Source organism: Luteibacter sp. OK325 (assembly GCF_003050935.1).
In the GTDB taxonomy this organism is placed as follows: domain Bacteria; phylum Pseudomonadota; class Gammaproteobacteria; order Xanthomonadales; family Rhodanobacteraceae; genus Luteibacter.
Genome location: NZ_QAOX01000001.1, coordinates 863,102 through 919,087 on the forward strand (window position 1 = coordinate 863,102; position 55,986 = coordinate 919,087).

Genomic DNA, 55,986 nt, shown 5'->3' on the forward strand with positions numbered 1-55,986 from the left:
ACGTTCGACGAAAACGGCGGCTGGTGGGACCACGTCGCGCCGCCGAAGGGCGATCGTTGGGGTCCCGGCACACGCATTCCGGCGCTGGTGATCTCGCCGTATGCAAAGCGCGGGCATGTGGAGCATACGATCTACGATACCGGATCGATTGCGCGCTTCCTTACGCGACGGTTCAAGCTGGAGAAACTGCCCGGGTTGAAGATGCGTGAGGATGCGATGGTGGCGGCAGGTGGGGCTGCGCCGGGGGATCTGACCGAAGCGTTGGATTTTTCGACGGCCGGCCAGGCTGATCGCCGCTGAAGCGGCTCCTACACAAGACCTGCGCAAGCGGCCGACCTTGTCGCTTTGTGCAGGAGCCGATTCATCGGCGATATCCCGTCCCCTCAACTCAATGCCCCGCCGTACCACCCGACACAAACGGCGGTTTCGCGAACCACACCGCGACCATCGCCAATACGAAGATCAGGGCAAACCCCCAGAAGACATCGTTAACCGCCAGTGTCGCCGCCTGCATGTCGACGATACGGTTCAACGCGGCGTTGGCTGTCGTACCCTGCACGCCCAGGGCCTGGAAGCGATCCAGGTATTCGGTGGTGGCGCGGCTTCCGGCACTCACGCTTTCCGACAGCACCGCGTGGTGATACGTCGTTCGGTGCGAGTACATCGTCGTGCTCACCGCTGTCGCGATACTGCCTGCCAGCGTTCGGAAAAAGTTGGACAGGCCCGACGCGCTGGCGACCTCCTCGTCCGGCATCCCCGACAGGATGATCTGGTTTACCGGGACGAAGAACAGAGCGATGCCCGCGCCCATGCACAGTCGCGGTATGGCCATCTCGCTGTACGGCGCATTTGTACTCAGCGTGGACATGTAGAACGATGCGGTGGCGAACACGGCGAAACCCACCGTGTTCAACAGGCGCAGATCGAACTTGCTCTGGAACGCACCGACGAGCGGTGACAGGACGATCGCAAGAATGCCTATGGGTGCAACGACGAAGCCCGCCCAGGTCGCCGTGTAACCCAGGACCTCCTGCACCCACATAGGCATGACCACCGTTCCGCCGAAGAACGCGAACATGCCGAGCGAAAGACAAAGTACGCCGACGAAGAAGTTACGTCTTCCCAGCAGCCGGAGCTCGACCACCGGGTGTTTGTGCATCAATTCCCACGCGACCAGGAAGGTCAGGCAGATCAGCGAAACGATGGCCAGCACGGTGATGGTCTTCGAAGTAAACCAGTCGTCATCGTTGCCGTTGTCGAGCATGAACTGCAGGCACCCGATACCTACCGCCAACAGGAACAGGCCGATCGCGTCGATCGGCGCTTTGACCACCTTCGATTCGCGGTCGCGCAGCAGCGCGTATGTCACAACGACGGCGAAGATGCCGACCGGTATGTTGATGAAGAAGATCCACGACCAATGATAATTGTCCGTTATCCAGCCACCCAGGATCGGCCCGAACACCGGAGCGACCACGACTGTCATCGCCCACAGCGCCAGCGCGATCGGACGCCTGGCCACGGGATAGTTGTTGAGTAGCAGGGTCTGCGACAGCGGCACCATCGGGCCCGAGACGGCTCCCTGTAACAGCCGGAAAACGATCAGCATGGGCATGCTCTGCGAAAAGCCGCACAGCGCCGAGAACACGACGAACAGCATGACCGAGGTCATGAAGGTTCGTACCTCTCCGAAGCGACGCGCGACCCAGCCGGTTAACGGCTGCATGACGGCGCTGGCCATCGAATACGCACTGATCGCCATCGTGCCTTCGTTGCTGCTCACGCCAACGTTGCCGGCGATGGTCCGCACCGACACATTGACGATGGAGATGTCGAGCACCTCCATGAACGTGGCCAGCGCGACACCGGCGGTGAGCAGCACCAGTGCGCCGCCGGCCAGCGGTGCCTTCGACGCCCCGTTGCCGGCCTGCCCGGGCATCGATCAGCCCCCGCGCTTCGCCGACACCGGCTTCGGTGTCGTGTCCACGGTGTTCGCGCGGATGATCTCCTCGGCATGCTGGTCGGCCTCGCCCATCTCCTGCTCATAGACGTTGGTGCTTGCCAGCGGCTTGCTGCGCACCGTATCCGAAAGCACACGACCATCCCGATCGTGCGTATCCACATTGACATCGGTCGACAGGCCGATGCGAAGCGGATGCTTTCTGAGGTCCTCTGCGTCGATCGCCACTCGCACCGGAAGACGCTGCACGACCTTGATCCAGTTGCCGGTAGCGTTCTCCGCGGGAAGCAGCGAGAACGCGCTGCCGGTACCCGCGTTCAGTCCGACAACCTTGCCGTGGTACGCCACGTCGGAGTACATGTCCGTAGTGATCTTCACCGGTTGGCCGATGCGGATGTGCTCGAGTTGTGTCTCCTTGAAGTTCGCATCTACCCACAGGTCGGACAGAGGCACGACGGTGAGGAGGTCCTGACCCGGCTGAATCCGCTGGCCGACCTGTACCTGACGACGCGCCGCATACCCTTCGATCGGCGAAACGATGGCGTTGCGACCGTTGTTAACCCATGCGTTACGGAACTGCGATCGGGCCTGGATCACGGCTGGATAGTTCTCGACCGTGGTGCCGTCGACCTGCGCATGCGCTGCGGCGGCTTCTCGCTGGGCGGCATCCAGCGCAGCTTTGGCCTGCTCCATCTGCCGCTTGCCGGCATCCACTTCTTCGGCGGAGACGGCGCGACGTTCGAGCAGCGGGTGGCGGCGATTGTAGTCGTCACGCGCCTGCTCGTACTGGGCCCGGCGTTGCGGGATTGCCGCGTCGGCCTGGTTGGCTTGCTGCATCTTCGCCTGCGCCTCGCGTACGGCCTGGGCCAGTTGCCCCTCCGCATTCATGAGGCTCACGCGTGCGTCGACGGGATCGAGTTTGATCAGCACCTGGCCCTGGTGCACGCGCTCGGTCTCCTCAACACCGACCTCGATTACCGTGCCGGCGATACGCGACGAAATGGTCACCATGTCGCCCTTGACGTAGGCATCGTCGGTCGTCTCGCGTTGCGAGAAGACGAAGATGTAAAGCAGTAGCCAGGTGACGCCTGCGAGGATGAAGACGGCGGCAATAACGGAAAGGACGATGATCTTCTTGCGTTTGGCCTTGGGGTCTTCCTTCTCCTTGTCCTTATCGTCCTTGTCCTTATCGTTCTCGCCGTCTTTCCTGTCCTCGTCCTTCTTCTCCTCGTCGTTGCCGTCATCGCCCTCGCGCTCACCGCGCGGCGATTCGTCACCGTACTTGTGCAGGTACTTGTAGCGATACTTGAAAGGCAGCGGCGCGGCACCGGCTTCGCCTTCGTCGCGCGGCTCGTCGTTTTCGGGGGTCATCGCGGGGACTCCTTGCCGGCTTCGCCTGCCGGAAGAGCGGGCACGTCGTCGGCGTGATAGCCGCCGCCGAGCGCGTGGATGAGGGACAGGTTCGCCGAGAGAAGCTGGCTGGTGAGTTGCAGGCGCGCATCGCGCTGCTGGTCGAGCTGCATGTCGGCGTTGAGCCAGGTGCGATCGTCGATCAGGCCTTTCGATCGCCGGTCTGCGGCCTTGGTCCGCTGCGCCGCGCTGGCCTCGTATTGCCGGTCTACCTGCACGCGCTGGTCGCCGAGCATCTGCAAGGTGGTAACGCCCTGGGCGATCTCTCCGGCGGCCTGCACCACGGCACCGTCGTACTGCGCCACGGCACTGTCCAGCTGGGCCTGCGCACTCTCGAACTGGGCTCGCAACCGGCCGCCGCTGAAGATCGGCAGCTGGATGGACGGACCGATATTGCCAAGCGTGAGGTCGGTGCGCGTACCGGAACCGAGATCGGGATACGTGCGCAGGAAGGCGCCCAGGGCGATCAGGCTCACATCGGGGTAGTAGGCCTTGCGCGCCTGGTCGATGTTCTTCGAGGAGGCCTCGATCTGCCAGCGCGCGGCGGTGATGTCAGGCCGGCGCGCCAGCAGGCCCAGCCGCGCATCGGCCGGCAGGCTCGTGTCGGGCGTGGGCAACGGCGACGGCACGAGAGTACCCAGGTCTTTCGGCGACACGCCCGCCAGCGCGGCCAGCTGGACAAGATCGAGGCTGGCGGCGCCCTCGAGCTGGGCCACGGAACGACGCTGCTGCGCGAGCTGACCGTCGGCCTGGTCGAGCGACGTCGGATCGTCCAGACCGCCGTGGACACGCAGCTGCACCAGCTCACGATACTGCGAAGAGCTTTCCGCGACATGCCTTGCGACCAGCAGCCGCGCCTGCTGCGCCTGCCATTCGTAATAGGTGTTGACCACGTTGTACTGCAGCGAGGTCGCGGCCGAGGCGCGCTCGGCTTCGGCGGCACGGGCCTGACCCACGGCGGCGGACACGGCGTCCTTCTGCTTACCCCACAGGTCGAGATCCCATGTTGCCAGCGCACCAGCCGCGCCACTGTTGCTCCAGCTGCTGCCGGGGTTGAGCTGGAACCTTTGCGCGCTGCCCGTAGCGCCCGGCACGTTGCCTTTCACTGCCACGTCGCTGTAACCATGGTTACCGCTGAGCAGTCCGCGCACCTGGGGATTCAGGTCGGCCCGCGCAGAGTCGACCGCGCGCATGGCGGCGCGATAGCGCGCCTCGGCCTGCTCCATATCGGGCGAGCCGCGCATGGCGATGTCGACGATATGGTCGAGTTGTGCATCCCCGTAACGTTTCCACCACTCAGGCTGCGGCCAGCCCGCCTGCGTCGTGCGCAGCCCAGCGACCGGCACTTCCTCGCGGGGCGCGAAGGCGGGCGGCCGCACCGCCGGAGCACAGGCGGAAACGCACAGGACCGCGCCGAGAACGGCAATACGGGCACCATCGCATCGACGACGGAACCGGCTGGATGAAGACGCCATGGCATTCCACGTAAAGCTGCTTGCGACATCGAAAAATATCAGTGCACCGCGTGCGCACCGCGTGATGGCGGTCGACAGCGGCTAAGCTATGCGCCGTCCTCCCCGTCCGGAACACTCCCCACGTGAACGACCTGATCAGCGCCATCCTCCTGGGCATCGTCGAAGGAATCACCGAATTCCTGCCCGTCTCCAGTACCGGTCACCTGCTCATCGCCGAGCGCTGGCTCGGCGCACGTTCCGACCTGTTCAACGTGGCGATCCAGGCCGGTGCGATCCTCGCCGTGACGTTCATCTACTGGCGCACCTTGTGGAGCATGGCCAGGAACTGGCGCCGCCCGGAAACCCGCGATTACGTGATGAAGCTGGCCGTGGCGTTCCTGATCACCGCAGCGCTGGGACTGGTGGTGACCAAGCTCGGCTTCAAGCTGCCAGAGACAGTGACTCCGATTGCCTGGGCGCTGATCGCCGGCGGCATCTGGATGATCGTGGCGGAGAAGGTCGCGATGAACCGGCCCGACGAGGTCGCGATCAGCTGGCGCGTGGCGATTCTGGTCGGCCTGGCGCAAATTATTGCGGGCGTCTTTCCCGGTACTTCGCGTTCCGCGGCAACCATCTTCGTTGCCATGCTCGCGGGCACCAGCAACCGAGCGGCTGCCACCGAGTTCGCTTTCCTGGTCGGCATTCCGACGATGTATGCGGCGACGGGCTACGAATTGCTGAAGACCTTCAAGCACGGCGGTGCCGCCGGTGAAGACTGGACCGGTCTCGGCGTCGCATTCGTCGTCTCCACCATCGTCGCCTTCGTCGCGGTGAAGTGGCTGCTTGGTTACATCCGCTCGCACAAGTTCACTGTGTTCGCGGTGTACCGCATCGTGCTCGGTATCGCGTTGTTGCTCCTGCTCCCAGCGGGCGGTTGAGTCGCCGGCCCGCCCATGACCACTCGTTACCGGCTGCTCGATCTCACGGTCGACCTGGCACGCCAGAGGGTGGAGCGCGGTGACGTCACGCTCGACATCGCCGGGCTCAGTTTCCAGCTACTGGCCTGCCTGATCGAACGCGGCGATCGCGTCGTTGGTTTCGATGAACTGATGGAGGCTGTCTGGGCGCCCGCCGTCGTGAACGAAGAAACCGTGACCCAGCGCGTCCGCCTGTTACGCCAGGCACTGGGTGACGACGCGCGCCAGCCACGTTACATCCGCACGGTACGCGGGCGCGGATACCAGCTGGGTGCGCTGCCCGAGCGACTCGCAGGAGAAGCCCCGCGGCGACGGCATTCCGTCTGGCCGGCGCTCGCCGCAGTCGGCGTACTGGCCGCCGTAGCACTCGGCGCGGGGTTCCTCGCTCATGAGCAGAAGCCGGTACTCACCGCGCAGCAGGAACTGCTCCAGCGCGCTCACTGGTACGCCGCCATGGGTCAGCGTGAGAACAACGAACGAGCCCTGGCCCTCTATGACCGCGCCTTGCACGAAGCACCCGACGATGCCGATGCGCTGACCGGTGCGAGCCGCACGCGGTCGGCGCGCACCTGTCTCTACAACGCCGGTGCGGACGATGCGCGCGATGCGCTGCGCCTGGCTAGCCGCGCCGTAACTTTGCGTCCCGAGCTGGCGGACGCATGGTCCGCGCTCGGCTATGCGCGCGATTGCCTTGGCGACATCTCCGGGGCGATCGCCGGCTACGAACATGCCGTGCGACTGGATCCCACCGACGATGCCAGCCGCTCGTCCGCCGCTTACCTGTATCAGGAACAAGGCCGCCTGGCGGATGCCCTGCGGGCCAATCTCGATATGCACGGCGATCCGGCGCGCGTGCGTTTTCGTGACGTGCAGGTCGCACGCGAGTACGAACTGCTCGGCTTCGATGCGGCGGCTGAAGTGCGCTTTCGACACGTGTTCGAATTGTCGCCCGACAACGTCTTCTCCAACCTGGCGTGGCCTGGCTTCCTTTTCGCCCGCGGACGTTTCGACGAAGCACGCGCCGCGCTGGCTGAGGCACGGGAGCGCGGCACACCTCGCGCCGAGCTCGCACAGCTCGAGGGTGAACTCGCCCTGCGCCGCAATGACCCGGTCGCCGCCGCCAATGCGTTCGCCCAGGCACGTGCGATTCGTCCCGACTCAAGGCTGCAGACGACGCTCGCGGCCATCTACGGTCCCGTGCCGGTGAATCCGGTGTGGCTCCGGCAACGCATCGCCGAGACGCGCTCCAGCCTGGCCGACGACCCCTGGCCGGTCGGCCGCATCGAGCTGGTGGTGCTGCTGCAGGCGGCCGGCGACCGACGAGGCGCGATAGCGGCCCTTTCCGATGCGGTGGACAAAGGATGGCGAGACGCCGGCTATCTCCGCGCCTCGCCATTGTTCTCATCGATCGCAGGGGATCCCGCGTTCGAAGCGGTCATCGCGGCGATCGATCGCCGGGTCGCGGCGGAACGTCAGCGGGTGCTTGCGGCACCCTGGTGTCCCGCCGACCTGAAGACCCGGCAGCTTATGCAGGACAGCAATCAGCGTGGCAGGGACTTGAGGATGTAGTCGCGGAAGAGGGTCTGCGATTGCGGGTGAGCGTAGCTCTTGTTGTAGGCCTGGCTGGTGATCACGGTGACCAGACCGCGCTCGGGCAGGACGAACACGTAATTACCGCCATTGCCGCTCATGGCCCATGCCTTCGTCTCCACCCCGCGTATCGGGAAACGGAACTGCCACCAGAGGTAGCCGTAGTCGGCATCGTCACGGGCCTGGGCATGCGGCGTCAGCATCGTGGCCACCCATGCCTTCGGCAGTACCTGCTTCCCGTGCCACTGGCCGCCGTCGGCGACGAGCTGGCCCAGCTTGGCCAGGTCGCGCGAGCGATAGCGCGTGCCACCCCCGCCCATGCCGACGCCCTCGCTCGAAGTGTTCCACTTCACCTGCGTGATGCCCAACGGCTGTTCCAGCGCCTCGTGCGCGAAACGGGCAAGCGGCAACTTCGTCGCCCGCTCAACCACGGCGCCGGCCAGGAACGCGCCGGCGGTGCAGTACGAGAAAGCGCGGCCGTACGGCGAGTCCTTCGGCCGGCTCACCCAGGGCGCGTAGCCGCGGATGGGGATGTTGAGGGCAAAGTCCAGCCAACGCTCGGAGACATACATGTGCTCCTCGTTGCCGGCGGAGAACGCGTTTTCGTCATCACACTCGAGGATCGAGCTCATCGTGATCAGGTCCTCGATGGTGATGCCCGCCCGGCGCGGGTCCGGGTGGTCGATACGAATATCAGGGAAGAACGGGTACACCGGCTGCTTCGCGTCATGGATCGCTCCCCGCTCAATGGCGGCGCCGACAAGCATGGCGGTCAGGCTCTTGCTGGCCGAACGAACGTCGTTGAGAAGGTCGGCCGAGCCATCGTTGAAGTAGTGCTCGTAAACCAGCCGGCCGTGGTCCACCACCAGCACGCTGGTGATCTGCTTGAAGCTGCCGTCGGTCATCTTGTCATCGAGACTGGCCAGGGTAGCCGTGTCCCAGCCGAGCTTGCCGGCCTCTGCGACAGGCCAACCGTCGGCGGTGGCAGCGGGCGGTTGGTATTGGCTTGCCGCCACCGGGAAGGCGGCGGCAAGCATCAGGGCGGCAAAGGTGTGGCGCATGGCGGGAGCTCCGTGGGAAGAGCTCCGAGTGAATCGCTATGCGGCGTGAAGCGCCTGAAGTGCGGGTGAAGTTTTATGAAGCGTCGCTTACGCCACCGCGGCGATGCGGGCCGGTTCGCCGTTGCGGCGCCTTTCCAGCTCGGCCATCTGTTGCTGCACGATCTGGCACTGCGGCGTGCTGGTGCGCTGGAACAGCTCGCTGGTCCACTCGATGAAGGCCTGCACGCGCGCCGAGAGATGGCGCTTCTGCGGGTAGACGATCCAGAGGTTGGAGCCGGTCGAGATCGTGTCCGTCATGATGATTTCGAGCAGGCCCTTGTCGAGCGCACTCGCCGCCAGGCAATGGGGTGTCTGGATGATGCCCAGGCCGGCAATGGCTGCCTGGATCACCGACTCGCCGTCATTAATCATCATGTGCGCGTCCACATCCACCGCGACGCGACCACCCGGGGAGTCGAACTGCCATTGGGACGGCTTGCCCGTGCTCGGATGGACGAAATTGACCGTCCGGTGGGTCTTCAGGTCTTCGATGGTCGTCGGCACGCCGTGGCGGGCCAGATAGGCCGGCGACGCGCAGAGCACGTTACTGAAGTGGCCGATCTTGCGCGCAATCAGGCTGGAATCGGCCAGCTCGCCCATGCGGATGGCGCAATCGAAACCTTCTTCATTCAGATCGAATGGGAAGTCGCACATGGTCAGTTCGAGGCGGATGTCAGGAAACTTTGCCTCGAATTCGGCGAGATTCGGGATGAGCGCCGCACGGCCGACCGCCGATGAAGCGGCCACCCTGAGCTTGCCGACAGGCTTGGTCTTGGCATACCCCAAAGCCTCGGTGGCTTCAGTGAGATCGGCGAGGATCTCCTTACAACGCGCATAGAACGCGGAGCCATCGTCTGTCAACCGCAGCGAACGTGTCGAGCGGAAGAACAGCCGCGCGCCCAGGCTCTCCTCGAGGCGGGAAATGGCCCGGCTGACACCCGATGGGGTCATCTCAAGATGCTGCGCTGCGGAAGAAAAGCTCTTGGCCTCAACCACACGTACGAAAACGCTGATAGCGGAAAAGTCTTCCATCGCCGGCTCCGGGGATCTTCATTCGTGACTGTGAATCACAGGCGCGATGATTGTAGACCCATTTAAGCCTTGACAGGCAAGGCCTAGATTACGCCCCCTGAGACGGACCGGCTTGACCTTAACCAAAGTTGAGGTTGCATCCTGCGCCGCCGCACGACTTTCCGCCTACCTAATCAAGCTCTCAGGACATCGTCATGAAGAAGAAACTCCTGTTCGGTTCGTCCGCGCTCGCCGTGGCGATCGCCTCGGCACTCTGGCTTGGTGCCGGCAGCTCGCCGACGCATGCCGCCGAGCCCGCCGCCGCCAAGCCGGCCCCGGAAGTGACCGTGGCCCAGGTGCTGCTGCGGCCCGTCTCGGACGCCAACGCGTTCACCGGCCGCATCCAGGCCGTCGATACGATCCAGATCAAGCCGCGCGTCAGCGGCTACGTGGACACGGTGCATTTCCGCGAAGGTGCCACGGTAAAGAAGGGCGACCTGCTCTTCACCATCGACCCTCGCCCGTACCGCACCGAGACTGACCGCCTGGCCGCCAACCTCGCCCAGGCCCGCGCCGAAGCGAAGAACGCGGACGCGAATGCCGCCCGCGGCAGCAAGCTCGTCCAGCAGCACGCCGTTTCGCAAGAAGAAGCCGATCGCCTCGATACCGCCGCGGCCAGCGCCAAGGCGCAGGTTGCCTCGGTGCAGGCGGCGCTGGATAACGCCCGCCTCAATCTCTCCTTCACCGAAGTTCGTGCGCCGGTGGACGGCAAGGTCAGCAACGCCCAGATCACTGCGGGCAACCTGGTCACCCCGGCCGACACGCTGACCAGCGTCGTGACCGTCGACCCGATGTATGTCTACTTCGACGTGGACGAGCAGACCTTCCTCAAGCTCGATCGCCTGCGCCGCGCGAACGGCCATGCGCCCGACGTGGAGATGGGCCTGGCCGACGAACAAGGTTATCCGCACGTCGGCAAGATCGACTTCGTCGACAACCAGATCCGCGCCGGTGCCGGCACGATCCGGCTGCGCGCCGTGTTCCCGAACACCGACGGTGCGTATACCGCGGGGCTCTTCGCCCGCGTCGAGTTGCGTAGCGGCAACACCCAGCCGCGCGCGCTGATCGACGACAAGGCGGTCGGTACCGATCTCGGCAACAAGTTCGTCTACGTCGTGGGCAAGGACAAGAAGGTCGAATACCGCCGCGTCTCCACCGGTGCGCTGGTGGACGGCCTGCGCGTCGTCGACTCCGGCCTCAACGCCGAAGACATCGTGGTCGTGAACGGCCTGCAGCGCGTGCGCCCGGGCGTGGAAGTGAATGCGAAGCGCGTGGCGATGGCCTCGCTGGTACCGGAGAGCGCGCGTAACGTCGCCGCCGCCCGTCCTGCCGGCGTCGACAGCGTGGCGCAGAACCAGGACTGATCCCTCATGAAAATCGCGCAATATTTCGTTGAACGCCCCATCCTGGCGGGCGTGCTGTCGGTGCTGTTCCTGATCGCGGGCGGTATCGCCGTGTTCAAGCTGCCGATCAGCGAATACCCGGAGATCGTCCCACCGACCGTCGTGGTCAAGGCGAGCTATCCCGGCGCCAACCCGAAGGTCATTGCCGAAACCGTCGCCACGCCGCTCGAAGAACAGATCAACGGCGTGGAAGGCATGCTCTATACCTCCTCGCAGGCCACCAGCGACGGCCAGATGACCCTCACGGTCACCTTCGCCCTCGGTACCGACCTCGACAACGCCCAGGTGCAGACGCAGAACCGCGTCTCGCAGGCCCTGCCGCGCCTGCCCGAGGAAGTGCAGCGCCTCGGTGTCACGACGACCAAGAGCTCGCCCGACCTGACCATGGTCGTGCATCTGACCTCGCCGGATAACCGTTACGACATGCTGTACCTGTCGAACTACGCCCGCACGCGCATCAAGGACCAGCTCGCCCGTCTCGACGGCGTGGGTGATGTCCAGCTGTTCGGCGCAGGCGAGTACAGCATGCGTGTGTGGATGAACCCGGAGAAGCTGGCCATCCGCAACCTGACCACGGGTGACGTGATCAAGGCGGTCCGTGAGCAGAACATCGAAGTGGCCGCCGGCGCGCTCAATGCGCCTCCGGGTCCGAACTCGAATGCGTTCCAGGTCAACATCAATACGCAGGGCCGTCTCGTCACCGAGGACGACTTCCTCAACATCATCGTGCGTAGCGACCCCACCGGCTCGGTCACCCATCTGCGCGACGTCGCTCGTGTGGAACTGGGCTCGAACAACTACGCCCTGCGCAGCCTGCTGAACAACCGCGAGGCCGTGGCGATTCCGATCTTCCAGCGTCCGGGTTCGAACGCCATCGCCATTTCGGATGAAGTCCGCGCGGAGATGGCGACGCTGAAGAAAGATTTCCCGCAGGGCGTCGACTACACCATCGTCTACGATCCGACCGTGTTCGTACGCGGCTCGATCGAAGCCGTCGTGCATACGCTGTTCGAGGCGATCATCCTCGTCGTGCTGGTGGTGATCCTGTTCCTGCAGACCTGGCGCGCATCGATCATTCCGCTGGTGGCCGTGCCCGTTTCGCTGATCGGTACGTTCGCGGTGATGTACCTGGTTGGTTTCTCCCTCAATGCGCTGTCGCTGTTCGGACTGGTGCTGGCCATCGGTATCGTCGTCGACGATGCGATCGTGGTCGTGGAGAACGTCGAACGACACATCGAGCATGGGCTCGATCCGAAGATGGCGACGCGCCAGGCGATGACCGAAGTGACCGGGCCGATCGTCGCCACGGCACTGGTGTTGTGTGCCGTGTTCGTGCCTGCCGCCTTCATCAGCGGCCTGACCGGCCAGTTCTATCGTCAGTTCGCCCTCACCATCGCCATCTCCACGGTGATCTCGGCTTTCAACTCGCTGACCCTGAGCCCGGCCCTCGCCGCGCTGCTGCTGAAGGGTCGTGACGAACCGAAGGACAAGCTCACTGTATGGATGGATCGCAGCCTCGGCTGGATCTTCCGTCCGTTCAACCGCACGTTCGAGCGCGCCTCGAATACGTACGTCGGTGGCGTGAAGAAGATCCTGCGCTTTGCCGCGGTGATGCTGGTGCTGTATGCAGGCCTCGTCGGCCTGGGTGTGCTTGGCTTTGCAAAGACTCCGACTGGCTTCGTGCCGCCACAGGACAAGCAGTACCTGGTGGCCTTCGCGCAGTTGCCCGATGCCGCCTCGCTCGATCGCACTGAAACCGTCATCCGCGAAATGGGCGACATCGCCCTGAAAGACCCGGGTGCCGCTAATGCGGTGCAGTTCCCGGGCCTGTCGATCAACGGTTTCACCAACAGCACCAACTCGGGCATCGTCTTCGTGACGCTGAAGCCGTTCGAGGAACGTCGCGACAAGGACCTCTCGGCGGATGCCATCGTGGCGCGCCTGAACGCCAAGTTCGCCTCGATCCAGGGCGCGTACATCGCGATCTTCCCGCCGCCGCCGGTTAACGGTCTCGGTACGATCGGCGGTTTCCGCATGCAGCTCGAGGACCGTGGCGACCTCGGCTTCGACGAGTTGTTCAAGCAGACCCAGGGCATCATCGGCGCCAGCCAGAAGACCCCTGAGCTTGCCCACCTGTTCAGCAGCTTCCAGGTGAACGTGCCGCAGTTCGACGCGGATATCGATCGTGAGAAGGCCAAGTCCGAAGGTATCGACCTGGGCGACGTGTTCCAGACCATGCAAGCGTACCTGGGCTCGCTCTACGTCAATGACTTCAACCGCTTCGGCCGTACCTACCAGGTGAACGTGTCCGCGGAACCGTCGTTCCGTCACGAGCCGTCAGACGTGGTGGGCCTGAAGACCCGCAATGCTGCCGGCGACCTCGTCCCGCTGGGCTCGTTCCTCACCATGCGCCAGACCAACGGCCCGGATCGCGTGCAGCATTACAACGGCTACCCCACCGCCGAGATCAATGGCGGCGCGGCACCGGGTTACAGCACGGGCCAGGCACAGGAAGCCATGGAGAAGCTGGTCAACGCCAGCCTGCCGAACGGCATGAGCTACGAGTGGACCGAACTGACGTACCAGCAGATCCTCGCCGGTAATACCGCGGTGCTGGTGTTCCCGCTGTCGGTACTGCTGGTGTTCCTGGTGCTTGCCTCGCTGTATGAAAGCCTGAGCCTGCCGCTCGCGGTCATCCTGATCGTGCCGATGGTGCTGCTGTCCGCGATTGCCGGCGTCATCGTCACCGGTGGCGACAACAACATCTTCACGCAGATCGGTCTGATCGTGCTGGTGGGTCTGGCCTGCAAGAACGCCATCCTCATCGTCGAGTTCGCTCGTGAAGCGGAGATCGAAGGCATGAACCGCGTGGACGCCGTGCTCGAAGCGGCCCGCCTGCGACTGCGTCCGATCCTGATGACCTCGTTCGCGTTCATCATGGGCGTAGTCCCGCTGGTGACCTCGCACGGCGCCGGTGCGGAGATGCGCCATGCCATGGGTGTCGCGGTATTCGCCGGCATGCTCGGTGTCACCTTCTTCGGCCTGATCTTCACCCCGCTCTTCTATGTACTGATCCGCGGCTGGAACGAACGCTCGGCGGCGAACCGTGCAGCACGCCGTGAGCGTCGTCTCCTCGAACACGCGGCTCGGGAGTCGTGATCATGAAAACCATTCTCCATAGTACGGCCCTGTTCGCGGCCCTCGTCCTCGCCGGTTGTGCGAGCGTGGGCCCCGATTACCACGCACCGAAGGAAGCGCCGGTCACGTTGCAGGGCGTCGACCCGGCGCAGCAGACCAGCGCGGCTTTCCAGGCGCAGTGGTGGAAGCAGTTCGGCGACCCGACCCTGGACAACCTGATCGTCCGCGCAGCCAAGGGCAGCCCGGACCTGAGGATCGCGGTCGCCCGCCTGAACCAGGCGCGCGCTGCACTGGGCAGTGCCAGGTCGCAACAGATACCGGACGTCGAAACCGGGGTGTCGTATTCGCGTAGCCGTGAACAGCAGCCGGGCTTCACCGATCAGCGCATAACCACGACGGCCTATCAGGCCGGCTTCGATGCCTCGTGGGAACTGGATCTGTTCGGCGGCATCCGTCGCTCGGTCGAAGCCGCACGTGCAGACGCTGGCGCGGGTGAGGCCTCCCTGCAGGATGCACAGGTAACGTTGTTCGCCGAGGTAGCGCGTAACTACTTCGACCTGCGTGGCACCCAGCTTCGTATCGATGTGGCCAAACGCGACATCACCAACCAGCAGGATTCGCTGAAGGTGATCAATGCACGCGTCGAGGTCGGAACCGGTGCCGAGCAGGATCTCGCTTCGGCCAGGGCACGTCTCGCCGCGGTCGAGGCACAGCTACCCGTGCTCGAAACCCAGGCCCAGGCCGACCAGTTCCGCATTGCGGTGCTGCTCGGCGAGCGTCCGGGCGAACTCGACATCGATCTCTCGCCAGCCACGTTCAAGCCGATCGACGTCAGCCTCGCCATCGGCGGTGCTGATGAAGTGCTGCAACGCCGTCCGGACATTCGCATCGCCGAGCGCGAGCTTGCCGCCGCGAACGCCCGTATCGGCGTGGCCAAGGCCGATTACTTCCCGCATATCACGCTGGGCGGATTCATCGGTTTCCTTGCCGGCCGCAGCAATGACTTCGGTGGTGCGGACTCGCGGGCCTGGTCGCTGGCACCGAGCATCTCGTGGTCCGGCCTCAACGTGCAGCGTGTGGCGTCCGGCGTGAAGGGCGCCCGCGCGCGGGCAGAGGAGGCCCAGGCGAACTACGATCGCACCGTGCTAACCGCACTGGAAGATGTCGACAACTCGCTGGTCGGTTTCAACCAGCAGCGCGTACGTGTGGAGAAGCTTATGGTGCAGGCGAAGGAGAGCCGCCGCGCCGCGGAACTGGCCAAGCTCCGCTACGACGCCGGCCGTACCGATTACCTCGAACTTCTCGACGCCGAACGCACGCAGCTTTCGGCAGAAGACCAGCTCGCGGAGGCCGAAGCCGGCATCAACACCCGCGCCGTGTCGCTGTACAAGGCACTCGGTGGCGGGTGGCAGGCCTGTGGCAACAACGCGTGTAGCGAGGTTGCGAAAGCCCCATGAGCGCCGCGAAGGTTCATCGCCTGCCCGTGCAGACGAAGCGATCGAACCCGACCGCCGTGGAACCACCGCTCACCCAGCGCATCGCGCTGGTGAGCGGTGCCAATCGCGGTATCGGACTGGAGGTTTCCAAACAGCTCGCATCGCTGGGCGTCACCGTGTTCATGGGCATGCGTCAGCCAGGCAAGGGCGACAAGGCGTTGAAGGCCGTGCGTGACATGGGCGGCGACGCCTATGCGATCAAGCTCGACGTCACGCATACGGCCGACATCGAGGCGGCCATCGCCAACATCGACGGCCGGTTCGGTCGGCTCGATATTCTCGTGAATAATGCAGGCGGTTACTTCGATCACGACGCACGTGTGTCGAAGCCGGACCTCGAAGCGATTCGTGGTGCATTCGATACCAACCTGCTCGGCGCGTGGTGCCTCACTGCGGCCGCGTTGCCCTTGATGCAGCGCAATGGCTATGGCCGTGTCGTCAACGTTTCCAGTGAGTGCGCCGTCAGCAACATGTGTGGTGAGACAGCGCCGGCGTACCGTATTTCCAAAGCGGCACTCAATGCGTATACGCAGGTGGCAGCGCGCGAGCTGGAAGGCAGCGGCATTCTCGTGAACGCGGTTTGCCCCGGCTGGACCGCGACGAGTCTCGGCGGCAGTGGCGGACGTCCTGTTGCGGAAAGTGCGGAAGGCATCGTGTGGGCGGCGCTCCTGTCGGAGCGTGAAGCCGCGAACGGTGGCTTCTTTCGGGATCGCGCACGGGTGAGCTGGTAGGAACGCCGACCCAAGCAAGTTCTCGCAGATCGCTTGCCTGCGAGCCTTCGCAAGCCTTGAACCGACCGGTTCACCGCACGGCCATCGCTGCCGGGCCGGGCCAGCTCACCCGGCGATGATCGCTTCGGTGAAGAATCCCGGGCTACCGAAGTTCCCCGACTTCAATACCAGGCGCAGGTTCGCGTGCCGCCGGCCGAGCGCGTGAAGCATTGGCACACCCGGCGCGAGTTCGCGGCCGATGAGGAAGGCTTCAATGCCCAGCCGGTCGACTACCGCGCCGGAGGTTTCGCCGCCCGCCACGATCAGTCGCGATAGCCCTTCGTCCGCTAACTGGGAGGCGATCTCCGCGAGCGCTCCCTCGAGCAGGGCCGACACACGCTGTACGCCGTGCGCGGCCTGCAGGGCTGCGACGCGATCGGGGGAAGCACTGGTCGCGACGACGGCCGGTCCCTCCGCCAGATGAAGGCGCGCCCAGTCGACCACGGCTTTTACGCTCGTCGTCCCCGCGATCAGGTCTTCGGCGCCAAGACGGAGAACGGGCCATTCGTGCTCGGCTATGTCGAGTTGCTCGAGGGTGGCCGCCGAGCAGCTGCCTGCGAGTACCAGCGATCCGCGCAGGTCGTCGGGTGCACGCATTACACCAACATCGCCAAGGTTCTCCCGGTCGACGACGATCGCCCGCGCCAGGCCCAGGCCCATGCCGGATGCGCCTGTCGACACGGTGCCATCCAGCGCCACACGCCCCAACACCTCGAGGTCGCCATCGGTCAAGGCGTCGGCGACCACGCTGCCGCAGCCGGCAAGTCGCAGCCGTGACAGCTCGGTTCGCACCACGTCGTCGCCGGCGCGGATCACCGCCAGGGAGAGCAGTCCCACCGGTAGACGGCTCTGGGCACTCATCAGCCGCAACAGGCTGGAATCCCGCATGGGCGTTATCGGATGGTCCTTGAGCGGACTCTCATCGAGGCGGTCGCTGCCCACGAACAGATGCCCCTGGTACACCGTGCGGCGATTGCGCGGGAAGGCAGGGCAAACGATGGGCATGGCGCGAGATGGCAATGCCAGCGCCTCGGTCACTGGCCCGATATTGCCTTCGGCCGTCGAATCGAACGTCGAACATATCTTGAACAACACGTGTCTCGCGCCGTGGGATCTCAGCCACGCGTCCGCGGCGAGTGATTGGCGCACGGCGACACCGGCGGGGATGGAGCGGCTCTTCAGCGCGACGACAACGGCGTCTACGTCCGGTAGCACCATGCCGTCGGGCGGTACACCGATCGTCTGCACCACGCGCAGGCCATTGCCTGCGAGCGTGCTGGCCAGGTCCGAGGCGCCCGTGTAGTCATCGGCGATGGCACCGAGGTATAGGCTCATGCGGCCACCTCCGCGCCGTTCATCCAGGGAGCGAGCCAGCCGAGCCCGTCCTCGGTGCGGCCGCGCGGACGGTATTCACAACCGACATGCCCGGTATATCCGAGCCGATCGAGTTCGGCGAACAGGAAAGCATAGTTTAGCTCCTCGCCATCGGGCTCGTGGCGGGACGGGACGCTGGCCACCTGGACATGAGCGAGCACGGGCATCGCACGACGCATACGCGTGGTCACGTCCCCATGAATGATCTGTGCGTGATACAGGTCGAGCTGGAGCTTCAGGTTCGGCAAGCGTAGTTCGTCGATAAGCGTGAGGGCGGCGTCGACGTCGCTCATGAAGTAGCCGGGCATGTCACGACGGTTGACCGGCTCCAGCAGGACATCGACCGAAAGCGCCATCGCCTGCTCCGCGCACCATCGAATCGATTCACGATACGCGCGCCAGTGGTGGTCGTCATTCGGGGCGATGCCGGCCATCAGGTGAACACGCGGCACACGCAACGCACGGATGTAGGGCGTCGCGCGTTCGAAGGCGGCGCGCACGTCGGCGGCGCGCGCCGGAATGGCTGCCATTCCGCGTTCGCCTGCGGCCCAATCGCCTGCGGGGAGGTTCATCAGGACCACGGCTAGACCGCTGCGCTCCACGCGATCGACTACCTGCTCTACCGGATGGTCGTAGGGAAACAGAAACTCCACCGCGCCGAAGCCCGCCGCGGCCGCCGCGTCGAAGCGGTCGAGGAAGTCGTGCTCGTTGAACATCATCGTGAGGTTGGCGGCAAAACGCGGCATGGGGATTCTCTCAGGGGTGGTCGGTGGTTGCGCTGGTTTCACCTGGCAGGTCAAGGCCTGCGATGCGTGCGTAGAGCCGTGCCACGGACGCATCGTCGTCCCGCCCCATTCCCGCGGCCGATGTCATGACAAAGAGCTGCAGTGCCGCGCTGGCGAGGGGTACGGGGAACGCACTGGACCGGCCCATATCGAGCACGATGCCCAGGTCCTTGACGAAGATGTCGACGGCGCTTCGCGGCGTGTAGTCGCCGTCGATCATGTGCGGCACGCGGTTCTCGAACATCCACGAGTTGCCCGCCGAAGCCGTGATCACTTCGTACACACGCTGCAGATCGAGGCCTTGGTTGGCAGCGAATGCGATGGCCTCCGCCGCCGCGGCAATATGCACACCGGCAAGCAGCTGATTGACCATCTTGAACGCCGCGCCCTGACCCGCGGCGTCGCCGAGTCGATACACCTTCCCGGCGATCGCGTCGAGCACGGGCGAAGCGCGATCGAAGGCGGCAGGACTGCCGGATGCCATCACCGTCAGGCTTCCATCGGTCGCGCGCTGTGCTCCGCCGCTGATCGGTGCATCCAGGTAACGGCGGCCGGTGGCTTCCAGGCGCTGTGCCATGGCTCGGGCTTTGTCCGGCGCCACCGTGGCGCATGAAATGAAGACGCCATCGGGCGCCATGCGCGTGGCGATGCCATCGGGTCCGAAGAGTAATGCCTCGGTCTGGTCGGCGTTGACGACCACGCTCACGACCACGTCAGCGTGGTCGGAAGCTGCTGTCGCCGACGTCGCAATGCGGCCGCCTAGCGCGGCGAAGGCGTTACGCCGATCCTCGCCGGGGTCGAAGCCGGTGACGTGCGCGCCGGCGCGCAGCAAACTTGCGGCCATGCCGAGCCCCATGGAGCCAAGTCCGGTGACGGCCACCCTCAGGCCGGCCCATCGGTCCGCCGCGGGGGCGCTCGTTGAACTGACTTCGGGGATCGTGTCCGATCCACTCATCGACATACGGGCTCTCCAGAAGATTGTTTTGCTGATTGCGCTACCATTACGTCACCCACAGGAGCCGGTGCCATGAGCGAGTCACGCCTGCGTGAGCAGATCTGCCTCTTCGCCCGATCGATGTTCGAACGCGGCCTTACCCATGGTTCGTCCGGAAACATCAGTGCGGTGCTCAGCGACGGCGGTTTGCTGATGACACCCACCGATGCCTCGCTCGGCTTCCTTGATCCCGCCCGCCTCTCGCGCTTCGATGCGCATGGCCGCTTCATCGATGGCGACAAACCCACCAAGGAAGCGCCGCTGCACAAGGCGCTTTACGAATCGCGGGCCGGTTCGGGTGCCGTGGTCCATCTGCATTCCACACACGCCGTGGCGCTGTCCATGCTTCCTGGCCTCGACCCGTCGTCCGTATTGCCACCACTGACGCCGTACTACGTGATGCGCGTCGGCGATACCGCTCTCATTCCCTACCATCGTCCGGGCGACCTCGCGGTGGCCGATGCCATTCGCGGCCTGGCCGGGCGCTACGCTTCGGTCCTGCTGGCCAACCATGGCCCCGTCGTCGCCGGCACCTCGCTCGCCGCCGCCGTGAATGCGATGGAGGAGCTGGAGGAAACCGCGAAGCTGCATCTGCTTCTTCGCGGCCTCGACCCGCGCCTTCTCTCGCCGGACCAGGTCGCCGACCTTTCCCGCGCGTTTGGCACATCCGCGGCATCGGCGACCCATGGTGATCACTCCCATTGATTTACGCCGCGCGCTCCAGCTGGCCACGCAGCAGCTCGGCCACACGCTCCATGCCCAGACGAGGGCTGGTCAACACGGGAACGTCGAAGTGGCTTCCAGGCTTGTCGACGACGCGGCCCATCGACACCTGAGCAAGCACGATGAGGTCGACATCTCTTGCCAGCTCGCGCAATGCCCGCTCGACGATCAGGTCGTGCTCGTCGGTGCGACCCGCAATCAGGGCGTCGAACGCGCCCTCGCATAGCGCGCGCCTGACCTGCACCGACTTGCCTGCGTCACGCGCCACGCGCTCGATCAGTCGCGCGGTCGGGTCGAGCGTGGTCTGCACCGTGGCCGCGACGCCGATCCGCGTGGCACTCGCCACCGCCCGCTCGGCCATCGCCTGGTCCACCTTCAGTATCGGCACCGAGAGCAGCGGACGCACCGTGTCCGCTGCTTCGCCCACGGACGAACACGCGTTAAGGATCAGCGTCGCGCCCATTTCCTGGGCGATCATCATGTACTGGGCGAGGCGCCGCGTTACCGCCGGCGTGACCTGGCCGGCCGCCATCGTCTCCTTGAGCAGGCTGTCGTCGACGAGATTGACGATGCGCACGCCCGGCAGCAATTCCGGCCCGAGCGAGCTCAACGGCTGCACAGTCACCGGGCCGGTATGAACGATCACGAGAGTGGTCTGGGTGGTCATGTTCGCTTCCTCCTTCGATTCAGGGCTTCACGTAGCGGCGCCAGTTATGCGCCTCCTGGAAACCCAGCACGTCGCGCGTCTTGCGGTTGGAGAGCAACGTCTCGTACTCACCGAGTTCACCCTTGACCGGCACGTTCGGGAAATAGCGGCGCAGCAGCTCCGCGGTCGGAAGGTCGGACGAGGCGTCGTTGTTTGCCGCGTTGAAGATCTGGAAGCCGAGCCCGTCTTTCTGGATGCCAAGGTCCACGATCTGGCCGAGGTCGCGGGCGTCGATGTAACTCCAGGCAATACGCTTGCGGAAGTCCGGTTTGGCGAAGAAGCTTGGGAATCCTGCGTACTCATGCGGCTCGATCACGTTGCCGATGCGGATCGCGTAGATATCCATGCCCGTGCGACCGGCAAAGGCCTGCGCGGTCTTCTCGTTGCAGATTTTGGAAAGGGCGTAGCTGTCGCGCGGATCGACCGGGTAGTCCTCATCGAGCGGAAAGTAGTCCGGATCACGCGGCGTATGGTTGAACACCAGCCCATAGGTCGTCTCGCTGGAGGCGATGATCACCTTGCGTATGCCCAGCTTGGCGGCGGCTTCGATCACGTTATAGGTACCCATGACGTTGATGCGGTACACCTCGTTGTCCGGCACGATCATGATGCGTGGGATCGCGGCGAAGTGAACGACGGCATCGATGGGCTCGGGCGCCAGGTTCGGGTCGAACTCGTGCAGGCCCGTGTAGCTCGACAAGGCATTGAACACCTGGCCCGAATCGGTGATATCGGTGATCAGCGTACGAACGGCCGGATTGTCGAGCGGCTTGGTATCCAGGTTGAGCACACGGTAGCCCTGGTCGACCAGGTATTGCACCACATGGCGGCCGGCCTTGCCGCTACCGCCGGTAAAGATCACGCGCTTCATGGAAACTCCTTGGGGATGGGGAAATCAGAACTTGTACTGGTCGACGTTCTCGGCGGTGAAGATCAGCGGCTCGCTGAAAATGATCACTTTGTCCTTGACCGTGTAGCTGCCAAGGCCGGGAACGGAGAATGTATCGTTCGGCTTGAGCGCGTTGTTTGCGGCAAGGCGGGCCACGTGCATCACCAACTGGCCTTCCTTCACCTCGTCCCATAACGGACTGGCCTTGATGACACCCGCCTTGACGTACTGACGGATCGCGTCGGGATTGCTGCAGCCGGTGACGAACACCTTGCCGGTGCGGCCAAGCTTCTGTACCGCAGCGGCCGCGCCGACCTCGGAAGCACCGTCGGGCGCGATGATGGCCGCGACATTCGGATGCGCCTGCAGGATATTGAGGCCTGCGGTCAGTGACTTCGATGGATCGGACTGGCCGTACTCGGTCGTCACGATCTTCATCTTCGGATAGGCGGTCTTCATATAGGCAGTCAGCGCGTTGATCCATTCGTTCTGGATCGTGGCGTCCTTGGTCGAGGACAGAATCGCTACTTCCGAATCGGCGGGAATGTACTTCGCGACGGAGTCGACCAGCGCCTTGCCGAAAGCCGGGTACTCGGTGTTCTGGATGAAGAAGTCACGCGCGTCCGGTGCCACGTCACTGTCGTAGGAGACCACCTTGATGCCTTGCTTCATCGCACGTTTCAGAGCCGGCGCGAGCTGGGTCGGATTGTTCGACGTGGTCGTGATGACATCGAACTTGCGGGCGATAAGACTGTTGAAGACGTCGACCTGGCCCTGCGCCGACGCGGTGACCGGGCCGGTGTAGAGAAAGTCGATGTTGAGCGTCTTCGCCGCTGCCTCGGCGCCTTGCTGGTTGGCTTTGAAGACGGACAGACCAACGAGTTTCGGCACCATCGCTACCTTGATCCGTTTCGAGGTGTCGACGGTCTGGGCGGAAACGACCGACGCCATGGCCAGGGTGGCGGTGGCGGCAAGCACGAGCATGCGACGGGCGGTGATCATGACTCCCTCCTGCGGATGGATGGCGACGCTCAAGGCGCGTCGTGACGATTGGTGTCGGGCCCCGCGGCGGCGGGTCGGCGGATGAATGCGAGCAGGCGCTTGCCGAAGCCGCCGACCCGGGTGCTGAAGACGTTGCGAATGGCGATCGAGCCGATCAGGATCGCCCCGGTGAGCATGGAGGTCACCATGTCCGAGAATCCGGCGATGAGCATGCCCTGGCGGAGCAGGCCGAGCAGCAGCACGGCGACGATCACGCCCCCCATGCTGCCTTCGCCGCCGAAGATGCTGACACCGCCGAGGACGACCATCGCAATGGTAGTGAGCAGGAGCACGTCGCCCATATCGGCGCGCGCCGCGCTGTAATAGGCTGAGAGCACGAGGCCGGCGAGCGCCGCCATCATGCCGCTGATGACATAGGCCGCCGCCAACACGCGCGGCACGCGGATACCGGAGTATCGTGCGGCCTCGCTGTTGTAACCGACAGTAACGAGCTTGCGCCCGAAAGCGCTGCGGCCGACCAGCAGCCAGAAAATCACGGCCAGTGGAATGAAGAGCAGAAGCTGGTACGGGAACTGGAAGCTACCCAATGCAAGCGCGCCCGAACCCATGTTGTTGAAGGCATCGGGGAAGCCCGACGGGGGTGAGTCGCCGGCGACGGCTACCGCTGCACTGGTGTAGATGAAGCTCGTCGCCAGCGTGGCAATCAACGGTTCGATACGCAAGAAGACGATAACCGCCGCATTGATGGCGCCGAGTACGCCGCCCATGGCCAGACCGAGCAGGCTGGCCACCCAGATGTTCAGGCCCATCGTCGCCCACAGCTGCGCCGCGACAACGGCGGCAAGACTCGCCGTGGCACCCACTGACAGATCGATGCCTCCGGTGAAGATCACCAGCGACAGACCGAGCGCGACGATACCGAATGGCAGGAAATTGCTGCTCATCGCAAGGAAGCCGGAGACGTCGTCGAAGAACCCCGGCACCACGAGGCCAAAGCCCGTCGTCACGACGACAAGCAGGACCAACAGCGAGAGCTCCCAGCCGCCCATGGAAAGAAATCGGCGACGCCTTCTGCCCATGGGGGCATCGGTCGCGGCGGGCGTACCGATGTCGGACAGGGCGCTCATGCGCGCGCTCCCCGACGACCGAAGCCTGCCTGGACCGCCGCGAGGATCATCAGGCCCTCACCCGCCGAGTACCAGATCGGCGGCACGTGCAGGAATACCAGGGCAGTCAGCACGACGGAAAGAAAAAGGCTACCGAGCACCGTGCCGATAAGGTTGCCACGGCCACCGGCGATGGCCGTGCCGCCGATCAGCGATACGGCGATGGATTGCAGTTCGATGTGATCGCCGGTGCCCGCCGTGACCGTGGCCGAACCCGTGTAGCAAAGGAACATCAGCCCGGCGAAGGCGGCGAGCGTCCCGGACAGGGCGTAAACGCGAATGCGCACCCAGGTGACAGGCAACCCGGCGGCATACGCCGCGGCGGCGTTGTTGCCAACCGCCAGCACCGCGCGTCCGAATCCCGTGTGCCGCAGCAGGTACCAGCACAGGGCAAGGACGACGAGAAGTACGACCACGGGCGTGGGTAAGGGAACGATGCCGAACAGACGGCCGTTACCAAACGCCGCGAAGGTCGGCGGAACCGCGTCAACCTGGGTTCCATCGGAATAAAGGAAGGTCAGTCCGCTGTACAAGCTATACGTGCCCAGGGTCACGACGATCGGGGGGATGTCCATCGTTGCGACCAGAACGCCATTGATCGTCCCCAGGACCAGGCCAATGCACAGCGCCAGCGGCAATGCCACCGCGAGGGACAGCCCGTGCGTCTGCGCCAACAACCCGCAGACCATCGCCGCCAGGCCGAGGATCGGCGCCACCGAGAGGTCGATGCCTCGCATCGCGATCACCAGCGTCTGGCCCAGCGCCACGAGCGAAAGCACGACGGAGTTGAGGAGCATGAACCGCAGGTTCTGTGCACCAACGAAGTCGTGGTTGAGCAGGCCTACGATCACTGTCAGACCGACGGTGACGGCAACAAGTGTCAACTCGCGCGTCATCGTGAAGCGCGGAGCGACGGCGCGGCGACGCGAAGGCATGGCGACGGCACTCACGCGGTCCCCTCCGCACGCACGCTACCCAGGTAGGACGCGCTGACTGCGGCAGGGGTGATCTCCTTGCCGGTCAGTTCCGCGACAAGTTCGCCTTCGTACAGCGAGAGCACGCGATCGCACAGGCGTACCAGCTCTTCCGTTTCCGAGGAGATCACCAGCACAGCCATGCCGTCACGCGCCATGGCTTCGATCAATTCGTAGATTTCTTCCTTGGACCCCACGTCGACGCCCCGCGTCGGCTCGTCGAGGATGGCGACCTTGGGCCCCGTGGCGATCCACTTGCTGAAGACCACCTTCTGTTGATTGCCGCCGGACAGCTCGCGCAAGGGCTGGTCGAGACCTGCGCAGCGCACGCGGAAATCGCGTATCGCCGTTGTGCCGAGGCGTGTCTCGTCGGCGTCGCTGAGCAGGCCTGCGGACTGGCGCACGCGCTCGAGCAGGCCCGAGGTGACGTTCTGCGCGATTGTCATCGACAACACCGCACCGTGGCGTGCGCGGTCCTCCGGCACATAGACCAGACCTTTGCGAATCAGGTCGTGGCAGGGCTTGCTGGTGACAGTCTCGCCAGCGAGCCGCACGCTGCCGGCCGTCGGCCGGCGGACGCCGAAGATGGTTTCGGCGATTTCCGTGCGGCCGGCGCCCACCAGGCCGGCTAATCCGAGGATTTCCCCGCGACGCAGCTGGAAGCCGATGCGACGGAAGCTGGGCTCGCTTGCCAGGCCCTCCACTTCCAACACGGTCTGTTCGGTGACGTAACTGGATTCACGCCTCGGTATGTCACGCAGCGTGCGCCCCACCATCGTCGAGAGCAGGCGGGCGCGATCGAAACTGCCACGCTCCGCACGGTCGACCAGTCGCCCATCGCGCAGGACGGCGATGTCATCGCTGATCTCCAGCACTTCCTCGGTGCGATGACTGATGAAGCTCAGCGTGCAGCCATCGGCGGCGAGGCGCCGCATGATAACGAACAGGTTATCTACCTCATGCGAGGTGAGCGGTGAGGTCGGCTCATCGAAAAGGATGATGCGGCAGTCGTGCAACAACGCCTTGGCGCACTCGACCAGCTGAAGCTGCGCGATACTGAGGGTCTTTGCGCAACGGTCGATATCGATATCCAGGTCGAGCATATGCAGGACCGCCTGTGCACGCCGGCGCACATCCCTCCAGTCGACGTGACGGAAGATCGCACCGGTCATCGGCAGGCGACCGAGGAACATCGTTTCCGCGACGGTCAACTCGGGAAGCAGGAGCGGCTCCTGCGGCACCAGATGAATGCCGTGCGCGTGAGCGGCGTGAGGCGACGCCAGTCGCAGGGCCTCGCCATTGAGCGTGAGTTCGCCGGCACTGGGCTGCAGCTGGCCGGCAAGGATGCGGAACATCGTCGACTTGCCAGCACCGTTCTCACCCATGAGTGTCAGGATGCGCCCGGGACGAAGTTCCAGGTCGATGCCACGCAGGACGTCCACCGGACCGAATCGCTTGACGATGCCGCGGGCGCCGAGCATGGCCTGCGTAACGGGTTCGCGGGACAACTGGATCACAACACCTCCGACCAACACGTTTGAATGCGGGTACCACGTGTGGCCGGACTATAGGCCCGTGAAAATGATTGCGCAATCATTTCAGGGCATTGATGTAAAAGGTTTTAATGATGCGATGCACAATAAACGGTCGTCGGAAAGGCTGGCCGGCCGCTGGTGTTTGCTTCATCATCCCGCTTCGATCAGGGTGTTAGCGCGAACATCGAAGGAGTCGATCAACCCATGAGTCCCACCAAAGCCCCCGCCGAACGCACGGCAACGCTGAAAGACGTGGCCGAGCATGCGGGCGTCTCGCCGATGACCGTGTCCCGCGCCCTGAACAAGCCCGAGACGGTCTCCGATACCTTGCGCGCGCGCATCGACGCGGCGGTCGACGCACTGGGTTACGTGCAGAACCTCGTCGCCGGCGCGCTGGCCTCGGCGGGCTCCAACGTCATTCCCGTGATCGTGCCTTCGCTGTCGAACACCGTCTTCGTCGAGATCGTCGCCGGCATCCAGGAAGTGGCGCAGGCTGCCGGTTACCAGCTGATGCTGGGCAACACCGAGTACGACCTCGAACGCGAGTACACGGCGGTTTCCACGTTCCTCGGCTGGTCGCCACCGGGCATGATCATCGCTGGCATGCGCCACCTCGACCGCACGCGCAACCTGCTCAAACGCTGGGGTAAACCCGTGGTCGAAACCATGGAGTTCGGCGCTCAACCGATCGACATGAATGTCGGCCTTTCCCACTACAAGGCGGGCGAGGCGATGGCCGAGCATCTCGTCGCGCGCGGCTACCGGCAGATCGTCTTCGTCGGCTGTCGCATCGATGCGGACTATCGCGCCGCGCAGCGATACAAGGGCATGGATCGCGTATTGGCGAAACACGGACTGGCCCGGCGCGAAGCGCTGTCGTATGAAGAGCCTAGCAATCCCGCGCGCGGTGGCGACGCGCTGATGGAAGTGCTGCGCATGAAGCCGAAGGCCGACGCGATTTTCTTCGCCAACGACGACCTCGCCGTCGGCGCCATTCTTCGCGCGCAGCGCGAAGGTATTGCCGTACCCAAGCGGATCGCCATCGCCGGTTTCAACGGCCTGCCCTTCGCCAGCCTGGTGACGCCTTCGCTGACTACCATCATGTCGCCTCGGCATGAGATCGGCCGTATCGCCGCTCAGCAACTGATCGAGCGCATCTCCGGTCGCACGCCGATCAAACGTCGTGTGGATGTTTCATTCGAGATGCAGGTACGCGAAAGCACCTGAGATCAGTGGGCCGCCTCAGCGCGAGATGATGTGCGCAAACCACTCCCACCCACGCAGCTTGGCGGTGATGAGCTTCACGCAGGTCAACATCGGCACGGCGAGCAGCGCGCCGGGAATGCCCCAGATCCAGCCCCAGACCAGCAACCAGAGCAGGATGGCGACGGGGCTCAGCCGTGAACGGCGACCCTGGAGCATCGGCGTCAGCAGGTTGCCTTCGATCGCCGTGATACCGGCGAAGGTTGCCGCGGGCAATAACGCCGGGCCCAGTTCCTGGAAGTGAAGCACGCCGACGATCGAAAGGATCGTCGTCGTCGTGATGGCGCCGACGTAAGGAATGAAGTTGGCGATGGCTGCGACGGATCCCCAGAGCAGGGGATCGGGCACACCGTAGAGGTAAAGCATGCCGGCCGTCACCAGTCCGAGCGTGACGTTGATCGCTGCCGTCAGCAGCAGATAACTCGACACTTCGGTCTGGATGCTGCGCACGATACTCACCGTGTGCCGCTTGTAAGCGAATGTCGGTGATATCTCGACGGCCCGCCGCAATATCTCATCGCCGTAGACGAGGAAGAAGAACACCAGCAGCGCCACGGTAAGTACGCTGGCCAGCACCTTCGGCGCACCGGCGACGATATCCCAGGCGGTGAAAGCGAAATCGTTGCTGGCCTGCGGTGCATTGCGGGCTACGGTGCCGCCGACCAGAGTCTGCGTGGCCCGGCTCGCTGCCTCGATCTGCTGCGTCATCGGCTTGATCTTCGGCGCAAAGGCGCGCATCGCCGCCGGCGCTTCGTGAAACCAGTTCAACGCGGGCGTCGACAGTGTCGCCACGGCGGAAACCAGTCCCACGCCAAGCAGCAGCATCACGGTGACGGCAGCGAACCAGCGCGGCAGGCGGATGCGCGCAGCGGCGACCACGATCGGGTTCAGGGCCAGCCCGATGAACGCGGCAAGCACCAGGGGCACGAGCAAGGACTTGCCGATCGCGACCGTGTAGACGGCGGCCAGCAGGATCATGCCGGTGAGCGAGATGCGAATGGCCTGCAGGTGCCGCGAGATGCGTCGCGTGCTGCGACTGCTACCGGGATTACGACGAGAACGCGCGGCAGCCATCGAAGACACGGCGACGCCCTGCGGCGACGTGGGGGGCTCCGGCACAGGCAACGGACTGGGGAAGTCGCTCACGCGGCCTCGTCGGTCACATCGGCCGCACCGCCGGCGAGATCGCCGAGAAAACTGCCTGCCGCCATGGAGATCACTTTGCCAATGATGTCGGCCGTACCGCCAGCGACAAGACTGCTTACCCCCGGGACCGCGAGCGGATTGATCTTCACGCTGCTCAGGAGCACACCGGAACCGGCGGCGATGCCGAGTACGGTCAACGGGTATTCGTAGCCTCGTGCGATAAGCGCCGCGGCGGGCTCAACGGTTTGCTGCCGCGCGAGCGCGACCTCCGCCCGTGCCTTGGTGACCCTGGCCATGCTGCTGAAGATGCCCATTGTTTAGTCCTCCGCCTTTAGCTCGCCTTCGGCCTTCCCCTGCCTTGCCGCTTCCCTTACGAGGCTGGCAAGTTCCCCTCGCGAGGCGGGAAGGGTAAGCCAGTGCATGGCCCGACGGAATACCAGGATGGCCACGATGAGCAGGGCCAGCTGCACACCCGCAAGCGCGGTGAGTGCCCATGCCCACGAACCGAACCATTGGGCCAGTCCCCAGCCGGCCAGTGCGAGCAGGGTAAACCCCAACGCGACGGCGAAGACGATCGCGGCCAGGCCCATGAACAACATCAAGGTGATGCCGCTCCGCGCCAGGCCCAACTCCGCAGAGGCAAGGCGAAGCTGGGCGCCAAACAGGCTCTTCAGCCCGAGGCCCAGCTTGCGCACTTCATCGAACCACGCAGGAATTTTTACACCTGCAACCTTGGGCGCTTCCGCGTCCGGTACGGGCTCATCCACCGCGCCCTGCCCCGAGGGACCGTCTTCCAGCATGCGTCTTGCCCCCGGGAAGAAGTGAATCAGCTGCGCAGGATGCGACCGGCGAGCCAGCCGGCAGCGATCGCCAGCGCAATGGACTGTACCGGCTTCTCACGAACGTAGTCGCGCGCCGTGTCCAGCCAGTCGTTCGCCGTGTCCACGGCCTCGCCATACGCTTCCTTGCCGCGCAGCTTGGCCTCTTCGGCCTTCTCGGCGGCGCGGGTCGCGCCGTGGGCGGCCTTGTCGGTGGCGTTATGCAGTGACGACTCCACCTTATCCGCAGCGCGGTCGACAGCGTCTTTCGTGCGGTCGATAGTATCGGAGGTGGCCTGTTTCACTCGCTCGGCGCTGGCGTCGATGCGCTCGGCAGCCGATACGGTGTTCGCGGCGGCGGTCGCGGCGTTGGCGACATGGTCGGCGGGTTTGTTCATGACGAAGTTCTCCGGAAACGGGGTGGGACAGGTTAGGACAGGAAGGGTGACGTAGAGGTCATCCGACCGTGGCTAGACACTACGACCGCGGAAGAACGAAATGATCGCCAGGATCAGGAAGATGATGAAGAGGATCTTCGCGATGCCGGCAGCCGTACCCGCTATGCCGCCGAAACCGAATACCGCCGCGATGATCGCGATGACGAGGAAGACGAGGGCGTAATGCAGCATGGTCGGGTACTCCAGTAGGTGGATGGCGCGGAACCCATTTAGTCCCGGCCACCGCGCATGCCGCGTGAAGTCCCCCGGCTCCGCTCAAACGTCATTCAGCCCCGCGCTTCACCTCTTCGTCACGCTTTCACTTTCGGGTTGAGCGAGTAGGTACCGGTGATCACGGCTTCGTCCACCACGTGTCCCTTGATGACATCACGCAGCTCGGCAAGCGAGAAGCCGTTTTCGAGGGCCACCGTATCGACATCCAGCGCATAGACGTGGAAATGGTAGTGATGCGCAATCGAGTCGTTCCACGGCGGACAGGGGCCGTCGTAGCCGTGGTAATGCCCTTCCATGTCGCGATCGCCCTTGAACCAGCCCGTGTAGTCGTTCAGTCCCTGGACCGATCCCGGGGGGCCAACCGGGTCTTTCTTGCCGCGCGCAACGACGCCTTCCCCGCAGGCACCCTCGCCCAGCTCGCGGCATTCCAGGGGAATGTTCGCCATCAGCCAGTGCACGAACTCCACGCGCGGAAGGTGACGAGGAACCTCGCGACCTTCCACGTTGACGTCGTCCGGCTTCGACGGAACGTCCGTATCGATCACGGCGATGGCGAACGACTTCGCGGTCGCCGGCACCTCGGTCCAGGCCAGGTGCGGCGTAACGTTGCCCGCGGGCTTGATCGGCTCGCCCATCTCCATGAAGGCGAAGATGGCCGGGATGGGCTTGCCGTTCTCGATGCTGTCGCTTTTCAGGCGCATGGGGATCTCCTCGTTACTTCTGCCCAGTCTGGCTCCGCCGTTGCGAAGATCAGGTCAGCGGGCGATGGCGTCGAAACGGGCCGCTATGTAGTCGTCGGTGAAGCTGGTCATGCCGAAATCGCGAATGAAGCCGCAATGGCCACCATGGCTGGCGATATCGAGTTCGATATTCGGCGGCAGGCGCAACGCGTGGAAGGCGCCGATCGGAATGACCGGATCGTCGCTCGAGGTCAGGATGGTGGCCGGAACGTGCATGTTCATCAGCCGGTCGCCGGCGATCGAGTAGCCGTCCAGATAGGCCTCGAGCGAACCGAAGTCCGTGTGTCGCAGGACCAGGGAAGCCGTCAACTCACGCATGTTCTGCTTGAGTTCGTTCAGCTCGAAGTAGGTCTGTTGCGGGAAGGCCTCTTGTTTCAGCCGGAGCGAGCGGCGCCATTTCTGCATGAAGTAGGCGTGGTAGATCCACGGCGCTTCCTTCTCGAGCGAAAACAGGCCTTCGGCCGGATCGACGATCGGGCAAACCGCCAATACGTAGTCCAGCGGCACGCCCTGCTGCGGCGCCAGCATCGCGGCGCGCAGCGCGAAATTGCCGCCGAGTGAAAAACCCGCCACGCCGATGGTTTTCGCAGGAAACATCCGCGCGATCTCGCCGAGGGCGGCAACCACCTCGTCGATGCGACAGGAATGGAAGAGCGCCTCGTTCAGTCCGTGGCTGTCGCCGTGGTCGCGGAAGTTCAGCCGGAACACGTCCCAGCCATCTTCGAGCAGGCGACTACCCGTCTGCAGCACATAGGTCGAATCGACACTGCCTTCCCACCCGTGGAACAGGATGGCAAGCCCGCGCGACTCGCCGCCGGTGGTCTGTGCCGTGTAGCGACCGCTCAGGCGGTCGCCCTGGCCCACGTCGACCAGCACTTCGCGCGCGCCCACCTGCACCTGTTGCGCCCGCTTGGGCAGCAACCGGCGGCGCACGCCGCTGGAGGAAAGCATGGTCTGGATGTGCCCGCTGCGCAGCGGCCACGGCGGCAGGAAGTCTGAGCCTTTAGGCAGACTCATGCGAGCGTGTCGGTGTCCAGGGCCAGCGCGATACGCTCGCGCGACGCCTCGGCCATGCGCCGGCGGCCATCGTCCGATACCGGCACCGGATCGAGGAAGTGAACTTCCACGTCCAGCGGGGCTTCACCCAGCAGACGGATGAAGTTGCCCATGAAGGTCTCGTTGTCGCGGAAGCCGGCGTCGATCACCCGGCGGCCCTGGCGCGCAAACCGCAGGGCGACGGGCTGGACCGGCACCTCGGCGTCGAGCGCCGCCTGGAAAATGCGCGCATGGAAAACGCGGAGCACGCCATTGTGTCCGGTGCCGCCCTCGGGGAACACGGCGACCGAGCGGCCTTCACGAAGACGCTCGACCATCACCGCCATGACGGAGGCCAGCGAATGGTTGCTGCCACGACGGTGGAAGATCGTGCCGCCACGCGCGGCCATCCAGCCGACCAGCGGCCAGCCCGCGATCTCGGCCTTGGCGACGAAACAGGCGGCGCGCTGCGAGTGCACCACCGTGATGTCCAGCCAGGAGGTGTGGTTGGCGACGAACAGGACCGGATCCGGTAGCGGCGTGCCGAAACGGCGGCTGCGGAAGCCGAATATGCGAAGCAGCAGGATCGACCACAGGCGGATTGCGCGGTGGGCGAACGGCTCACGGCCGTTCTTCATCACTGCGCCCGACCAGGTCAGGATGACGGCGCAAATCAGAATGGCGAACACGATGTGCAGCAACAGCAGCGGCACCCGCCATAGATAACGAAGCGGTCGCATGCGGTCTCGGGAGCTCAGGTTGGCGGAGGTGGCTTCCATCAAGAACACAAGATTAACGATGGGCGGCGTGCGCCGCTAGAGGAAGTTGTCTTTGTTCTTAAGACACGCGGGCTTGCGAGGCGCTAAACGGCGACGTTACCGAGTGGCAAGGCGGTCGAAGCCTTGACGGTCCGTAGGACGAAGCTCGTATTTACGTCGGCGACCCCTGCTGAGTTGAGCAGGCGATCGAGCAGAAAGCGTGAGAACCCGTCCAGATCGGCAACGTAGACCTGGAGCAGGTAATCCATGTCACCCGTCAGCGCGTAGCAGGACACCACTTCCTCCCACCCAGCTACCTGCTCGGTGAACCGGTCGATGGCTTCGGCCTCGTGCCGGGAGAGCTGCACCCGGACAAAAGCCTGCAGGCCGAGGCCCAGCACGCGCGGTTCCAGGTGGGCGCCGTAGCCGGCGATCACACCGTCGGCTTCGAGTTTCTGCACACGGCGCAGGCAGGCCGAGGGAGAGAGGTTCACCTCCGTAGCCAGCTCGGCGTTGGTAATCCGGCCATTTGTCTGCAGGGTGGCGAGGATGCGCAGGTCCGTGCGGTCCAGAGTGGTTTGCATGATTGTGCTGCCGTTACTCCTGAAGACGCCATATTGTTGCATGAAGAGTTGCTCGACGCGCAACAACACAAGCCCATTGCGCCCCAGGCCCGCTAAGCTGGTGTCCTACCCACCCAGCCCGCCCCAAGGAGGCCCGCCATGGACACCCCCCGTCGCGTCGAACACCAGCAGACCGACCGTGGCTACGTGCCCGTTTATGCGACCGGCACCGTGGAGCAGCCGTGGGAGAGCTATTCGAAGACGGATCACGAGGTCTGGGACACGCTCTACAAGCGCCAGCGTGAGCTGCTGCCTGCCTATGCCTGCCAGGAGTTCCTCGATGGCGTGAAGCGTTTCGGCCTGGGTGATGGCGGCATTCCGCGGTTTTCCGACCTGAACAAGGTGCTGGGTGAAACCACGGGCTGGGAAGTGGTGGCCGTGGAAGGCCTGCTGCCGGACGAAGTTTTCTTCGATCACCTGGCCAACCGTCGTTTTCCGGTCAGCTGGTGGATCCGCAAGCCGGACCAGCTCGACTACCTGTCCGAGCCCGACCTGTTCCATGACCTGTTCGGCCATGTGCCGCTGCTGCTCAACCCCGTCTTCGCCGACTACATGCAGGCGTACGGCAAAGGCGGCATGAAGGCTCACGCCATCGGGCCCGAAGCGCTGATGAACCTGACCCGCCTCTACTGGTACACGGTGGAGTTCGGCCTCATCAAGACGGACAAGGGCTTGCGCATCTACGGGGCCGGCATCGTCAGCTCCAAGGGCGAATCGATCTATTCAATCGACTCGACGGCGCCGAACCGCATCGGGTTCGACCTGGAGCGCGTGATGAACACCCGCTACAGGATCGACACCTTCCAGCAGACGTACTTCGTCATCGACGACTTCGCCCAGCTGTTCGATGCGACCCGTCCGGACTTCACGCCGATCTACGAGAAGCTCGGCCAGAGCACGGCGGTGGCGGCTGGCGATGTTGTTCCGACGGATAAAGTCTTCCATCGGGGCAGCCGCGAGGGCTTCGCTTCAGGCGCAGACAACTGAATCCCAACGGTTGCCTAACGAATGGGCCTCTACGATGGACTTACTTTCCGCTGAACAGGGTGTGTCCATCGTGGTCGTCTTCGATATTCCGTTCGAGTCCGTGGGCCCGGGTCTCTGGCTGTTGCAGAAGAACGAGACCGAATATGGCGAGTTCTGCTCGCGCGATGACGCCCTGGAATGCGCAGTGAGCGAGGCCCGTCGGATCGAGCAGGCGAATGCGCTCTCCGACATCGTTCTGAATATTGAAGGAAATGACGGCCGCTGGCGCGCCTTCGATACGTCTATCCGGCCTTACGCGAGTCGTACGCGTACGGTCTGATCCAAACCAAATGTGTGTGCCCTTGCGGGCGGGTGGGTCGAGAGACTTGCCCGCCCGTTGCTTTATGGGGGACTGCTCTGGCTCCCACATCCTACAGACGGGCAAAATAAAACCCCGGCAGCCAGGGGAGGAGCTGCCGGGGTCGGTGTCGGGTCCAGGCTATCAGGGGAAATAGCGGGACCCGGGACAGAAGGACCAATGACATCCGGTCGTCTGACAACAGGTCGCCTCTCGGCGATCACAGACTTAGATAAGGGCGATCGCGTGAAGTTCCCGCATTACGGGGTAGGCGCGTTTTGCCTACGTTTATCTTCGGCTGCCATCGCGTGCTCGGCGAGCCACGGCGCCACCTGTGCAACCCACAGTGCGTAGCCCTTCGCGTTCATATGTAACCCATCTTCGATGAACAGATCCGGTTTAGGCTGACCCTGCGCGTCGAGCATCGCGGGCACGACATCGAGAAACGCTACGTTCTTCTGGGTCATCGCCCACTGCCGAATCAGCCTGTCGGCCTGGAGGATGTTCGCCAGCAGGGCCACGCGAGCGACACTCGGCTTGATCGCGATGAAGGCGATGGGCAAGTCGGGCTGGTCCTGCCGTACCTTTTTGACGAAAGCGGCGAAGTCGTCGCGAACCTGTTCGGGTGAGTCGCCGCCCTGGAGGTCATTGTCGCCGGCGTAAATCACCAGCGCCGACGGGTGGTAAGGCGCCACGATACGGTCAGCGAACGCCGTGGAATCATCGAGGTCGGAGCCGCCGAAGCCGCGATTGATCACGCGATAGCCCGGAAAGTCCGTCTCCAGCGTCTTCCAGAAGCGGATCGACGAACTGCCGATGAAAAGCACGGCGTTAGCAGGCGGCGGATTGGCCTTGTCCGATACCTCGAAGGCCTGGATGTCCGCGTTCCATTTACCGTGGTCGGCATCTCTTGCAACGGCGCCGAAGGAAATAACGAGAAGGGTGAGGAGTATCGTCAGGCGTGTCATCTGAAATACCGTAACCGCTTACGGTCTACGAGGTAAACCCTGACGCTCGACGGGCGTGACCTTCAGCACTGCTTCGACGCGCGTGCCGTTCCAACGATAAATGAGGTGTTCTGCCTGCACGCACGGCGCCACGAGATCGGGGTAGAACAAGGCAACGCACTCGCCTCCTTCATGGCGCGCGCTGTCGTAGACGATACCGTTTGAGCCGTCATCGCGAAGGGCGCGGGCGAGCTTCACGCTCGCCGTGTAGGAGTCGGGATCGTGCTCGGCCGTCCAGCCTCCGCGGATGTCATGCAGTTTTCCTGCGATAGCTGTCTTGTAGCAGCGCACCTGAACGTCAGTAGGCGGCTCATGCGTCGCAGCAAGGAAAGCCTCGCGGTGAAAAACGGTTTCTTCGATGGCCGTGGGCACGCTGTGCGCCGCGTAGAACACGCCCCAGTGACCGTCGGAGAAACGGCTGCCCTCGGGCAGGATGTGCGCAAACGCCGCCATGATCGGCGTGGTGCCCGGCCCTGAGACGCGACGCGACGCAGGTACCAGGCTCAGCGCGCCGATTTCGTCACGCAGGCGTGGATTGGTCAGCGACTCGATCGCCATCACCGCGTCGATGTCCTTCGGCTCGGCAATGCGGTCGAAGAGTCCCACCGGCGGAAACCGGCTGGGGACGATGCGGTAGGCGTGGGTCCAGCGGATGCGGCGGAGGGGGGGTAGTGGCGAGCACCCATCGCCGCTGAAGCGGCTCCCACTGGGGGGCGTGGTGCTCATCCGTTCCAGCCGCGCTGGGCGTCCAGATACTGGCGGACGACATAGAGGTCGGCGACGTTGCCCGAGAGCATGCGGTCCAGGGCCGGACGGCCGCCGAACAAGGAGGCGTCGTTGGGCTTACGCAGCCACGCATCGGCCTGGGCGGGGTCGGGAAAGAGAATTTGCAGGTCCTTCCAGATACCGAGCAGGTAACTGATTCGCTCGATGACATCTCGCGAGGGCGTGCCGTCCTGCTGCTTCTTCCACTTGAAATACGTGGATTCGGGTGGGTCACCGAGCAGGGTGCGCTGCTCGGTGACCCGGAGTTTCCAGCGCTCGGCCAGGGCGAAGAAGGCCCGGAGCGCGGGGCCACCGAGGTCGCCGGTGGGTGTGGGTTCGGCGTGGATGACTGAGTGCATCGTTGCTCTACCTGTGGAGTTATTCTGCAATATACCCTATATGTGGATAAGCGTCACGGAAACGCCGGCCGATGTATGCACTGCTTCATGTGGGAGCCGGCTATGCCGGCGATGGGGGGTGCCGCGACCTGGCCATCGCCGCTGAAGCGGCTCCTACATGAAAGAACCCTATTTTTTGCCGGCGATCCAGGCGTCTACGTGTTGCTCGAGGACCGGCAGGGGCACCGAGCCCAGGGCGAGCACGGTGTCGTGGAAAGCGCGCAGGTCGAATTTCTCGCCCAGTTGCGCTTCGGCGCGCTCGCGCAGCTCACGGATCTTCAGATAGCCCAGCTCGTAAGACAGCGCCTGACCGGGCCAACTGATGTAGCGATCCACTTCGTTGGCGATCTCGCGCTGGCTCAAGGCTGTGTTCTGCGTGAGGTAGTCGATCGCCTGCTGGCGCGTCCAGCCGAGGTGGTGGATGCCGGTGTCCACCACGAGACGGCAGGCACGCCACATCTGGTAGGTCAGGTAACCGAAGTGTTCGTAGGGCGTGTGGTAGATGCCCATCTCTTCGCCCAGGTACTCCGAGTAGAGCGCCCAGCCCTCGCCGTAAGCCGAGATGTAGCCATCACGACGGAACGGCGGCAAGCCCTCCTGCTCGGCGGAGAGCGCCAGCTGCAGCGCATGGCCCGGCATGGATTCGTGCAGGGTCAAGGCAGGCATGTTGAACAGCGGACGCGACGGCAGGTCGTAGGTGTTGACCAGATAGACGTCCGCACCGCCGCGCCCCGAGGTGTAATACGGCGCGATATCCGCCGGCACCGGTTCGATGGCGAAGCGCTGGCGCGGCAACAGGCCGAAATACTTGCCCAGCTTGCCATCCACCTGCTTGGCCACCCACGCCGTGCGCATGAGCAGCTCATCCGGCGTCTTCGCGTAGAACTGGGGATCCGTGCGCAGGAACTGCAGGAAGGCCGGGAAGTCGCCCTTGAAACCGGTGGTCGTCATGGTCTCGAGCATGGCTTCGTGGATCTTCGCCACCTCACGCAAGCCGATGGCGTGGATCTCGTCGGGCGAAAGATTCAGCGTGGTGTATTCGCGAATCTGCTGGCGGTAGTAGGCCTTGCCGTCCGGCAGCGATTCCGCGGCCAGCGTGGGCCGCGCTTTGGGCACGTACTCGGTGCGGAAGAAGGTCAGCAGCTTGCCGTAGGCGGGAATGACGCCCTGGGCGATCGCCGTTCGTGCTTCGGCGCGAAGCGCTTCGGCGTCCTTGGCCGGCATCGACTTCGGCAGCGTCTTGAACGGCTTGTAGAGCGCGCTGTCTTCCGGGTTCTTCAGCTGGGCCACCGCAGCGATCGACACGTCGCGGCCGTCGAGCACCTCGCGCGGCACGGTGAAGCCGCGCGCGAGGCCCAGGCGCATATTGGCGATCTCCTGGTCCATATAGGCGGGGATCTGGCGCACGCGTTCGATGTAGTGCTGGTAGTCCTCGCGCGTACGCAGGTCGTCGCCGTGCAGCACATAGCCGACATCGGACCAGAACGCGGAGTCGCTGTTGAAGGGCATCTGCCACTGCGCGAAGCGCTGTGCGGCCGCGAGGTTGGTGATCTGTTCGTGGTACACCGCGTAGTCCACGCGCACGGTGCCGCTGAGGCTATGCGGATCGATACGATCCAGTTGCGCCAGGACGTCGTTCCAGTAAACGAGGCGCCTGGCCTGGCTGGCGGCGTCCACCGTGTCCAGCCGTCCGTCGCCGGGCTGCGCCTCGCCCGAGGTAAGGATGCCCGCCTGCCCGTTGCGCCAGCTCCATTCCTTCGTATAGATGCCCTTGAAGGCTTCGTCCGGCGACGCCGTCTGCGTAGCGGCGTGGGCGGTAGCGGCGAACATACCGGCGAAGGCGATGGCGCGGATCCAGGGGGACATGCAGGAGACCGTTGGCGGGAAAACCCCGATCATCGCATTCCCGGATCATTCCAGTCCCGCGTAATGCCCTCGCATCGTGTCCAGGTAAGCCTGAAGGTCCCGCCCGGGTACGTCGGTAAACGTCTCGCCTTCATTCCGGCAATCTTCGATCCGATCCGGCCGGAAATTGCGAAACGCCTGGCGACGACGACACCAGGTACCCAGCGTCCACGCGCCGCCCCAGAACGAGAGGCATAGCGGCTCCACTTCCCGTGTGGACGTGCGCCCTTCAGCATCACGGTAGTCCAGGCAAAGCACGCAGTGCCCGGCGATGGCCGCGTGGAGGCGGTCGAGCATGGCGGCGACCTGGTTCTGGAAAGGATCGCGCCAGATCGGTGCGAAGATCTTCGATTGCGCCGAACGCTCGCGAAGATCGGGCGGCAACACGGCCTCGATCTTGATCAGGGCCGACTGCGCCTCGCGCGCCAACCGCTCACCGGCGAACGCGCGGACAAATCGCGTTCCGGCCACGAGGGCTTCCAGTTCGTCGGCGGTGAACATCAGCGGCGGAATGTCCGAGCCCTTGCGCAGGACATAACCGACTCCGGCCTCGCCTTCGATAGGGACGCCGGAGAGCTGCAGGTCGGCGACGTCGCGATAGACGGTGCGTAGCGAGACCTCGAGCGTGCTGGCCAGCTGTCGCGCGGGCAACGCCGTCCGCCGTCCGCGAAGGGCGTTGATGATGAGGAACAGGCGGTCGGCGCGGCGCATGGTCGAATCATCGCCTCCCGCGCGGGGCGCGGGAAGCGGCGAACGTCATGGCCACGCATATCCGGGGCCTCAGGCGACGGCCAGCGTCTGCGCGCGAGCCAGCGCAGCATCCTGCCCGGTGGCGCGGCAGATGGCCGGACGAGCCATCAGCCGCGCCACATAGGTCTCGAACACATCGCGACGCGGCACGATGCCGAAGCGCATGGTCCAGTCCAGGGCGCTGGCCCAGAGGATGTCCGCGGCGGTGAAACGGTCGCCGAACATCCACGGACCCGTCGCCAGCTGGGCCTCGATCATGTCGATGACGGTGTCGAAGTCGCCATACGGGCAGGTCGACGTGGGCGCCGGCTCGTGCTTCATGAAGCGATCCATCACCGCTGGCTCGAAGCAGGAGCCGTAGAAGGCCAGCCAGCGCAGGTAAGGACCGCGCAGCGGATCGCCGAGGCCAGGTGCGAGGCCGGCTTCGGGGAACAGGTCGGCGAGGTAGGTGAAGATCGCCGGCCGTTCGGTGACAAGGCCGCCGAGATGCTCGATGGCCGGCACCTTGCCCATCGGATTGACCTTCAGATAGGCCGGCTGGCGCTGCTCGCCCTCGATCAGGTTCATCACATGGATGTCGTACTGCGCACCAAGTTCTTCGAGCAGCATCAGCGTGCTTCCCGAACGGCTGTTGGGTGCGTGGTGGAACTTGATCCGACTGGCATTCATGCGTGCAATTCCCTTGTGGTCTTCGTGGATTTCCCGGAGCCCGGCCTGGCAGGAGCCGGCCGCCTCCGCATGACCGGCGGTCGGTCGGCATCGGGGGCGAACCGGTACTGCCCGTCCATCAGCAACCCCCGGCGCCCGAGTGGCGCGTAGAGCACGGCAAGACGATCGAGAAAGCGGTTCATGCGACTTCCCTCTCCGTTGCTTCGGTAGAGGGACAGTCTGCGCGGGGGCTACTGACAACGTTCTGTCAGCAGACCTCTGGCGCCATTCACCCGGCACCCGGACAATGCGTGGTTTCGCGCCTGAGTCTGTCCCGATGACGAAACCGATTTCATTGATCCAGTTCCTGATCGAGGAGAAGCGCGAGGGGCATATCAATGCCCAGCTCAGCCTCCTCATCGAGGTGGTGGCCCGCGCCTGCAAGCGCATTTCCGTGGCGACCGGCAAGGGCGCCCTCGGCGGCGTGCTCGGCAACGCCGGCTCGGACAACGTGCAGGGCGAAGCCCAGAAGAAACTGGACGTCATCTCCAACGAGATCCTGCTCGAGGCCAATGCCTGGGGCGGCCACCTCGCCGCCTGTGCTTCTGAAGAGATGGAAGATCCGCAGCCCATCCCGGATGCCTACCCCAAGGGCAACCACCTCCTCCTGTTCGATCCGCTCGACGGCTCGTCCAACATCGACGTGAACGTTTCGGTGGGTACGATCTTCTCGGTCCTGCGCTGCCCGGATGGCGTCACCGAGCCCAAGGTCCAGGACTTCCTCCAGCCGGGCACCGACCAGGTTGCCGCGGGCTATGTGGTCTACGGCCCGAGCACCGTGCTGGTGCTGACTTTCGGCCATGGCGTGCATGAGTTCACCCTCGACCGTGAACACGGCAGCTTCGTGCTGACCCGCCGGGGCATCACCATTCCTGAAGAGACGGCCGAGTTCGCCATCAACATGTCGAACCAGCGCCACTGGGAAGCACCCATGCAGCGTTACATCGGCGAACTGCTCGCCGGTTCGACCGGACCACGTGGGCGCGACTTCAACATGCGCTGGGTCGCCTCGATGGTGGCCGACGTGCATCGCATCATCACCCGGGGCGGCGTCTTCATCTATCCGCTGGACGCCAAGATCACCGCCAAGGGCGGCACCGGCAAGCTGCGCCTGATGTACGAAGCCAACCCCATGGCCTTTATCGTCGAACAGGCCGGTGGCGCCGCGACCACGGGCCGTGAGCCGATCATGAGCCTGCAGCCGACTGCCCTGCACCAGCGCGTCCCGGTGTTCCTGGGTTCAAAGCACGAAATCGAGATCGCCACGCGCTACCACGTGGAAGCCGACGACACCCGCGACTGAACCAACAGCCGGACGGCCTTTCGTCGCCCGGTTTCCGCCACTTACCTGTCATTCGTGCGCCGCGACGGTGCCCGATGATCCGCCAGCCCTCTCTCGGTTTGCCCCCATGACGCTTCGCGCCCGTACCTGGCTTCCGCTGGTTTTCACCACCCTGCTCACCGGCTGCTTCGGCGGCACGAAGCCGGATGCCCGCCTGGACAACGCGGTACCCGTGCTGGCGGCCAAGCCGCGCGTGGGGCTCGCGCTCGGTGGCGGCGCGGCCAAGGGCTTCGCCCATATCGGCGTGATCAAGATGCTGGAGGCCAGCGGCATCCACGCCGACGTGGTGTCCGGGACCAGCGCCGGCAGCGTGGTCGGCGTGCTTTATGCCAGCGGCATGGATGCCTTCCAGTTACAGGAAACCGCCTTCTCCCTGGATGAAGGCAAGATCCGCGATGTCCGCTTCTTTTCCGGCGGCATGGTGCAGGGCCAGAAACTGCAGGATTACGTCAACGACCTGCTGAAGAACACGCCGATCGAGAAGCTGCACACGCCGTTCGCGGCCGTGGCCACCGAACTGGAAACCGGCGAGCGGGCGATCTTCGTTCGCGGCAACGCCGGCCAGGCCGTGCGCGCATCGAGCAGCATCCCGGGTGTGTTCGAGCCGGTGGAAATCAACGGCAAGCATTTCGTCGACGGCGGCGTGGTCAGTCCCGTACCGGTGGATGCCGCGCGCCAGCTCGGCGCCGACATCGTGATCGCCGTGGACATTTCGGCACGCCCTGACGGCAGCAATCCCGCCGGCATGGTCGGCATCGTCGGCCAGTCGATCACCATCATGGGTCGCAAACTGGCCGAGCAGGAGCTTGGCCGCGCCGATATCGTGATCCGGCCGAAGGTCGGCCAGATCGGCCCGACTGACTTCGACCAGAAGAACGTCGCTATTCTCGAGGGCGAGCGGGCCGCGCTCGCCGCGATTCCGGCCATCAAGGCGAAGATCGCCGAGAAGGCGGCCGCCATGGGCAAGCCGCCGGTGCCGGCGCGCTGATCGGGTCTTTTTTAGGTTCATCGCGGAGTTCCGGGGACGTCGCTTCGGGCGTGGACGTAGGGGTGCAGAGTCTTCGGTGCCCACCCTCGCTGCTCAGACAGTCCTCCGCGTTCGGTGACGTGGCGGCGCAGAGCCTTCGGTGCCCACCCTCGCTGCTCAGACAGTCCTCCGCGTTTCGTACCGGAAAGGCCGCTGCGCGGCCCGTGTATCTATCTGGCCTACGGCCGCTCCACTTGTGCGGAACTCGCCTCGAGGGTGGGCACCGAAGGCTCTCCCGAGCCCTGAGGTTCGCGTGGGTCGAGCCAAAGCGCGCGGCAGCATCGTCAGCCGGCACGCCGGCACAGGTGCGAGGGACGAGATCGGCAACCGGGTACCAGCAGCCGCTTCCGCTTCGCCCCGGTGTCGGCAGCGGCCAGGGCCGACGACGGCACCACGCCACGGCTCTCATCGCACTCCACCGTATCGTCGTGAGAGGCCTTGGTGTCCACCCTCGAGGCGAGTTCCGCACAAGTGAGCGGCCGTAGGCTAAATAGATACATGGGCCGCGAAGCGGCCTTCCGCACCGAACGCGGAGGACTGTCTGAGCAGCGAGGGTGGGCACCAAGGTCTCCCCCGCGAGACGCCCAAGTGTAGAGAGCGAGGCCGAAGGCGAGCCATGCGCGAGGTGCGAAAGAATGCACGGGCTGAAAGCTGAGCGCCCGGGCCCCGGTAATCCGTGAAGAACCCTTTTTTAGAGGTCGCGCCGTTTAGCCACGTCCGCCGCGGTCACCTCGCCCTGCTTGCCGCCGAAGTGCCCGATGACGAAGTTGGCCAGTGCGGCCACTTCGGGATCGCTATAGCCGTGCCCGAAGGCCGGCATGTAAACGTCGGTATCGCCGATGCGCATCGTCACGCCGTGCAGGATGGCCTGGGTGACGTTGAGGCCCTTGGGATCGTTCACACCGCGCGTACCGGCAAGCCCCGCATACGGGGTCTGCTGCCCCGCTCCGTTCCATTGGTGACAGCTGGCGCAGGCGCCCTCGAACAGACGCCGACCGTCCGCGTTTTCACCTTCCACATCGCCACCCGGAGCGGCGGCATTCGACGCGACCACGGCTTTCGGCCTCGGATCGACCACGACCGGGTCGGTGCCTTCGCGCGCCGGCACCGTACGTAGCCAGGTCACCAGAGCCGCCGTGTCTTCAGGTGTGAGGAACTGCAGGCTGTGCGCGACCGCTTCGCCCATCGGGCCCATCGCCGACGCGTGACCTTCGGTGTGGCCGGTGCGCAGGTACTGGGTCAACGCTTCGTCGCTCCACTTGCCAATGCCGTGCGCTTCATTGGAGGTGATGTTCCAGGCACGCCAACCCTGCAGCTCTGCGCCGGCCAGCGCCTCGCCGTGTTTCAGACCGAAGCCCAGATTGCGTGGGGTGTGGCATTCGGCGCAGTGGCCCAGTGGCCCGGCCAGATAGGCGCCAGCGTTCCATTGCGGCGTGCGCGAGGGGTCGTTCTCGAAACGTTGGCTGCGGAAAAACACCGCGTTCCAGAAACCCATGGCCCAGCGTTGGTTGAAGGGAAAGCCCAGATCGTTAGGCCGTTCCGGCTGGCGCACCTTCGGCAGCGTGAACAGGTAAGCCTTGATCGCCAGCACGTCCGCCCGACTGAGCTGTGTGTAGGCGGTATACGGGAAGGCCGGATACAGATGCTTGCCGTCCTTGCGCACGCCTTCGCGTACGGCACGCACGAAGTCCTCGTCACTCCAGCCGCCTATGCCGGTCTCGATGTCCGCCGTGATGTTGGAGGAATAGATCGTGCCGAAAGGTAGCTTGAACGGCAGGCCACCGGCGAACGGTTTGCCGGTCTCCGGCACGGTGTGGCAAGCAATGCAGTCGGCGGCGCGGGCCAGGTATTCGCCGCGCGCTACCGGGTCGGCGTTCGCTGGCGCACCGACGATCAAGGGCGCCGTACCTGCGGCCGGATCCGTGCGATTGAGGATGAAGTACGCCACCGTGCCGATGATGAGGACGAGTACGACGAGGAGGAGAAGACGTTTCATGCGATGTCCCCCTTTCCGGTCCCGATGTCCACGACGTGTTTAAGCGCCTCGGCGGATTCCGCCAGCGACGTACGCGTCACCGGTAGCTCGGTGAGGCGTACGCTGGTTGCCGCGAATATGGCATTGGCCAGGGCGGGTGCGGCGATGGCCGTGCCGACCTCGCCGAGGCCACCGGGCGATTCGCCGCTGTTCACGGTAAACACCTCGATGGCCGGTGTCTCGTTGATGCGCAGCGAACGGTAGTCGTGGAAGTTGCTCTGCTCGATCATGCCGTCCTTGAGCGTGATGCCATTGAACATCGCCGCACTCAGTCCGAACAGCAGTCCGCCCTGCACCTGCGCCTGGATGGAACTGGGGTTGATGGCGATGCCGACATCCACGGCAACCACCGCGCGGCGCAGGCGCACCACGCCTTGCGCCGTCACCTCGACCTCGACGATCGCGCATACATGGCTGCCAAACGGCGATGCCACCGCGATGCCGCGACCGACACGTGCAGGTAACGGTTGGCTGCCCCAGCCAATCTTCTCCGCGGCAAGGTTCAGTACACCCAGGGGACGCGAACCGGGCTTCATCAGTGAGCGCCGATAGGCGAGCGGATCCTTGCCGGCGGTCTGCGCGAGGTGATCGATGAAGCTCTCGACGATAAACAGGTTGTGCGTGGGGCCGACGCCGCGCCACCAGCCGACGACCAGTCCGGGCGGCATCACGTGGTACACCCACTCCACGAGCACGTTGTCCATCTCATAGGGCAGGTCCGCCGCGGATTCGATGGCGTCGCTGTCCATGCCGTCCTTACCCAGGGCCGCCGGCAACCACCTTCCGAGCACGGTGCCGCTGGTGATGCGGTGCTTCCACGACGTAGGCTTGCCGTCGTCACCGAGGGTGGCCGAGATACGATCGAAGTAAAGCGGACGCACGCGATCGTGACGGATGTCCTCCTCGCGGCTCCAGATCACTTTCAGTGGATACGACACCTGTTTCGCAAAGGCCACCGCCTGTTCAACCTGATCGGTTTCCAGGCGGCGACCGAAGCCGCCGCCGAGATACTGGTTGTTGACCGTCACCGCCTCGAGTGGAATGCCGCAGATGCGTGCGGCTTCCTTCTGCACGCGCGTGGGCACCTGGGTGCCGGTCCAGATCTCACATTTGCCCGGCGTTACGTGCACGGTGGCGTTGAGAGGCTCCATCGGCGCATGCGCCAGCATCGGCGTGACGAAGGTCATTTCCACGGCCTTGCCGCCGGCGGCGGCCTCGCCTTTCGGCTTGCGTCCGACCAGTGCAGGTCCGTTGCGCGAGCTTTCCTGCAGCGCAGCGACCAGCGTGGCGGTATCGAGATGCTCGTTGACGCCGTGCCGCCATTCAATCTCCAGCGCATCCAGGCCACGCTGTGCGGCCCAGTAGTGCTCACCCACCACGGCAACCGCGTTGTCGAGCTTGATGACATCGACCACGCCGGGAATCGCGCGTGCCTTCGTGTCGCCGACGCTGCCGAGCGTGCCGGCCAGTTCGGGACTCGTACGCACGGCGGCGTACTTCATGCCAGGCACTTTCACGTCGATACCGAACTGCGTGCCGCCGTTGACCTTGTCGGGTGAATCCACACGGCGCAGCGGCTTGCCGATGACGGTGAAGTTCTTCGGGTCCTTCAACGTGACGGTCGCCGGCTGCGGGAGCTTGCCCGCCGCTTCAGCCACAGCGCCAAAGCCGAGCGTGCGTCCGGAGGGTACATGGGTGATCGTGGCGCGCGACACCGAGCAACTGGCGGCCTCGACCTGCCATTGCGCCGCCGCGGCGGCAATCAGCATCTCGCGCGCGACCGCACCCGCTTCGCGCAACGATTGCCATTGACCGCGGGTGCTCGTCGACCCGCCGGTGATCTGGCCGCCACCCAGCAGGGCAATACCGTAGAGCGCGTCGCTTGGAATCGAATGCTCGACCTTGATCTGGTCGAGACCGACGCCGAGCTCCTCGGCGAGCATCATCGAGATGCCGGTATAGATGGCCTGGCCCATTTCCGCGCTGGGCATCACCAGCCTCACGCTACCGTCGGCGTCGATGCGGATGAAGGCATTGGGCGCGAAGGGCGGGTTGCCGTCGGCAACGGCCGCGGCTTCGTCTGTCGGCTGCCGGCGTGGATTCATCTGCGCAAAAGCAGGCCCAAGGCCCGCGGTCCACAGGAAGGCGACCGCCAGCCCGCCACCGGCGAGCTTGAGCGCCCCGCGACGTCCTTCGTCGACGCCGTGCCCGCCACGAATGCGCGCGTTCATGCCGCGCTCCCGTCAACGATGACCTGGAGTCCCTGCGGTTGTCCGGTCGCGGCCTGCTTGATGGCCTCGCGAATGCGGACATAGGTGCCGCAACGGCAGATGTTGCCGGCCATCGCGGTGTCGATGTCGCGATCGGTGGGGTTCGGTGTGCGCGCCAGCAGTGCGGCCGCAGACATGATCTGCCCTGACTGGCAGTAGCCGCATTGCACGACATCGACAGCAAGCCAGGCCTGCTGCACCTTCGCGCCCTCCGGCGTCTGTCCGATGGCTTCGATCGTCGTCACGGCGCGGTCGCCGACGGCCGACACAGGCATCTGGCAGGAGCGAATGGGCTGGCCATCGATGTGCACCGTGCAGGCGCCGCACTGGGCGATGCCGCAGCCGAACTTGGTGCCAGTCAATCCGATCACGTCGCGCAACACCCAGAGCAGCGGCATATCGGGCGGGACATCTGCCTGACGTTCTTCGCCATTCACGCGCAAGGTAACCATGGTCTTTCCTCGGCTGGTGGGACGCGAGGGCCCCATTGGCTGACTCACAAACAGGCTGTCAGGTTACGCCGAATGTGGCCTCGCGCATGCCGCCGGAATCGACGTTTTTGGACAGAACCACCGCGATGTAGCCGCCAGGACGGGCGACGGCCGTGGGCCGGCCACCCATCCTGGCGCGCCGGTCAGCCGGCTTCGATCAGTTCCAGTGCGGACTGGCGACCGAGCGCCAGGATCTCGTCCGACAGTGCCGGTTCGGAGACGGCACGCGATAGCGACAGCGAACCGACCATCGAAGCGAATACCGCCATCGACAGCGTACGGCGGCGCTTGCCACGCACGGCATCCGGCAGTGTCCCTGCGATGACGTCCACCATCTCGCCGAAGCCCTCGGTGAAGGCGGCGCGCGTCTCCACAGGGCGACGACCCATCTCGGCCGATAGCGCGGCGGCGACGCAGCCGGTTTCCGGATGGTCGCGGTGCTCGACGGACAGATAGCCGTTGACCAGCGCCCGATAGCCCTCGCCCCGTGACGCCGCGATGCGCGCGGCCATCCGTTCGGCGGCGCTGCTGGCGCCGTTGGCGACACTCTCCCGGACGAGGTCTTCCTTCGATCCGAAGTGGTTGTAGAAACCACCCTGGGTCAGGCCGACATCGTTCATCAGACTGACGACGCCGACCGCATCGATACCGTCGGCGCGAAAACGTTCGGAGGCTGCCTCGACGATCTTCTGCCGAGTCAGCTCCTTGTGACCTTTCTCGTAACGCATGCTCACTTACTCCCTTTGGGGACGTCGTCCCCTGCCCGTGAGCCGATTGTAACCAATCCTTGCGGGTTGAAATGTCGAGCGTCATGGTGCGCCGCGGCGTAGCCGGATACGCACTGGATTTCACAGTTCTGATGAAAGTGACGGGCCAGCAGCGTCGGATGATCGACAACGGCGAAGAATCAGACATATCCGATGTGCTGCATGTGCGGCGACGGCTACGGTGGATGGGCGCCGTTACGGCGCTTCGATCGAACCTGACAACGCCGCATGGAGGCCATCATGAACATCCTGCATCACCGGGCAACCCGCCCCGCCCTCGCCTTGTTTTCCCTTGCCGTACCCGGTCTCTCGTTGGCACTCGAATACAGTCCGGCGCGCACGTATACCGAGAACTGCGTGGTCGCTTACAAGAATGACGTTTTCAGGGCCAAATGGTGGGTGGAGGCCGGCCATACGCCGGACGAAGTGGCCACTGCCCCGAATCCCTGGGACACGCCATGGGAGGTTGCCGCACAGGGATCGCCCACCGGCTGCCCTGGGGGAGATCCGGTCGATCCGGGCCATCCGGACCCGGGTGAGCCGGGCAAGGTATGGCTGAGTACCTTGCTCGCCGAGGAGGCGCGCCTGACCTCCGACCCGCTGATGACGGCCGTGCGCGCATCCATTCGCACGCTGGACAACGCAAGCGTGGAAGCCGTGGCGCCCCGGCGTACCGGCAACCCGCGGAACGTTCGACGCGTCGAAGCGATCATCGACGAATCGCGCTTCGAGTACCTGTTTCCGTTGCGGGCGCCCGAATATACCTATCGCGGCTTCCTTCAGGCCGTCGCCAAGTTCCCCGCCGTGTGCGACGACTACACCGATGGTCGGGACGCCGAAGCCATCTGCCGGAAGACGCTCGCGACGATGTTCGCGCACTTCGCCCAGGAAACCGGCGCTCACGAATCCTGGCGCCCGATCGAGGAGTTCCGTCAGGCACTCGCCTATGTGCGCGAGATGGGCTGGAACGAAGGCGCACGTGACGGCTACAACGGCGAGTGCAAGGTGGATGGCTGGATAGTCCAGACCTGGCCGTGCGGCAAGTATCCGGATGGTACGTATAAGAGCTACTTCGGTCGGGGTGCCAAGCAGCTGTCGTACAACTACAACTACGGCCCCTTCTCGGAGGCCATGTACGGTGATGTCGGCGCGTTGCTCGACGCGCCGGAACGGGTGGCCGATACGTGGCTCAACCTCGCCAGCGCCACATTCTTCTTCACCTACCCGCAGCCACCGAAGCCCTCGATGTTGCACGTGATCGACGGCACCTGGCAGCCCAACGATGCCGATCGCGCTGCCGGCCTGGTGCCAGGTTTCGGCGTGACCACACAGATCATCAACGGCGGCGTCGAATGCGGCGGTAGCGCGGAGCATGCGCAGTCGGCCAATCGCATTACTTATTACCGCGCGTTCGCCGCCACGCTCGGCGTGCCCGTGGCGGCCGATGAAGTACTTGGCTGTAAAGGGATGAAACAGTTTGCCGAAGGTGGTGCCGGGGCATTGCCTATCTACTGGGAAAACAACTGGACCGAGCAGGCCGGGTGCAAGCTGGTGGGTTACCAGACACCGTTCTCCGGGTTGAAGCCGGGTGACTATGTGAGCTGCGTGCGCAAGGCGTTTCCGAACGTGGAAATCGTCGACGATACTCGTGACTGATTCGACGTGACGGCAACCCTGCGGCCCGCCTTGTGGTCCACCCTGTGGTCCACCCTGTGGTCCACCCTGTGGGAGCCGCTTCAGCGGCGATGGGTGCTCGCGGCGCCCTGGCCCGCTGCCGCGGGATCGCCGGCACAGCCGGCTCCCACATAGCTGGCTCCTACATAGCTGGCTCCTACATAGCCGGCTCCCACAAGAAACACTTCGTCAATGAAGGCGCGCAGGCGCGGGAGATGTCGAAGGTCCCTGTGGTAGCCGAGCCATACGTCGCGACCGGGAGGTGATTCACCAAGATCGACGCGGCGGAGCCCCGGCGTCGCGTCGCCAAGTGGGCAGGGCAACACCGCGATACCCACGCCAAGCGCGCACGCGCGTGCCTGGGCTTCGCGGCTGTTGCTGCGAAACGCGACGTGTGTTCCCGGCATGCGCGCCTGCAGCCACGCCACGTCGGGCATGTCGCTGAATGCCGTGTCCATCGTGATGCGCTGGAGTGCCCCCGTATCGTCGAGCGTCGCCGCCGCGTAGGCGGCGTAGGGCATGTGAAGCAGCTTGCGCTGTGCGATGTCCGGCTCGTCGAACGGTGCGATACGAAAGACGAGATCTGCCTCGCGGCGCGCGAGGCTCAGCAATCGTGCATCCGTGACCAGTTCGATCGTCACAGCCGGATAGCGGTGATGCATCGCCGCGACGGCGTGCGTCAGCACGTGCGCGCCGAACCAGTCGGAAGACGACACGCGCAGGGTTCCCTCGATTTCGCCTGCGTGGCCGCTGGCGGCACGGGCGATGCCGAGGGCTTCCGATTCCATGCGCTCGGCATGCGCCAGGACGGCCGCACCTTCATCCGTGAGGACGAAACCCACGCTGGTTCGCTGGAACAGGGTCTGGCCAAGGTCCGCCTCGAGCGCACGGATGCGCCGGCCCATGGTCGGTTGGGCCTGGCCAAGCTCGCGCCCGGCGGCGCCGAGCGTGCCGCCGCGTGCCACCGCCAGAAAAACGCGCAGGTCGCTCCATTCCATGCTGCATCATGCATTTATGCATGCATGCCGTGCAATCCTGGGCATTCTCCATGCGTGATTGAAGGACTAACGTAGTGACCAAGGACGACACCGTCGCCCATAAGAGCCCGTCATGACCACCTCCCACCCGATGTCCGCCCTGCGCCTCGACGCGCCGGGTAGCCCGCTGGTCCTGACCCAGCTTCCGCGCCCGGTTGCGGGCCCCGGCGACGTCCTCGTCCGTGTCCGGGCCGCCGGACTCAACCCGCTGGACACGAAGATCCGCGCCGGCCAGGCCGCGCATGCCCGACAACCGGCACCGGCCGTGCTGGGCATCGATATGTCGGGGACGGTCGAAGCGGTGGGCGATGGCGTCGAAGGCTTCGCGCCGGGCGACGCCGTCTACGGCATGATCGGCGGCGTCGGTGGTGTGCAGGGCTCGCTCGCTGAATTTGCGAGCGTCGACGCACGGTTGCTTGCTCGCGCTCCTTCCCGTATCCCCCTCGCTGATGCTGCGGCCATCCCGCTGGGCTTCATCACCGCCTGGGAAGGCCTGGTCGACCGCGCCAAGCTGCAAGCTGGGCAGTTGGTGCTAGTGCACGGTGGCGCGGGCGGTGTCGGCAGCATGGCGATCCAGCTGGCGGTGGCGCTTGGTGCCCGCGTCGTCGCGACCGGCAGCGCTGCCCAGCTGGCAACCATCACGGCCATGGGCGCAACTGCCGTTGACCGGCACGTCGATGACATCGAGGCGATCGTCCGTAAGTACACGAACGGCGAGGGGTTCGACGTCGTTTACGACACCCTCGGTGGCGCGACGCTCGACGCCTCTTTCATCGCCGCGCGACCTTACGGCGGCCACGTGGTTAGCAGCCTCGGTTGGGGTACGCACTCGCTCGCGCCGTTGTCCTTCCGCTCGGCGACGTACTCAGGTGTGTTCACCCTGACGCCGCTGCTCACGGGCAACGGGCGCGAGCAGCATGGACGCATCATGGCCGAAGCGACGCGCCTCGCCGATGCAGGCAAACTGGTGCCCGTGTTGTCCTCCCAGCGCTTTCGGCTCGCTGACGGCAATGCCGCCCTCGACCTGGTCGAGAGCGGCCGTTCCGCCGGAAAGGTGATCGTCACCCTTCCCTGAGTCGATCAGCACGGGGCCGATCAGCGCAGGGCAATCGCCTTGACACCTTCGTTGGTCATCTTGACCGGGAGGATGCTGCCGTCCTTGGCGAACGACATGACGTCGATGGACGTCACGCGATCGTTGCCCTTGGTGTCGCCGAGGGGATGCCGGTGGTAGACGATGTACCAGCTGTCGTCCCTGGCGACGTGGAACACCGAGTGATGGCCGGCCCCGGTGGCGATTCTCGGGTCCTGCTTGAGGATCGTGCCCATGCGCTTGAACGGGCCCATCGGTGAATCGCCGATCGCATAGGCGACGGAATAGTTGGGACCGGTCCAGCCGCCTTCCGACCACATGAAGTAGTAGTGCCCGTCGCGCTTGAACATCAACGGGCCTTCGACATACTCCGGCCCGGGTGTGATCTCCTTGAACACCGTGCCATCGGCCATCGGCTCGACGCCGGTGAAGTCCGACTTCAGCTTGACGATGTTCGCGTGTTTCCAGCCGCCGTAGATCATGTAGTACGTACCGTCGTCGTCACGAAAGACGAACTGGTCGATCGGTTGCGCGCCGTTGTGGAAGGCGCCGACCAGTGGTTTGCCTAGCAAGTCTTTAAACGGCCCCTCGGGCTTGTCGGCCACGGCCACGCCGATGCCGCCCACTTCCTTGTCATTCTGGATGTCGTTGGCGGCGAAGAAGAAATAGTACTTGCCGTCCTTCTCGACCAGGGCCGGCGCCCAGAGCGCTTTCTTCGCCCAGGGAATCGCCTTTATCTCGAGCACGTCGGCATGTTTCGTCCAATGGACGAGATCGGGCGACGAGAACGCGTCGAAATGGGTCTGCTCGCTGTACGCGAGCGACGTGGTCGGATAGATCCAGTACTGGTTGCCGAAGATGGCGGCTTCCGGATCGGCGTACCAACCGGGAAACACGGGGTTACCCGAGTAACCGGGAGGGGGCGCCGCCAGCGCATTCGTGGAGAGCAGCGCGGCCAGTGCCGCGCTCCCAAGCAACTTGCGAAACCCCATCGCGATCTCCGGTTCGACATTAACGAACGTTCGATCCTAACGGGTCTGGCCATCCAAAGGGAACGACGGCGTATCAGAACCGGTAACGTGCCGTTGATACACCGCAATGCCGATTTTTCGCAGATCGATGTGCGACTTACCTCTGTAGGTCCCGCTTGCCCGGCAACGCCCAGAGCAGTCCCCGCGTGATGACCGCAGGAAACACGGTGAGGTGATCTTCGTCCGGAATGGTCGTCATCTGGATATGCAGCCCGGGATATCGCTTCGCCTTGAGCTCGTCCATGAAACGGCGCGCATTGCGCACCATGTCGACGCTGCGGTTGAAGCGCGGATCACGCGCCGACGGTTCGACGGTCTCGTAGGCACCGAGCACCATCAGCACATTGGCCGGCATGTCTTTCAGCGTCGACGTGGCCTTGTGCATGCGTGCGAACTCGACCTGGCGATCGAACTGCAGGGACGGGCTTCCGAGAATGTAGTACTGGAACATGTCCGGCTGTGCGATGAGCATGTCGAGGCCCAGGAGACCGCCGTAAGAGTGACCGGCGTAGATCTTCCGGCTCATGTCAGCGCGGTAGTTCGCCGCGACCAGGGGGAAGACCTGATCCTTGATGAAGCGGCGATAGATGTCGCTCTCGCCATAGACCACCGGACGCCCCGGCATATCGGAAACGGCATCTGAGCTGCCGTGCGGCGTCGGGGTGTAATCGCGTCGACGGCTGTACTCGGGCGTGTCGCCGACGGCGTATGCGAGGCCAACGAGGATAAAGTCCTCGGTGCCGTCACCGTGATCGCCGACGCGTCGGCCGATGCTGCGAATCAACGGAAAAGCGTAGTTGGCATCAGTCACGAAGATGACCGGGTACCGCCGATTCGGGTCCTTCCTGTAAGAAGGCGGGAGGCTGACGAGGACCTGATAGTCGCGGCCAGTTCCATCGGCACGCAGCGTGCGGACTTCGGTGTCGTCCAGCGCGTAGGGCGGAGGCGCCGGTGGTTCGGTCGGCATCGGAGCTGCCTGGACTCTCGCAGCGGCAGCCGGGCCTTCAGGTGACGCCTTCGAGCACGCGGCCCCGAGAAAACCCAGGCAGACAACACATGCCAGAAGAAACGCTCTACTAACTCGATCCATCCTTGGTGCCTCGCGTCGGGACAAACCCCGATTGACGCACGACACCGACAAAATCGCCAGTCACGCTATCAGCAGGTCTTCGTAGAACGCCCCGATCGGCAAGGTCGGATGCGCGATCTGGATCTCCAGGATCCATAGTCCCGGTACGGGCACGGCGTCGAAACCACCGAGCGCGCCGGCCTTGTGCACGGCGTGCGGATAGTCGCCGACCCGATGCCCCTTGGTAGCGTGGTTGAGGCGCCAGCCCATGGCCTCGGCTTCGGCACTGGCGTAGTCATACAGGGCCACGCCCGTCACGCCTTCGCGCCATCGCGCCGCCGTACGCGCGAAGAGCTCGCGTGACGCTTCCGAGCAGGCGTGCATCATCGAATCGTCGCCGACCACGAAGGTATCGCCGACGTCGCCTTCGTGGCCGTCGAAGACCGGCCCCAGGTCGATGAAGAAGATGTCGTTCGCTGCGAGAACGGTATCCGGCGCGGAGCGCTGACGAAACGTCTTCAGCGTGTTGGCACCGAAGCGAATGATGCTCGGGTGCCAGATGCGCTGCATGCCGGCGGCGGCGAGGCGCTCACCAGCGAGATCGACGGCCTCAGGCTCGCTCATCCCCGCTGCAACGCGCGAGGCGATGTCACGCAAGGCCACCCATGATTGCTCGCGGGCACCGAGCATCTGCTCGAGGGAGAAACGCTTGCCGACGTTCTCGGCGGTGTCGACGGCCATGACGGGGTCCTGCTTTGGGTCAGGACCGCATTATCCCTCTTCGATGCCTGCCAGTTCGAGAGCCGCTCGTCGACCGGCCGCGAGCACTTCTTCCGACATGGCCGGATCATTGGTCGCGCGGGCGACCTGCATGGTGCCTGCCATCAGCCCGTACAGGGCGATGGCACGCGAACGTGCCTCGACCGCCGGAAGCGCCGGCCACTGCGTGGCGGCCAGATCGAGGAACTCGTTCACTCCTTCCGTGAAGGCCTCGCGCACCGGGTCGGAGTGGCGAGCCACCTCAGCGGCCACGGCCGACGAGGGGCAACCCAGGCCGGGGTTGTCACGGTGGCGGGTCGAGAAGTAGCTGCGAATGAGGCCGCCAAGTCCCTGCCCTGTGTCTATCCAATGCCGGAGCCGCGCCACGCGTTCCTTGAGCGCAGCGGTAACCGCCTCCCGGGCAAGGTCTTCCTTGGATTCGAAGTGGTTGTAGAAGGCTCCGTTGGTGAGGCCCGCCGCCGCCATCAGCGACTTCACGCCCTCGCCTTCGATGCCGTGTTCGCGAAAGCGGAAGGCGGCGGTCTCGACGATGCGCTGGCGGGTCTGGTCCTTGTGTTCCTTGTCGTAGCGCATGGCTCAGTGTTCCGTCGTGGCAACGTCATCGCGCGGCGCGTCCCAGCCACCGCCGAGGGCACGGAAGGCGGCGACGGCGGAACGCGCGTCGTTGGTATGGACCTGTGACAGCAGGTCACGCGAGGCGAGCAGCTGGCGGTCCTCGTCGAGCACTTCGATGAGGCTGATCGCGCCGCCCTTGTATGCGTCCTGCGCCGCGTCGCGGGCACGGGTGTGCGCGTCCACCTCGTCAGTCAGCAGCGCATGCTGGGCTTCGAGCTGGCTGAGGGACACGATGGCGTTTTCTACGTCTTCGGTCGCGCGCAGCATGGACCCGCGGTATTTAGCGAGCGCCTCGGCGTTGGCGCCCTTTGCCTGCTGTACCTCGGC

Annotated in this window: 54 protein-coding genes (2 of these 54 only partly in view); 15 read left to right on the plus strand and 39 right to left on the minus strand. The window is 64.7% G+C overall.

Annotated elements, in window-relative coordinates:
• A protein-coding gene (gene acpA, locus C8J98_RS03725) for an acid phosphatase (protein ID WP_107910958.1) crosses the window boundary here: on the plus strand, positions 1-300 show its final stretch. 1,404 nt of this gene lie to the left of the window's left edge; 300 of the gene's 1,704 nt are visible here — the last part of the coding sequence; its start codon lies beyond the left edge, outside the window; the stop codon is at positions 298-300.
• 88 nt (positions 301-388) lie between these two features.
• On the opposite strand, the gene C8J98_RS03730 is transcribed toward acpA, so the two are convergent.
• Genes C8J98_RS03730 through C8J98_RS03740 form a run of 3 tightly spaced genes read right to left on the minus strand, consistent with a single transcriptional unit; the run spans position 389 to position 4,845 of the window.
• On the minus strand, positions 389-1,939 hold the full coding sequence (locus tag C8J98_RS03730) for a DHA2 family efflux MFS transporter permease subunit (RefSeq protein ID WP_107910960.1): 1,551 nt from the start codon (positions 1,937-1,939) through the stop codon (positions 389-391).
• Between the two features lie 3 nt (positions 1,940-1,942).
• The gene (locus C8J98_RS03735; RefSeq protein WP_107910962.1) at positions 1,943-3,331 is read right to left on the minus strand and encodes an efflux RND transporter periplasmic adaptor subunit; all 1,389 of its coding nucleotides are present in this window, start codon (positions 3,329-3,331) and stop codon (positions 1,943-1,945) included.
• Entirely contained in the window at positions 3,328-4,845 is a 1,518-nt protein-coding gene (locus C8J98_RS03740) for an efflux transporter outer membrane subunit (protein ID WP_107910964.1), read from the minus strand. The genes C8J98_RS03735 and C8J98_RS03740 overlap by 4 nt, the downstream gene beginning before the upstream one ends.
• A gap of 122 nt (positions 4,846-4,967) precedes the next feature.
• Between C8J98_RS03740 and C8J98_RS03745 the strand changes: the two genes are divergently transcribed.
• Both C8J98_RS03745 and C8J98_RS03750 read left to right on the plus strand, forming a co-directional pair.
• Positions 4,968-5,762 (plus strand): undecaprenyl-diphosphate phosphatase, encoded by a 795-nt coding sequence (locus tag C8J98_RS03745; RefSeq protein WP_107910965.1) that lies wholly within the window; start codon positions 4,968-4,970, stop codon positions 5,760-5,762.
• Positions 5,763-5,777: 15 nt separating this feature from the next.
• Positions 5,778-7,370, plus strand: a complete 1,593-nt coding sequence (locus C8J98_RS03750; RefSeq protein ID WP_107910967.1) for a winged helix-turn-helix domain-containing protein — start codon at positions 5,778-5,780, stop codon at positions 7,368-7,370.
• On the opposite strand, the gene C8J98_RS03755 is transcribed toward C8J98_RS03750, so the two are convergent.
• Positions 7,343-8,452 carry a serine hydrolase gene (locus C8J98_RS03755; RefSeq protein WP_107910969.1) on the minus strand — a complete coding sequence of 370 codons (1,110 nt, stop codon included), beginning with the start codon at positions 8,450-8,452 and terminating at the stop codon, positions 7,343-7,345. The genes C8J98_RS03750 and C8J98_RS03755 overlap by 28 nt on opposite strands.
• A gap of 87 nt (positions 8,453-8,539) precedes the next feature.
• Complete coding sequence (locus C8J98_RS03760; protein ID WP_107910971.1) at positions 8,540-9,523, minus strand: LysR family transcriptional regulator; 984 nt, start codon at positions 9,521-9,523, stop codon at positions 8,540-8,542.
• A gap of 194 nt (positions 9,524-9,717) precedes the next feature.
• On the opposite strand from C8J98_RS03760, the gene C8J98_RS03765 reads away from it, so the two are divergent.
• From C8J98_RS03765 to C8J98_RS03780, 4 genes are read left to right on the plus strand one after another with little or no spacing between them, the layout of a single operon-like run.
• The gene (locus C8J98_RS03765; RefSeq protein WP_107910972.1) at positions 9,718-10,926 is read left to right on the plus strand and encodes an efflux RND transporter periplasmic adaptor subunit; all 1,209 of its coding nucleotides are present in this window, start codon (positions 9,718-9,720) and stop codon (positions 10,924-10,926) included.
• Positions 10,927-10,932: 6 nt separating this feature from the next.
• On the plus strand, positions 10,933-14,124 hold the full coding sequence (locus C8J98_RS03770) for an efflux RND transporter permease subunit (RefSeq protein ID WP_107910974.1): 3,192 nt from the start codon (positions 10,933-10,935) through the stop codon (positions 14,122-14,124).
• 2 nt (positions 14,125-14,126) lie between these two features.
• Positions 14,127-15,560 carry an efflux transporter outer membrane subunit gene (locus C8J98_RS03775; RefSeq protein WP_107910976.1) on the plus strand — a complete coding sequence of 478 codons (1,434 nt, stop codon included), beginning with the start codon at positions 14,127-14,129 and terminating at the stop codon, positions 15,558-15,560.
• Complete coding sequence (locus C8J98_RS03780; protein WP_107910978.1) at positions 15,557-16,330, plus strand: SDR family NAD(P)-dependent oxidoreductase; 774 nt, start codon at positions 15,557-15,559, stop codon at positions 16,328-16,330. The genes C8J98_RS03775 and C8J98_RS03780 overlap by 4 nt, the downstream gene beginning before the upstream one ends.
• A 105-nt stretch (positions 16,331-16,435) precedes the next feature.
• Here the strand turns inward: C8J98_RS03780 and otnK are convergent, their stop codons facing one another.
• Genes otnK through ltnD form a run of 3 tightly spaced genes read right to left on the minus strand, consistent with a single transcriptional unit; the run spans position 16,436 to position 19,489 of the window.
• On the minus strand, positions 16,436-17,704 hold the full coding sequence (otnK, locus tag C8J98_RS03785; protein WP_107910980.1) for a 3-oxo-tetronate kinase: 1,269 nt from the start codon (positions 17,702-17,704) through the stop codon (positions 16,436-16,438).
• Positions 17,701-18,489, minus strand: a complete 789-nt coding sequence (gene otnI / locus C8J98_RS03790) for a 2-oxo-tetronate isomerase (protein ID WP_107910982.1) — start codon at positions 18,487-18,489, stop codon at positions 17,701-17,703. The genes otnK and otnI overlap by 4 nt, the downstream gene beginning before the upstream one ends.
• 10 nt (positions 18,490-18,499) lie before the next feature.
• Positions 18,500-19,489, minus strand: a complete 990-nt coding sequence (gene ltnD, locus C8J98_RS03795) for an L-threonate dehydrogenase (protein ID WP_343125712.1) — start codon at positions 19,487-19,489, stop codon at positions 18,500-18,502.
• 66 nt (positions 19,490-19,555) lie between these two features.
• Between ltnD and C8J98_RS03800 the strand changes: the two genes are divergently transcribed.
• Complete coding sequence (locus C8J98_RS03800) at positions 19,556-20,227, plus strand: aldolase (RefSeq protein WP_107910984.1); 672 nt, start codon at positions 19,556-19,558, stop codon at positions 20,225-20,227.
• A gap of 1 nt (position 20,228) precedes the next feature.
• On the opposite strand, the gene C8J98_RS03805 is transcribed toward C8J98_RS03800, so the two are convergent.
• Genes C8J98_RS03805 through C8J98_RS03830 form a run of 6 tightly spaced genes read right to left on the minus strand, consistent with a single transcriptional unit; the run spans position 20,229 to position 26,499 of the window.
• Positions 20,229-20,912 carry an aspartate/glutamate racemase family protein gene (locus C8J98_RS03805; protein WP_107910986.1) on the minus strand — a complete coding sequence of 228 codons (684 nt, stop codon included), beginning with the start codon at positions 20,910-20,912 and terminating at the stop codon, positions 20,229-20,231.
• A gap of 19 nt (positions 20,913-20,931) precedes the next feature.
• Complete coding sequence (locus tag C8J98_RS03810; protein WP_107910987.1) at positions 20,932-21,822, minus strand: NAD(P)-dependent oxidoreductase; 891 nt, start codon at positions 21,820-21,822, stop codon at positions 20,932-20,934.
• Between the two features lie 24 nt (positions 21,823-21,846).
• Positions 21,847-22,842 (minus strand): substrate-binding domain-containing protein, encoded by a 996-nt coding sequence (locus tag C8J98_RS03815; protein WP_107910991.1) that lies wholly within the window; start codon positions 22,840-22,842, stop codon positions 21,847-21,849.
• A 29-nt stretch (positions 22,843-22,871) separates the two neighbouring features.
• Positions 22,872-23,969: an ABC transporter permease gene (locus tag C8J98_RS03820; RefSeq protein WP_107910993.1), complete on the minus strand. Its 1,098-nt coding sequence runs from the start codon at positions 23,967-23,969 to the stop codon at positions 22,872-22,874.
• On the minus strand, positions 23,966-24,958 hold the full coding sequence (locus tag C8J98_RS03825; protein ID WP_107910994.1) for an ABC transporter permease: 993 nt from the start codon (positions 24,956-24,958) through the stop codon (positions 23,966-23,968). The genes C8J98_RS03820 and C8J98_RS03825 overlap by 4 nt, the downstream gene beginning before the upstream one ends.
• A complete protein-coding gene (locus tag C8J98_RS03830; RefSeq protein ID WP_107910996.1) occupies positions 24,955-26,499 on the minus strand; it encodes a sugar ABC transporter ATP-binding protein in 1,545 nt (514 codons plus the stop codon). The genes C8J98_RS03825 and C8J98_RS03830 overlap by 4 nt, the downstream gene beginning before the upstream one ends.
• Before the next feature lie 222 nt (positions 26,500-26,721).
• Here C8J98_RS03830 and C8J98_RS03835 point away from each other — a divergent pair, with 222 nt between their 5' ends.
• Positions 26,722-27,744 (plus strand): LacI family DNA-binding transcriptional regulator, encoded by a 1,023-nt coding sequence (locus C8J98_RS03835; protein ID WP_107910998.1) that lies wholly within the window; start codon positions 26,722-26,724, stop codon positions 27,742-27,744.
• A 15-nt stretch (positions 27,745-27,759) separates the two neighbouring features.
• On the opposite strand, the gene C8J98_RS03840 is transcribed toward C8J98_RS03835, so the two are convergent.
• The 9 genes from C8J98_RS03840 to C8J98_RS03880 all read right to left on the minus strand — a co-directional run bounded on the left by C8J98_RS03840 (position 27,760) and on the right by C8J98_RS03880 (position 33,532).
• Positions 27,760-28,926: an AI-2E family transporter gene (locus C8J98_RS03840; protein WP_233260093.1), complete on the minus strand. Its 1,167-nt coding sequence runs from the start codon at positions 28,924-28,926 to the stop codon at positions 27,760-27,762.
• Positions 28,923-29,240, minus strand: a complete 318-nt coding sequence (locus tag C8J98_RS03845) for a hypothetical protein (RefSeq protein ID WP_107911000.1) — start codon at positions 29,238-29,240, stop codon at positions 28,923-28,925. The genes C8J98_RS03840 and C8J98_RS03845 overlap by 4 nt, the downstream gene beginning before the upstream one ends.
• Positions 29,241-29,243: 3 nt before the next feature.
• Positions 29,244-29,726, minus strand: coding sequence for a phage holin family protein (locus C8J98_RS03850; protein WP_107911001.1), 483 nt, complete (start codon positions 29,724-29,726; stop codon positions 29,244-29,246).
• Between the two features lie 26 nt (positions 29,727-29,752).
• A complete protein-coding gene (locus C8J98_RS03855) occupies positions 29,753-30,142 on the minus strand; it encodes a hypothetical protein (RefSeq protein ID WP_233260094.1) in 390 nt (129 codons plus the stop codon).
• A gap of 72 nt (positions 30,143-30,214) precedes the next feature.
• A complete protein-coding gene (locus C8J98_RS03860) occupies positions 30,215-30,373 on the minus strand; it encodes a DUF1328 domain-containing protein (protein WP_082878844.1) in 159 nt (52 codons plus the stop codon).
• A 119-nt stretch (positions 30,374-30,492) separates the two neighbouring features.
• Entirely contained in the window at positions 30,493-31,116 is a 624-nt protein-coding gene (locus C8J98_RS03865; RefSeq protein WP_107911003.1) for a YbhB/YbcL family Raf kinase inhibitor-like protein, read from the minus strand.
• Positions 31,117-31,170: 54 nt separating this feature from the next.
• Positions 31,171-32,172, minus strand: coding sequence for an alpha/beta fold hydrolase (locus C8J98_RS03870; protein ID WP_107911005.1), 1,002 nt, complete (start codon positions 32,170-32,172; stop codon positions 31,171-31,173).
• Positions 32,169-32,930, minus strand: a complete 762-nt coding sequence (locus C8J98_RS03875) for a lysophospholipid acyltransferase family protein (RefSeq protein WP_199229789.1) — start codon at positions 32,928-32,930, stop codon at positions 32,169-32,171. Before C8J98_RS03875 ends, C8J98_RS03870 begins: the two co-directional genes overlap by 4 nt.
• Before the next feature lie 122 nt (positions 32,931-33,052).
• A complete protein-coding gene (locus C8J98_RS03880) occupies positions 33,053-33,532 on the minus strand; it encodes an Lrp/AsnC family transcriptional regulator (RefSeq protein WP_107911009.1) in 480 nt (159 codons plus the stop codon).
• A gap of 138 nt (positions 33,533-33,670) precedes the next feature.
• Between C8J98_RS03880 and phhA the strand changes: the two genes are divergently transcribed.
• Positions 33,671-34,558, plus strand: coding sequence for a phenylalanine 4-monooxygenase (phhA, locus tag C8J98_RS03885; protein WP_107911011.1), 888 nt, complete (start codon positions 33,671-33,673; stop codon positions 34,556-34,558).
• Positions 34,559-34,592: 34 nt separating this feature from the next.
• The gene (locus C8J98_RS03890; RefSeq protein WP_107911012.1) at positions 34,593-34,877 is read left to right on the plus strand and encodes a hypothetical protein; all 285 of its coding nucleotides are present in this window, start codon (positions 34,593-34,595) and stop codon (positions 34,875-34,877) included.
• Positions 34,878-35,155: 278 nt separating this feature from the next.
• On the opposite strand, the gene C8J98_RS03895 is transcribed toward C8J98_RS03890, so the two are convergent.
• The 6 genes from C8J98_RS03895 to C8J98_RS03920 all read right to left on the minus strand — a co-directional run bounded on the left by C8J98_RS03895 (position 35,156) and on the right by C8J98_RS03920 (position 40,389).
• A complete protein-coding gene (locus tag C8J98_RS03895) occupies positions 35,156-35,863 on the minus strand; it encodes an SGNH/GDSL hydrolase family protein (RefSeq protein ID WP_107911014.1) in 708 nt (235 codons plus the stop codon).
• Between the two features lie 18 nt (positions 35,864-35,881).
• Entirely contained in the window at positions 35,882-36,628 is a 747-nt protein-coding gene (locus tag C8J98_RS03900; protein ID WP_107911016.1) for an RES family NAD+ phosphorylase, read from the minus strand.
• On the minus strand, positions 36,625-37,026 hold the full coding sequence (locus C8J98_RS03905) for an MbcA/ParS/Xre antitoxin family protein (protein ID WP_107911018.1): 402 nt from the start codon (positions 37,024-37,026) through the stop codon (positions 36,625-36,627). Before C8J98_RS03905 ends, C8J98_RS03900 begins: the two co-directional genes overlap by 4 nt.
• A gap of 168 nt (positions 37,027-37,194) precedes the next feature.
• On the minus strand, positions 37,195-38,931 hold the full coding sequence (locus tag C8J98_RS03910; RefSeq protein WP_107911020.1) for a DUF885 family protein: 1,737 nt from the start codon (positions 38,929-38,931) through the stop codon (positions 37,195-37,197).
• A 45-nt stretch (positions 38,932-38,976) separates the two neighbouring features.
• The gene (locus tag C8J98_RS03915; protein WP_107911022.1) at positions 38,977-39,681 is read right to left on the minus strand and encodes a YafY family protein; all 705 of its coding nucleotides are present in this window, start codon (positions 39,679-39,681) and stop codon (positions 38,977-38,979) included.
• A 69-nt stretch (positions 39,682-39,750) separates the two neighbouring features.
• Positions 39,751-40,389 (minus strand): glutathione S-transferase family protein, encoded by a 639-nt coding sequence (locus C8J98_RS03920; RefSeq protein ID WP_107911024.1) that lies wholly within the window; start codon positions 40,387-40,389, stop codon positions 39,751-39,753.
• 316 nt (positions 40,390-40,705) lie between these two features.
• Between C8J98_RS03920 and C8J98_RS03930 the strand changes: the two genes are divergently transcribed.
• Together C8J98_RS03930 and C8J98_RS03935 are read left to right on the plus strand one after the other, a co-directional pair.
• A complete protein-coding gene (locus tag C8J98_RS03930; RefSeq protein ID WP_199229790.1) occupies positions 40,706-41,731 on the plus strand; it encodes a class 1 fructose-bisphosphatase in 1,026 nt (341 codons plus the stop codon).
• Between the two features lie 106 nt (positions 41,732-41,837).
• Positions 41,838-42,758 carry a patatin-like phospholipase family protein gene (locus C8J98_RS03935; protein WP_107911030.1) on the plus strand — a complete coding sequence of 307 codons (921 nt, stop codon included), beginning with the start codon at positions 41,838-41,840 and terminating at the stop codon, positions 42,756-42,758.
• A gap of 730 nt (positions 42,759-43,488) precedes the next feature.
• On the opposite strand, the gene C8J98_RS03940 is transcribed toward C8J98_RS03935, so the two are convergent.
• From C8J98_RS03940 to C8J98_RS03955, 4 genes are all read right to left on the minus strand, one after another.
• Positions 43,489-44,793, minus strand: coding sequence for a cytochrome c (locus C8J98_RS03940; RefSeq protein ID WP_107911032.1), 1,305 nt, complete (start codon positions 44,791-44,793; stop codon positions 43,489-43,491).
• Positions 44,790-47,063: a molybdopterin cofactor-binding domain-containing protein gene (locus C8J98_RS03945; RefSeq protein WP_107911034.1), complete on the minus strand. Its 2,274-nt coding sequence runs from the start codon at positions 47,061-47,063 to the stop codon at positions 44,790-44,792. Before C8J98_RS03945 ends, C8J98_RS03940 begins: the two co-directional genes overlap by 4 nt.
• Positions 47,060-47,554, minus strand: coding sequence for a (2Fe-2S)-binding protein (locus C8J98_RS03950; protein WP_107911035.1), 495 nt, complete (start codon positions 47,552-47,554; stop codon positions 47,060-47,062). Before C8J98_RS03950 ends, C8J98_RS03945 begins: the two co-directional genes overlap by 4 nt.
• Before the next feature lie 182 nt (positions 47,555-47,736).
• A complete protein-coding gene (locus tag C8J98_RS03955) occupies positions 47,737-48,321 on the minus strand; it encodes a TetR/AcrR family transcriptional regulator (RefSeq protein WP_107911037.1) in 585 nt (194 codons plus the stop codon).
• 279 nt (positions 48,322-48,600) lie between these two features.
• Between C8J98_RS03955 and C8J98_RS03960 the strand changes: the two genes are divergently transcribed.
• The gene (locus C8J98_RS03960; protein WP_107911182.1) at positions 48,601-50,016 is read left to right on the plus strand and encodes a glycoside hydrolase family 19 protein; all 1,416 of its coding nucleotides are present in this window, start codon (positions 48,601-48,603) and stop codon (positions 50,014-50,016) included.
• An 80-nt stretch (positions 50,017-50,096) separates the two neighbouring features.
• Here the strand turns inward: C8J98_RS03960 and C8J98_RS03965 are convergent, their stop codons facing one another.
• On the minus strand, positions 50,097-51,032 hold the full coding sequence (locus tag C8J98_RS03965) for a LysR family transcriptional regulator (protein WP_107911039.1): 936 nt from the start codon (positions 51,030-51,032) through the stop codon (positions 50,097-50,099).
• Between the two features lie 112 nt (positions 51,033-51,144).
• On the opposite strand from C8J98_RS03965, the gene C8J98_RS03970 reads away from it, so the two are divergent.
• Positions 51,145-52,146 (plus strand): zinc-dependent alcohol dehydrogenase family protein, encoded by a 1,002-nt coding sequence (locus C8J98_RS03970; RefSeq protein ID WP_107911041.1) that lies wholly within the window; start codon positions 51,145-51,147, stop codon positions 52,144-52,146.
• A 20-nt stretch (positions 52,147-52,166) separates the two neighbouring features.
• Here C8J98_RS03970 and C8J98_RS03975 read toward each other — a convergent pair whose 3' ends face one another.
• The 5 genes from C8J98_RS03975 to C8J98_RS03995 all read right to left on the minus strand — a co-directional run.
• The gene (locus C8J98_RS03975; RefSeq protein WP_107911043.1) at positions 52,167-53,156 is read right to left on the minus strand and encodes a glycoside hydrolase family 43 protein; all 990 of its coding nucleotides are present in this window, start codon (positions 53,154-53,156) and stop codon (positions 52,167-52,169) included.
• A gap of 136 nt (positions 53,157-53,292) precedes the next feature.
• Complete coding sequence (locus C8J98_RS03980; RefSeq protein WP_107911045.1) at positions 53,293-54,162, minus strand: alpha/beta hydrolase-fold protein; 870 nt, start codon at positions 54,160-54,162, stop codon at positions 53,293-53,295.
• Between the two features lie 183 nt (positions 54,163-54,345).
• A complete protein-coding gene (locus C8J98_RS03985) occupies positions 54,346-55,005 on the minus strand; it encodes a M24 family metallopeptidase (RefSeq protein WP_233260095.1) in 660 nt (219 codons plus the stop codon).
• A 30-nt stretch (positions 55,006-55,035) separates the two neighbouring features.
• Complete coding sequence (locus C8J98_RS03990) at positions 55,036-55,617, minus strand: TetR/AcrR family transcriptional regulator (RefSeq protein ID WP_107911046.1); 582 nt, start codon at positions 55,615-55,617, stop codon at positions 55,036-55,038.
• Between the two features lie 3 nt (positions 55,618-55,620).
• Positions 55,621-55,986, minus strand: partial view of an efflux transporter outer membrane subunit gene (locus tag C8J98_RS03995; protein WP_107911048.1) — the final stretch only. 1,092 nt of this gene lie beyond the right edge of the window; only the last 366 of its 1,458 coding nucleotides appear in the window; the start codon falls outside the window, past its right edge; it ends in the stop codon at positions 55,621-55,623.

What these genes read in the sequence shown, in the direction of transcription:
- C8J98_RS03890 (WP_107911012.1), top strand. Translation starts at nt 34,593, where the DNA reads ATGGACTTACTTTCCGCTGAACAGGGTGTGTCCATCGTGGTCGTCTTC.
- C8J98_RS03775 (WP_107910976.1), top strand. Translation starts at nt 14,127, where the DNA reads ATGAAAACCATTCTCCATAGTACGGCCCTGTTCGCGGCCCTCGTCCTC.
- C8J98_RS03990 (WP_107911046.1), bottom strand. Translation starts at nt 55,617, where the DNA reads ATGCGCTACGACAAGGAACACAAGGACCAGACCCGCCAGCGCATCGTC.
- otnK (WP_107910980.1), bottom strand. Translation starts at nt 17,704, where the DNA reads ATGAGCCTATACCTCGGTGCCATCGCCGATGACTACACGGGCGCCTCG.
- C8J98_RS03815 (WP_107910991.1), bottom strand. Translation starts at nt 22,842, where the DNA reads ATGATCACCGCCCGTCGCATGCTCGTGCTTGCCGCCACCGCCACCCTG.
- C8J98_RS03930 (WP_199229790.1), top strand. Translation starts at nt 40,706, where the DNA reads ATGACGAAACCGATTTCATTGATCCAGTTCCTGATCGAGGAGAAGCGC.
- C8J98_RS03760 (WP_107910971.1), bottom strand. Translation starts at nt 9,523, where the DNA reads ATGGAAGACTTTTCCGCTATCAGCGTTTTCGTACGTGTGGTTGAGGCC.
- ltnD (WP_343125712.1), bottom strand. Translation starts at nt 19,489, where the DNA reads ATGTCGATGAGTGGATCGGACACGATCCCCGAAGTCAGTTCAACGAGC.
- C8J98_RS03860 (WP_082878844.1), bottom strand. Translation starts at nt 30,373, where the DNA reads ATGCTGCATTACGCCCTCGTCTTCCTCGTCATCGCGATCATCGCGGCG.
- C8J98_RS03800 (WP_107910984.1), top strand. Translation starts at nt 19,556, where the DNA reads ATGAGCGAGTCACGCCTGCGTGAGCAGATCTGCCTCTTCGCCCGATCG.
- C8J98_RS03820 (WP_107910993.1), bottom strand. Translation starts at nt 23,969, where the DNA reads ATGAGCGCCCTGTCCGACATCGGTACGCCCGCCGCGACCGATGCCCCC.
- C8J98_RS03865 (WP_107911003.1), bottom strand. Translation starts at nt 31,116, where the DNA reads ATGCGCCTGAAAAGCGACAGCATCGAGAACGGCAAGCCCATCCCGGCC.
- C8J98_RS03880 (WP_107911009.1), bottom strand. Translation starts at nt 33,532, where the DNA reads ATGCAAACCACTCTGGACCGCACGGACCTGCGCATCCTCGCCACCCTG.
- C8J98_RS03805 (WP_107910986.1), bottom strand. Translation starts at nt 20,912, where the DNA reads ATGACCACCCAGACCACTCTCGTGATCGTTCATACCGGCCCGGTGACT.
- C8J98_RS03770 (WP_107910974.1), top strand. Translation starts at nt 10,933, where the DNA reads ATGAAAATCGCGCAATATTTCGTTGAACGCCCCATCCTGGCGGGCGTG.
- C8J98_RS03960 (WP_107911182.1), top strand. Translation starts at nt 48,601, where the DNA reads ATGAACATCCTGCATCACCGGGCAACCCGCCCCGCCCTCGCCTTGTTT.
- C8J98_RS03895 (WP_107911014.1), bottom strand. Translation starts at nt 35,863, where the DNA reads ATGACACGCCTGACGATACTCCTCACCCTTCTCGTTATTTCCTTCGGC.
- C8J98_RS03920 (WP_107911024.1), bottom strand. Translation starts at nt 40,389, where the DNA reads ATGAATGCCAGTCGGATCAAGTTCCACCACGCACCCAACAGCCGTTCG.
- C8J98_RS03835 (WP_107910998.1), top strand. Translation starts at nt 26,722, where the DNA reads ATGAGTCCCACCAAAGCCCCCGCCGAACGCACGGCAACGCTGAAAGAC.
- C8J98_RS03755 (WP_107910969.1), bottom strand. Translation starts at nt 8,452, where the DNA reads ATGCGCCACACCTTTGCCGCCCTGATGCTTGCCGCCGCCTTCCCGGTG.
- C8J98_RS03740 (WP_107910964.1), bottom strand. Translation starts at nt 4,845, where the DNA reads ATGGCGTCTTCATCCAGCCGGTTCCGTCGTCGATGCGATGGTGCCCGT.
- C8J98_RS03735 (WP_107910962.1), bottom strand. Translation starts at nt 3,331, where the DNA reads ATGACCCCCGAAAACGACGAGCCGCGCGACGAAGGCGAAGCCGGTGCC.
- C8J98_RS03875 (WP_199229789.1), bottom strand. Translation starts at nt 32,930, where the DNA reads ATGCGACCGCTTCGTTATCTATGGCGGGTGCCGCTGCTGTTGCTGCAC.
- C8J98_RS03955 (WP_107911037.1), bottom strand. Translation starts at nt 48,321, where the DNA reads ATGCGTTACGAGAAAGGTCACAAGGAGCTGACTCGGCAGAAGATCGTC.
- phhA (WP_107911011.1), top strand. Translation starts at nt 33,671, where the DNA reads ATGGACACCCCCCGTCGCGTCGAACACCAGCAGACCGACCGTGGCTAC.
- C8J98_RS03945 (WP_107911034.1), bottom strand. Translation starts at nt 47,063, where the DNA reads ATGAACGCGCGCATTCGTGGCGGGCACGGCGTCGACGAAGGACGTCGC.
- C8J98_RS03870 (WP_107911005.1), bottom strand. Translation starts at nt 32,172, where the DNA reads ATGAGTCTGCCTAAAGGCTCAGACTTCCTGCCGCCGTGGCCGCTGCGC.
- C8J98_RS03850 (WP_107911001.1), bottom strand. Translation starts at nt 29,726, where the DNA reads ATGCTGGAAGACGGTCCCTCGGGGCAGGGCGCGGTGGATGAGCCCGTA.
- C8J98_RS03750 (WP_107910967.1), top strand. Translation starts at nt 5,778, where the DNA reads ATGACCACTCGTTACCGGCTGCTCGATCTCACGGTCGACCTGGCACGC.
- C8J98_RS03940 (WP_107911032.1), bottom strand. Translation starts at nt 44,793, where the DNA reads ATGAAACGTCTTCTCCTCCTCGTCGTACTCGTCCTCATCATCGGCACG.
- C8J98_RS03765 (WP_107910972.1), top strand. Translation starts at nt 9,718, where the DNA reads ATGAAGAAGAAACTCCTGTTCGGTTCGTCCGCGCTCGCCGTGGCGATC.
- C8J98_RS03935 (WP_107911030.1), top strand. Translation starts at nt 41,838, where the DNA reads ATGACGCTTCGCGCCCGTACCTGGCTTCCGCTGGTTTTCACCACCCTG.
- C8J98_RS03985 (WP_233260095.1), bottom strand. Translation starts at nt 55,005, where the DNA reads ATGGCCGTCGACACCGCCGAGAACGTCGGCAAGCGTTTCTCCCTCGAG.
- C8J98_RS03950 (WP_107911035.1), bottom strand. Translation starts at nt 47,554, where the DNA reads ATGGTTACCTTGCGCGTGAATGGCGAAGAACGTCAGGCAGATGTCCCG.
- C8J98_RS03910 (WP_107911020.1), bottom strand. Translation starts at nt 38,931, where the DNA reads ATGTCCCCCTGGATCCGCGCCATCGCCTTCGCCGGTATGTTCGCCGCT.
- C8J98_RS03730 (WP_107910960.1), bottom strand. Translation starts at nt 1,939, where the DNA reads ATGCCCGGGCAGGCCGGCAACGGGGCGTCGAAGGCACCGCTGGCCGGC.
- C8J98_RS03845 (WP_107911000.1), bottom strand. Translation starts at nt 29,240, where the DNA reads ATGGGCATCTTCAGCAGCATGGCCAGGGTCACCAAGGCACGGGCGGAG.
- C8J98_RS03905 (WP_107911018.1), bottom strand. Translation starts at nt 37,026, where the DNA reads ATGCACTCAGTCATCCACGCCGAACCCACACCCACCGGCGACCTCGGT.
- C8J98_RS03980 (WP_107911045.1), bottom strand. Translation starts at nt 54,162, where the DNA reads ATGCCGACCGAACCACCGGCGCCTCCGCCCTACGCGCTGGACGACACC.
- C8J98_RS03810 (WP_107910987.1), bottom strand. Translation starts at nt 21,822, where the DNA reads ATGAAGCGCGTGATCTTTACCGGCGGTAGCGGCAAGGCCGGCCGCCAT.
- C8J98_RS03970 (WP_107911041.1), top strand. Translation starts at nt 51,145, where the DNA reads ATGACCACCTCCCACCCGATGTCCGCCCTGCGCCTCGACGCGCCGGGT.
- C8J98_RS03965 (WP_107911039.1), bottom strand. Translation starts at nt 51,032, where the DNA reads ATGGAATGGAGCGACCTGCGCGTTTTTCTGGCGGTGGCACGCGGCGGC.
- otnI (WP_107910982.1), bottom strand. Translation starts at nt 18,489, where the DNA reads ATGCCGCGTTTTGCCGCCAACCTCACGATGATGTTCAACGAGCACGAC.
- C8J98_RS03900 (WP_107911016.1), bottom strand. Translation starts at nt 36,628, where the DNA reads ATGAGCACCACGCCCCCCAGTGGGAGCCGCTTCAGCGGCGATGGGTGC.
- C8J98_RS03780 (WP_107910978.1), top strand. Translation starts at nt 15,557, where the DNA reads ATGAGCGCCGCGAAGGTTCATCGCCTGCCCGTGCAGACGAAGCGATCG.
- C8J98_RS03915 (WP_107911022.1), bottom strand. Translation starts at nt 39,681, where the DNA reads ATGCGCCGCGCCGACCGCCTGTTCCTCATCATCAACGCCCTTCGCGGA.
- C8J98_RS03975 (WP_107911043.1), bottom strand. Translation starts at nt 53,156, where the DNA reads ATGGGGTTTCGCAAGTTGCTTGGGAGCGCGGCACTGGCCGCGCTGCTC.
- C8J98_RS03855 (WP_233260094.1), bottom strand. Translation starts at nt 30,142, where the DNA reads ATGAACAAACCCGCCGACCATGTCGCCAACGCCGCGACCGCCGCCGCG.